Here is a 55,793-nt window from a genome sequence, read left to right as displayed (position 1 = left end):
CGGCCATATGCCGGGCCAAGATCATCAGCCTACCGGCACTTCCCGTCGCGGGCGCTCCGCGGAGCAAGACGAGTGCTCCAAGAGCGCCGACATAGTGATCGGGATATAGGCGAGCGCCATGCCCAGCGCACCGAGCAGCGAGGCGGGCAGAACGTCGACAACGAAACTGCCGCCTTCCGGAACACGCGAAAACAGCAGCAGCGAGCCGGCCATCGCGAGCAAGCCGATGAGGATGTTGGCCTCGATCCCGAACCGAGCAACCAGCTTGCCGGACAAGCCCACCATGACGACCATGATCGTCAGCGTCATCGGCAGCAGCGCCAGTCCGCTGTACAGGGCGGAAAGCCCAAGCGTCTGCTGCAGGTAGAGGTTGAGGTAGAACCACAGGCGTATCCACGCGGCACCCAGCAACGCCATCAGCAGGTTGCCCACAGCGAGGTTCGGTGCAGCGAGGATCCGTAACGGCAGCAGCGACTCACGGGAGATAACCTGCAGAACGAGAAACAGCACCAGCAGGGCAACTGCGGCGCCCAGCAGCAGCGTCTGCGGCGAGGTCCACTGGCCCGGTACCGTCGTGACGATGGCATAGACTGCGGTGACCAGCGATGCCGTTACCGTCAGCGCACCCATCCAGTCGATGCGGCCCCGCACCGGGGCGACGTAGCGGATGACCGTTGGTGCCAGCGCGAAGACGACGAGCCCGAGCGGAACGTTGATCAGGAAAGGCCATGGCCAGCTGAGCCATGAGGTTTCGACTTGAATGAATCCCATTGAAACAGCCCTTGACCTTCCCATCGTTGGAAGCGTTACCTATCTCGGCAGTCAATCGGAAGGACTGTTTGAAATGTCTCTCGCAATCGATCTTCAGAGGCCGACCGGCGTCGACGCCTCAGTGGCGACGTTGGACTTCCAGGTCGAGGGCATGACCTGTGCGTCGTGCGTTGCCCGGGTGGAAAAAGCTATCCGCGTCGTCCCCGGCGTGGAGTCGGCCAACGTCAATCTCGCGACCGAAAAAGCAACCGTCAGCTTCAGCGGGGCACCCGATCCGCAAGCCGTTGTCGCTGCCATCGAAAAGGCGGGCTATGCCACCCGCCAGGAAACAGCCGAACTGCAGATCGAAGGCATGACCTGCGCCTCCTGCGTGTCCCGGATTGAGAAGGCCCTTGCCAGCGTGCCGGGCGTCTCCTCGGCGTCGGTGAACCTGGCGACCGAGAAGGCCATCGTCACCTTTCCCTCCGGCGGCGTAGCGCGGGTTCGACTGGAAGAGGCCGTTCGCTCGAGCGGATATGAAATCGTCCGGCAGGCTCAGGTCGCCGATGGCGGAGAGCCAGAGGATCGCCGTGCAGCCGAAATCCTGCACCTGCGCAATGCGCTGTCCGTTGCCGCCGTGCTGACGGTGCCTCTCTTCATCATGGAGATGGGATCGCACCTCATCCCGGCCATCCACGACTGGGTCATGATGGATCTGGGGCATTCCAATAGTCTCTACATCCAGTTTGCGCTCGCGACGGCCGTTCTGTTCGGGCCCGGCCTGCGCTTCTTCCGCAAGGGCATCCCGAACCTTGTTCGGTTGACTCCCGACATGAATTCCCTGGTGGTGCTCGGGACCAGTGCGGCATGGGCATACTCTGTCGTGGCCACCTTCCTGCCCGGCGTCCTGCCCGCGGGAACGGCAAACGTCTACTACGAAGCTGCTGCGGTGATCGTGACGCTGATCCTGCTCGGACGCTTCCTCGAGGCCCGGGCCAAGGGTCGCACGAGCCAGGCGATCAAGCGCTTGGTCGGCTTGCAACCGAAGACGGCCAGCGTTGTCCGGGACGGCGTTGCCGTTGAGGTGCCGCTCGAGACCGTAATTGCTGGCGACATCGTGGAGATCCGTCCCGGGGACCGCATCCCTGTCGACGGCAGCGTCATCGAAGGCGATTCCTATGTCGACGAATCGATGATCACGGGTGAACCGGTCCCGGTCCGCAAGTCAGCCGGGGCGGATGTTGTCGGCGGCACGATCAACCGCACGGGGGCCTTCAGCTTCACCGCCACCAAGGTTGGTGCAGACACGGTCCTGGCCCAGATCATCCGCATGGTCGAAGCCGCGCAAGGCTCCAAGCTGCCGATCCAGGCCCTGGTAGACAAGGTGACCGCCTGGTTCGTACCGGCGGTGATTGCAGCTGCCCTGCTGACGTTTGCCGTGTGGGCGGTATTCGGGCCGTCCCCAGCCTTGACGTTCGCCCTGGTGAATGCGGTGGCGGTGCTGATCATCGCCTGCCCCTGCGCCATGGGTTTGGCGACACCGACGTCGATCATGGTCGGCACCGGTCGTGCCGCCGAGCTCGGCATCCTCTTCCGCAAGGGCGAGGCGCTGCAAACCCTCCGTTCCGCGCAGGTCGTCGCCCTGGACAAGACCGGGACGCTCACCAAGGGGAAGCCCGAGTTGACCGATATCGAGGTCACCACGGGGTTCAAGCGAGAAGATGTCCTCGGCCTCGTTGCCGCCGTCGAGGCCCGTTCGGAGCACCCGATCGCGGAGGCCATTGTGTCTGCGGCGAGAAAAGAAGGCCTGAAGACTGATGCGGTCCAGGGCTTCTCGGCGGAACCCGGCTTCGGCGTGACGGGAACCGTAAACGGCAGGATCGTTCTTGTCGGTGCGGACAGGGCCATGACCAAGGCAGGCCTTGATACGGCAGCCTTCTCGGCAACAGCGGCTCGCCTCGGCGACGAGGGCAAGACACCGCTATATGCAGCCATCGACGGCCAGCTCGCCGCCATCATCGCGGTCTCGGACCCGGTGAAGGAGACCTCCGCCGAGGCCATCAAGGCGCTGCATGCGCTTGGCCTGAAGGTCGCCATGATCACCGGCGACAATGCCCGCACGGCACAAGCCGTGGCCAAGCGCCTGGGCATCGACGAAGTCGTGGCCGAAGTCCTGCCGGAAGGCAAGGTGGACGCGATCAAGCACCTCAAGGCGGGTGGTCGCACCGTGGCTTTCGTTGGCGACGGAATCAACGACGCCCCTGCCCTGGCGGAAGCCGACGTGGGTTTGGCGGTGGGGACCGGAACGGATATCGCCATCGAAAGCGCCGACGTGGTGCTGATGTCGGGAGACCTGCGCGGGGTTGCCAATGCAATCGCCCTGTCGAAGGCGACGATCGGAAACATCAAGCAGAACCTCTTCTGGGCGTTCGGCTACAATGTGATCCTCATCCCCGTTGCGGCAGGCGTGCTCTACCCGCTGAACGGCACCCTGCTGTCGCCGGTGCTGGCCGCCGGCGCCATGGCCCTGAGCAGCGTCTTCGTGCTCGGAAACGCCCTGCGCCTGCGCGGCTTCGCGGCGCCTGTCGATCAATCCGAGGTCCGCTCCGTGCAGGCCTCCACCTCCCTCAAACTTGTGGAATCAGCATCATGAACATCGGTGAAGCATCCAAGGCCAGCGGCGTGTCGACCAAGATGATCCGCTACTATGAATCCATCGGATTGATCTAGGCCCCGCTCCGGACCGAATCCGGCTATCGCGTCTACTCCGACAACGAGGTGCACGGACTCCGGTTCATCAGCCGGGCCCGGGATCTGGGCTTCTCCGTGGAGCAGATGGGGGACCTGCTGGCACTATGGCGGGACCGCTCCCGTGCCAGTGCCGACGTCAAGTCCATTGCACTGGAGCACATCCGCGTGCTGGACGAGAAGGCCAAGGCGCTCAAGGCGATGAGCGACACCCTTCGGCACCTGGCAGACAACTGTCATGGCGACGGTCGCCCGGACTGCCCCATCATCGAAGGCTTCGCCCAAGCCGCCCCTACATCGGTCAAGAGGCGCCGGCCGCGCTTCGGAGTGACCGATGTAGCTCCGGACCGCAGCCATGCCTGAGCGGGTCGCACCCAAGGTCAATCGGTTGATCGAGACCACCATCAACGTCGATGATCTGGACGTGGCCGTTGAGTTCTACAGCCTCGTGTTCGGGTTCCTGACATTGCACCGGGACGGCGCGTCGCGGCATCCAACGCCGGCGCCGCAATGGTTTTGCTGCTCTTCAAACGAGGCGCCAGCCTGACGGAGCAGGTTCTGCCAGGTGGTGCTCTCCGTCAGTTGGCTGTCACCTCCCCCGGGTTAGGATGACGGATGAGATTTACCCGTTCCAAGCCCCTGCCTACAGTCGTCCTGGTCGTGATCCTGATCGCATCCGCGTTGGTCTCGGGACCGATAATCGCCATTTTGTTGGCGAGGGCTATGGCCGCGGCCTTTGCCGGCACGGGCAATCTCTGAGCACGCATTGCCCGAAACGAATGATGGTTGCCGAGCACGCTGGCACCAGGTTGGACCGTCACGTCGCTGCCTCCAGCGACCCTTTCAAAAAAATGTATCTTCACCCTTGACCTTCCCTCCGTTGGAAGCCCCACATTGGGGCAATCACCGAAACGAAGGAGTTCTGATATGTACAATTTCCAAGTCAACGACATGACCTGCGGCCACTGCGTCTCCACGATCGAGAAGGCCGTGAAAGGCGTGGATGCCGCAGCCGAGGTGAAGATCGATCTCCCCGCGCGCAAGGTGGACATCAGCAGCCAGAAGCCGGCGGAAGCGTTCGCGGAGGCAATCACCGAAGCTGGCTACACCGGCCAGCTGCAGGCATGAAACCATCGGCAGGCGATGAGCCTGCCTTCCTCTTACAAGGCTCGGGCCGGATCACCACATGCCCGTCGACCAATGTCGAGCGCTGATGTTTTCACTGCCGCCAACAATACGGGATCGAACCATGAAATCCGAGCTGACCGCCGCCCTATGGCTACTTCCCATCCTTGCGGCAGGTGCCACCGAACACACCGCCCCTCTTCCGGCGGGAGAGCTGTCTCACATCCATGGCGTCGTGCTGCCCGCCGGATCCGATGATGTGCTGCTTGCAACCCATTTCGGTCTCTATGCGGTAAACCGGACTGGCATGGCCACCATGATTTCGGCTGCGGCAGATGATTTCATGGGGTTCACTTCCGGAACGGACGGACGACTCTATGCCAGCGGTCATCCGGGCAGCGGCGGCAACACCGGGGTCATAGGCACGTCCGGAGCCGGAGCGGAATGGTCGCACCTTTCCGATGGTGTCGGCGGACCGGTCGACTTCCACGCAATGACCGTCAGCCCTGCGGACCCCGATACCCTTTACGGCTCGTATGGCGGTGTGCAGGTTAGCCGCGATGGAGGCCGCACCTGGGCGCTGGCGGGCTCCGGCCCGTCCGAGCTCATTGATCTGGCTGCCGCCGCGGACGAGCCGGGGCATGTCTACGCCGCCACCACGACGGGCCTTCACCAAAGCGTCGACTTCGGCAAAACCTGGTCGCCTGTTGCTGAGGGCGCCCCCGTGACGGCGGTGGAAGTCGCCTCCGATGGCGGTTTGCATGCATTCGTTCCCGGGACCGGATTTCTAGCGCTGAACGATACTTCCGAACTTGTTCCCGTTGGAGAGATGAAGAACACGGTGGTGCTTCACATGGCCTTCGATCCGGATGATCAGGAACATCTGGTGGCGGTAACCGCTGAAAGTCAGGTCATCTCCAGCATGGACGGGGGAAGGTCGTGGTCTTCGTTCGCCCCCTAGCGTCAATCTGTACCCTGGCAGCGCTGTTGACCTGCACACAGGGCCAGGAACTCGACGGGCGAGAGTTGTATCTGGAGCAGTGCGCCAGTTGCCACGGGGTTGACCTCGAGGGGCAACCGGACTGGATGGCCCGCCTGCCGAATGGCCGTCTTCCGGCCCCTCCCCATGACGAAACCGGCCACACCTGGCATCACTCCGACCGGCAGCTGTTCCGGATCATCAAGGAAGGTCTCGCATCGATCGTGCCGGGCTACGAAACCGACATGCCGGCCTTCGCTGACACCATGACGGACGATGAAATCAGGTCGGTGCTCGACTATATCAAGGGTACCTGGCCGGAACGCCAAACGGACTACCAACGAGCCAAATCACAAGCCGACGGGGAGTAGCTCCTCGTCCGTAGACTCTGTCCAAGGCAGCAGTCATGCACGGCAGGCAATTGGAATATCACGGGTCACCGGCGCTTGAAGGCTGCAACTCCGCAGTTCGGCCGCCTGTTTGCCTGGCAAGCCGACGGGCTATCAGGAGCACGACCGTCGGCCATAACATCGTGTTGCCGATGTCCTTGAACGCACCGGTGATATCGATATCGGGCGGGCTGTGATGGAAAGCGTCGAGGAATTCGTTCCCGAGTTCGAAGGCAAGAACAACCAGCCACGGCACGATGCTGGCCGGTCCTCGCCGCAACACCAGCATGGCGGCAACATAGATGCCCAGGCCGATGTGGATGTGCAATGCGTCCCTGCTGAGGAACAGCAGTTCGCTCAGTTCCGTCTTGATCTTGTTGAGCATGCCTGCCTCCGGCAGACCTTTTAGCAGCGGAGCGTTGCCGTCTGCTTAAGCGACCCTGAGAAGTGGAAGCGCACCGTGGTGCGCTTCCTTGTACCTGCTTACTCGTTGGCGCCTTCACCTTCGAGCCAGGAGACCATTTCGGCGATCTCCTGCTCCTGGGCGTCGATAACCTTCTGCGCCATTTCCTTGGCCCATTCGTTATCGCCGTGTTCCAGCTCGGCCTTGGCCATGTTGATCGCGCCTATATGGTGGGGGATCATTCCGCAGACGAATGCCACGTCGATGTCCTCAATCATCATCGCGTCCATCATCTGCTTGTTGGTCTCGTCCATGCCCGCCATCAGGTCGGTATGGGCCTCGTCCATCTCGTGGGACATGTCCATCGACATATCTCCCGACATGCCTTCGGCACTCTTGCAGATTTCCGGCAGGTCGGCAGCCATGGCACTGTCGCCGCCCATGGCGGACATGTCGTGACCCGGCATCGCATCCTGGGCGGAAACGAGCGAAGAGGTCCCGGCAAGAACGACGGAGGCGAGCAGTGCAGTCTTGAAGATGTTCATTTTCGAATTTCCGTTGGGTTGAAGAATTGGTTCAAGCGTCCGTGCGGAAACCCTTCGGCGGTCGATCTATTCGTACAATCACCCGATGTGGAGCGGGCTCCGTCACATCGGCTAAGCGGTCGACGGTCCGCAGGACGGGAAGCGTCGCACTGGGTGCCGCCGGCATTCCGCCAAGGCAGAGACCCATACCGCAGCACACCGGCATAGAATGCGGATCACTGTCGCAGTGAGCCTCGCATTCGACATCCGCATGATGGTTTACGTCGCTCACGGCATGTTCGACGCCACTGGTTCGTGCCATGGCCCCATGGTGCAAGGACATGCTGGATACGACCGCGACAAGAACTGCGAGGATCATGCGGATCCTCGTTCTCGTCACTGGCGATGCTGCGGAGCGTTCCATGGCACCCAAACCCGTTCCGGCACGTGCCGGTTGCAGGAATCGCCTGCGTTGAAGAGCTCGACGGGTCATGCGATGCGAGCTGAACGGAGGCGCAGAGAGTTCCCGATCACGCTGACGGACGACAGTGCCATGGCCGCGGCGGCGATGGCCGGCGAAAGCGTCAGCCCGAAGAATGGATAGAGGACCCCGGCGGCGACGGGCACGCCGGCAGCATTGTACACGAAGGCAAGGAAGAGATTTTGCCGGATATTGCCCATGGTGGCCCTGGACAGCTTCCTTGCCCGTGCGATGCCGAGCAGGTCGCCGTTCAGGAGCGTCACTCCGGCGCTTTCCATTGCCACGTCCGTGCCCGTTCCCATGGCGATGCCCACATCGGCTGCTGCGAGGGCCGGTGCGTCGTTGACGCCGTCCCCTGCCATCGCGACCACCCTGCCCTCCGACCGCAGCCGTTCGACAACCTCGCTCTTGCGTTCAGGCAGGACATCGGCCTCGACATCAGCGATTCCGAGTTCGCGGGCGACCGCCGCGGCCGTCACGGTATTGTCGCCAGTCATCATGACGACCCGCATGCCCTGCGCCCGCAGTTCAGCAAGCGCCTCGGCTGTGGTAGCCCGGATCGGATCGGCGATGCCCAAAGCGCCGGCCATCGCTCCGTCCACGGCCACAAGAACCACGGTTGCCCCTTCGCCACGCACCTGGTCGGCCCGTTCTTTCCATTCAGCCGACGCCACACCCTCACTCTCGAGGTATTTGGCACTGCCGATCAGGACGCGCTGCCCGTCGATGATGCCGGTCAGGCCCTTGCCCACAGGGGAATCCACGTCATTGGGTTCCGAGAGCATCAACTTCCGTTCGTTCGCCGCAGTCACGATCGCGACTCCGAGCGGGTGCTCGCTTGCACGCTCCAGACTTGCCGCCACCGCCAGAAGATCGTCTTCGCTCCATCCTCCGGCGGCCAGAACATGGGTAACCTTCGGCTTGCCTTCAGTTAGGGTACCCGTCTTGTCGACGACCAAGGTATCGACCTTCTCCAGCCGCTCCAGGGCCTCGGCGTTCTTGACGAGCAGACCGAGCTGGGCACCCTTGCCCACCCCGACCATGATCGACATGGGAGTGGCAAGACCGAGCGCACATGGACAGGCGATGATCAACACCGATACCGCTGCCACGAGGGCGTGGGCAAACACCGGTTCCGGCCCCCACACCATCCAGGCAACGAACGCCAGGACGGCAATGATGATCACCAACGGCACGAACCACCCGGACACCTGGTCGGCGAGGCGCTGGATCGGCGCTCTCGATCGCTGGGCGGCTGCCACCATTTGAACGATGCGGGACAACATGGTGTCGCGGCCCACACCCGTGGCTTCCACCACAAGGCCGCCCGACTGGTTGATCGTGCCCGCCACCAGCGCCGACCCGGCCTCCTTCGTCACCGGCATGGACTCTCCGGTGACCATGGATTCATCGACTGAGCTGCGTCCTTCGAGCACCCTTCCGTCTACGGGAATCTTCTCGCCCGGGCGCACCCGCAGGCGGTCCCCAACAACGATGACATCAACTTCCACCTCCTCGTCGATGCCATCCTCCCTTACTCGGCGTGCCGTTTTGGGGGTCAGGTCCAGCAGGGATCGGATTGCCCCAGACGTTTTTTCCCGGGCCCGCAACTCGAGTACCTGCCCCAGAAGAGCCAGGGCGGTGATGACGGCTGCGGCCTCGAAATACACCGGGACGGCACCGTCCATCTCCCGCATCGAGTCCGGGAACATCCCAGGCAGCAACGTTGCGACGATGGAGTAGAGCCACGCCACCCCGATGCCCATGGCGATCAGGGTGAACATGTTCAGGCTGCGGTTCTGCAGGGATGCCCAGCCACGTTCGAAGAACGGCCAGCCCGCCCACAGCACCACCGGTGTCGCCAGAACGAGTTGTATCCAGTTCAAGGGCTGCGGCGCGATCCAATGGTGGAGGTCGAACAGGTGCGCCGACATTTCGAGAACAAACACGGGCAGCGCCAGGGCCGAGCCAATCCAGAAGCGTCTGGTCATGTCGCGGAGTTCGGGGCTTGGACCGGTATCGGCAGTGGGCAGTTCGGGCTCCAGCGCCATGCCGCAGATCGGGCAAGAACCCGGTTCGTTGCGGCGGATCTCCGGGTGCATGGGGCAGGTCCAGACCATGCCTGCGGGAGCAGCCTTGGCGATTTCCGACCTCGTCTGCATCTTCGCGGACTCCGATGCTGCGGTGTACCTGACAGGATCCGCCGTGAACTTGGACCGGCATCCTTCGGAGCAGAAGAAGTAAGTCGTGCCTTGATACGTCGCCTTGTGCTTGGCCGTGGCGGGGTCGACCTGCATGCCGCAAACAGGATCACGGACATCCGTCACATCAACGGCTGAAGCGTCGCCAGCTCCGTTCCTGTGATCGTGGTTGTGGTGGGCATGATCGTCGTGGTGGTGACTGGTGGCCATGATCATCTCCTGTTTGGAAGATCCTGCACCTTTCCACCGTGGCAAGGTCAAGAGGAATATCGCGTTGCACTTCCCCAAGCGGTGGGCTTGGACATGACAGCGTCATGTCCAAGGATCTCGCTACAGCGCACTGGTCGGCAGCGGCCTATTGTCGAGAGCGGCAGGGACAAGCCGCTAACCACCGGCTGTCAGTGCAGAATTCGTCCACAACGACGTAACCAAGGCCCATCAGCTTGGACACGATGGCGCCCACGTTCAGGTCAGGTCCGGGGCGGACCGTCATCGTCCCGCCGGTCAGCGAGACACCAACGTAAGCGACGCCCGGCAGGGGCATCACGGCGTTTTCGATAGCGGCCACACAATTGGAGCAGCCCAAGTTGGCAATGGCGAATGTCAGCTTCGCCCGCTTGGTCACGTCTCGAAGCTCACCTTTCCAGCCATGTCGAACTCGTAGACATCGTCGCGGAAGCTGACCACGCCGTTCCGGTTCGCCCAAGCCGAGATATAGGTGGTATGAATCTCGACGGGGTTGCGCACGTCGACGTCCTTACGTTCGCCGGTGGAAAACACGTTGCCGATCTCACCCGGTCCCCAGTCACCGTTGTCGCGCAGCACCCAGCCTACGAAATCCTGTACCTGGTCCACCCGCACGCAACCGGAGGAGTAGAACCGCGCATTGTCGCCGAACAGGCCCTTGGTGGGGGTATCGTGCAGATAGACGGCGTGGGGGTTGTGGAAGTTGATCTTGACGTTGCCCATGGAATTGAGCGGTCCGGGGTCCTGCCGGAAATTGTAGTTCACGGCCTCTTCCGTCTGCCAGTTGATCTCGCTCGGCTGTAGCTCGCGACCGCTGCCATCGTAGATGCGGATCTTCTGCTCGGTCAGGTAGTTGGGGTTCTCGTTCATGTACTTGATGAGATCGCGCCTGATGATGCTCTTGGGTACGTTCCAGAACGGGTTGAAGTTGATCTGGTGGATGCGGCTCTTGAGGATCGGCGTCTGCCGGTCGATCCGACCGACCACGGCAGTGTGCCGTCGAACCACCATGCCGCCTTCGACCGTCTCGATGAAGGCAGCCGGGATGTTCACGATCACGTAGCGATCCGCCAGTGCCGGCGCCATGGCCTGGACGCGCAGCAGATTGAGCCGCAATTGGTGGAGACGTGTCTCCGCCGGAACGTTGAGGGCGTACCAGGTCGCCTCGTCTACCTGGCCATTCACCTGCAAACCGTGCCGGGCCTGGAAACGGCGCAGGGCGGCGTCGGTCGGCGCGTCCATGGCATCGTCGACGTTTTCCACCATCGGCATGTCCGCGGAGGCTAGAAGGCGCCGCTTGAGCTGGACCACGCCATCGCGTGCGGCGCCCATCGTGACGCCGTAGGTTTCCTGCGGCACCTGCTCCCACCCACCACGGGCAACGAAGGGCTCGTACTGGGCAATGGCCATCTGCAGGTTGTTGACGGTGTCATACGACAATATCGGCTCGACCGTGTCGATGGCCTGGATGGCAGCAGCACTGTTGGCTTCCTGCTCGGCATCGCTGAGGGAGCGGTTCTGGTTCATCATGTCCCACAGCGACTGCGCCTGGGCAGGCTGCATCATGAGATGGGTGGCGGCGGCGCCGGCAGGCAGCAGCCGAAGGAAATCTCGTCTCTTCATCGTTCAATCCAATGCGTAAAGGTCCATAGACGGCGGCAATCGGGCAGCCATCGTGCCCATCGCTGCGTGGCGCCAATGTTGCGGATCAGGGTCTGCGTGGAGGACGGAAATGCTTGGAACGATGATCGAGACAGGAAATGGCGCCACCCGCATCGAACGCGAAATCGATTCGCCCCAAGTAGAATACCCCATCGAATTCTTGAGACGGGATGCCTGCCGACAGCGCACAGCAGCCGGTCGAATGGAAAGGGTGTTGCGCATAGTTCTGGCCATGCCCGTCCAATTGGGCCACGAGGACATCCGTATTCCCGGCGGCATGATCCGATGCGCCCGACTGGTGCACGCAAAACACCAGGGCGATCATGGCAAACAGGATGGGCAGCAGCCCGCGGCGAAATCCGATGCTCACTTCCACTCCTCGGGGGCTTCAAGGCCATTCCAGCGGAACATCCTTAGTCTACGATTAAATTCGACGAGAGTACGTCCCCTTCGAGGCCGGATCACCCAGGCTTGATGTTATCGGGGTCCGGGGCACCCGGAGCGGATGTTCGCAGGGGCGAAGGTCAGATGATGATGTGCTGACGGGAACACCTCTTCACATATTCTCCCTCCTGCGACGAAATGGTCCTTGCTCCTCTAGTGGCCATAGATTGTAGCGTGGACCGACGAGGAGGAGGCCGCATGGCATCACATAACCCGAACTCAAGTTGGTTGATCCTGGCTTGGGTGGTGGCCCTGGCGGCAACACTGGGTGCGCTGTTCATTGGTGAGATCATGGGCCAGATGCCTTGCGTCCTCTGCTGGTACCAGCGGATTGCGATGTTCCCGCTTGCACTGCTTCTCGGCATCGCGGCGATGCGCGGCGACAAAGGAATCTGGATTTATGCCCTGCCTGTCGCTGGTGTCGGACTGGCGATCGCCACGTACCATTCGCTGCTGTACTCCGGCATCCTGCCCGCGCCCATCCAACCCTGCCAGGCCAGCGGGCCGCCCTGCTCCGGCGACGGGATGCTGGTCCTGGGCATCCCTATCCCCTTTCTCTCGATGGCGTCGTTTGCCGCCATCGCACTCCTTCTCCTCCCGCTTGCACGGAAACCAGCATGAAGTCCCGCACCCTCGTCATTGGCGTCGCAGCCTTGGCCCTAGTCGTTTTCGCCGTTGCCGCATGGCTTTACCCGCGCCAGGCGCCGCAGCCCCCCTCGCCTGTGGTCGGCACCATCGAGGCGGCAGGCTATGTTCGGCCCCATTCCTTTGTCATCGGTCCCGCGGATGCGCCCGTTACCATTTCGGAGTTCTTTGATCCCAGTTGCGAGGCATGCCGGGCCTACTATCCGATCGTGAAGCAGATCATGGATCGCCATCCCGACCAGGTGAAGCTGGTCCTACGGTACGCACCCTTCCATGATGGCTCCGACGAAGCCGTCAAGATGCTGGAAGCCGCCCGGCTGCAGGATCTGTTCATTCCCGTGCTGGAGGCTTTGCTGGCCAGACAGCCGGAATGGGCCGTCCATGGCGCACCGAACATTGACCTCGCCTGGCAGATCGCCGGGGAGGCAGGGCTGGACGTGGCACGGGCCCGGGAGGACGCAAAGCGTCCCGGTATGCTCGGCGTGATCAACGCCGACCTCGCCGATATCGAAGCCCTTGGAGTCACGCAGACGCCGACCTTCTTCGTGAACGGAAAGGCACCGGCGAGCACCGACCCGCAGGCGCTGGCCGACCTCGTCAGCAGCGAGGTGGCGAAAGGCCAATGACCGCACCGGTCGATGTCCTGGTGATCGGCGGTGGCCAGGCCGGGCTTGCCGCTTCATGGCGGCTGGGTGAGGCCGGGGTGTCGCATGTCGTCATCGACGCCTCGCAAGAAGTGGGCGACAGTTGGCGCCGCCGGTATCATAGCCTGACCCTGTTCACACCCCACAGCTTTAGCGCCCTGCCCGGTTTGCCTGTTAGCGGCGACCCCGACGGATATGCCAGCCGCATCGAGTTCGCCGACTACCTCGCGGCTTATGCCGGCAAGCATCGACTGCCAGTGTTGAGCGGCACCAGTGTGACCCGGCTCGTTGCCGATCCTTCAGGATTCGCTGCCGAACTCGATGGTGGAACGCATGTCCATGCGCGAGCCGTGATCGTGTGCACGGGTGCTTTCCAACAACCAGTCGTGCCGCAACTCTCCCGGGCATTTGCGGACGATATGGCACAGCTCACGGTTGGAGACTGTCGCAATCCAATGACCGCTGGGCCGGGCACGGTGCTTGTGGTGGGCGACGGCGCATCCGGACGGGACATCGCTGTTGATCTGGCACGGACCCACAAGGTCGTTGTTGCAACCGGCAAGCCTCGCCGCCTCTTTCCGGAACGGATACTCGGCCAGAGCACTTGGACCTGGATGGACCGCCTCGGGCTGCTGTCGGCATCTGCGGGATCGCCGGTCGGCAGAATCATGCAGGCAACCGATCCGTTTCCCGACCGGGGGCGGAGCTTCAGGGCGCTCCGTGCAGCCGGCTCGATATCCGCCCGCGCCTCCATGGAGCCGATGGACGAACTGCAATCTTCGCCGATAGCAGCCGTGCCGACGTCAGCACGATCATCTGGGCGACCGGCTACCGCAACCATGACGGTTGGATTGAAATCGACCTCGGTTCACCCGGCTTGTTCTTCCTGGGCCGACCGTGGCAGCGAAACCGTGCTTCTGGACTTATCCTTGGAGCCAGCAGGGGTTCCGGACCTGTCGTGAAAGCTGTCCTCGATCATCTCCGGCAGTCACTGCCGCAGCCGCCCCGACGCGCCTATGAATGGAGAAACGCTTAAGAGGCATTAGGCTCTCCGGTCAAGTTGCCATGCTTGCTTCGCGATGATGGCACCTGGTCATTCACAACCGGCTTGTAGGACAGCTACCGAGGGGGCGTCGAAAGCCGCCGATCGTGCAGTTTGAACTTCGATACCTCCTCCGGCCATCGTCGAGCACCGGAAGAAAGAGCTTGCTCCTCTAGCGATTGCAGGAATTAGACTCACCCGGAACAGTCGAAGGAGCCGTTCAATGAGCCACTCTCATGGTACGAAGGATCTCAGTTCCGGGCGCGGGAAGCGCCTGCTGATCGCACTGGCACTGAACCTGAGCATCGCAGTAGCAGAGGTGATTGGCGGCGTGGTGTCCGGCTCCTTGGCCCTGATTGCGGATGCCGCCCACAACCTCTCGGATGCCGGTTCGGTCCTGGTTTCCTATATCGCATGGCGCATTTCGCGGCGAGTGGCGACGCAGAGACGGACATTCGGCTATGCCCGGGCAGAGACGGTCGGCGCTCTGATTAATCTCACCACCCTGATCATGATCGGGCTTTATCTGTTGTGGGAGGCGGGATCGCGTTTCCTCGAGCCCACCGAGGTCGTGCCGACCACCGTGCTGATCGTCGGTGCCATCGCACTTGTGGAAGACCTGGCAGCCGCATGGGTTCTGCGCAAGGATCTTGGCAGCCTCAACGTCCGAAGCACCTTTCTTCACATGATTGCCGACGCACTCGGCACCGTGGCGGTTATCGCCAGCGGCATCGCGATCATGATTTGGGGGCCATCTGCTTCCTGGGTAGACCCGGCTGTGACGGCCCTGATCGCCATCTACATTCTGATCCATGGCGGAAGAGAAATTCGCGAATCCATTTCCGTGCTTATGGACAGCGCCCCGAAAGGGTTCGACCACAATGGTTTGTTGGCCCACCTTCGATCCGTCGAGGGGGTGGTCGATGTGCACCATCTTCATGTTTGGGAAATCAGCGAGGGGCGCACCGCCGTTGAGGTGCATCTTGCCACCGACAGGGACGACTTGGCATCGGCGACGGACATGAAGGAGACCTTGAAGGGAACCCTGCACGACCTGTTCGACGTGGAGCATGCAACCATCGAAATGGAGCTAGCAGGACGTGTCGATCACAAGGGACAGATCATTGCCGAGGATGATGACTGAGCCTCACTGGCGAGTATTCCTCCCTCCTTATGGTCGAAAGGAGCTCAAGGAGACTGCCGATGTTCTTGCTCCTCTTTCGGGGAACTTTGTTTCAGGATGTCCTTATCACATGACAACAGGCGAATAATCATTGGGGGAAATGCATTGCGGTACTTCAGACAGAGATTGTTTGGGGAGAGAACAGCCTGACACCGGGGTGAACACCAGCCGGTAACCATCGACGCAGTAAGATCGGGCACGCTCAAGATGGAAGTTCCGATGATGATCCGGCTCCTGCATGCCGTCTCCCTGTTCGCTACCGTGCTCCTGCTTGCGGGCTGCAGCCAGTTCGTCGGCGACAACCGCCACAATGTTCCCTTGAACAAGGCAGTGGTCGACCGCCTGGCCGAAATCGGATCCTCGCCCGCAGAGCCGATGATGATCCGGGTTTTCAAGCAATCGTCCGAACTCGAGGTCTGGAAGCGCACCAATTCGGGTCGTTACGCCTTGCTCAAGACCTACCCGATCTGCAAGTGGTCCGGGGCACTGGGCCCGAAAATCCAGGAGGGCGACTACCAGTCACCAGAAGGTTTCTATGATGTCACCCCTGCCCTGATGAATCCGAAGTCCGCCTATTGGCTCTCGTTCAATGTCGGCTTCCCCAACAAGTTCGACCAGGCATGGGGACGCACAGGCACAAATTTGATGGTGCACGGCGACTGCAAGTCGGTCGGCTGCTTCGCCATCACGGATGAAGGCATCAAGGAACTCTATGCCTTAGTCCGCGAGTCGTTTCGTGGCGGGAACCGATCCGTGCAGCTCCAGTTGTTGCCCTTCCGCATGAACGACACCAACATCGCAGCACACGCCACCAGTCCGCATGCCGCCTTCTGGACCAATCTGAAGCAAGGGACGGACGCCTTCGACAATACCCTGCAGCCACCGGCGTGGGATGTGTGCGAGCGGCGCTACGTCTTCAACCAAAACGAACGAGGCGGGGTACCGCTTGATCCGAATGGTCCTTGTCCCGTTGGTTCGCTGTCGATCATGGCCGCGCTTTAGGAGGTCCTGCTGGCCTGGCGGTAAGCTTAGCAACGACCTCAGGGTAGCATTGACAGCAGTGTTCGCCGGCAATCGCATAGCCGTCTTCGAATCATTGCTGCAGGAGGGCAAATTTGCTCGATGGCATTCCCCATCGGACCATTGCCAGTTCGGGACCATCAGGCGTGTTGCGCACGATCGGCGCAGGATAGTCGGAAAATATTGCGGGATGTCCGACCAAATTCCCGGCATTAGCATTGATACGCCGCATGTCGCTCACGAAGTCCAAATTGGCCTGTTGGTTGCTGAGGTGCGCGTAGAGATTGCACATGCTGGCCAGCTCCATGGTTCGAGATTGGGCGTTTGTTTCGTTCAGCATAAGGGCGGCCGCGAACGGCCAGGTCTCGTTGCGACCGCGTGAAAAGGCGCGGCAAATCCTCTCCCATAGAGGGGAAAGCGGGCTCTGCCCCCACTCCCCTGCAAGCGAAAAAACCGGCATCCCCATCCTTCCTTCGCTGCCTCGAGCGCAAAGAGCGCTCGAGCGGCTAGCTCGTGCAGGATCGGCGCGGATCTACTGCGTAGATTTACGCCGCCCCTTCGGGTGGGTGATCCCCCTCCGGTTTTTTGCTTGCCCCCTCTTCCCCGCTGCTCCGCGCGAACTCGAAGGACAGCCCCCGCTGTCCTTCGGACCAGCAAGGCAAAATCGGGATTAGGAGAGCAAAATGGCGAAACTCACCAAAGCGCAGCGCAAGGCCCACGGCGAGGCCGTAGCGATCTTGACGAAAACCAAGCTTTCAGACGATGAAATCCAGTTCGTATTTGAGAATTTTCACGAAGGCGCCGACCATAACACCGGCGCAGCGGGTGCGTTTTTCACGCCCCCTGCCCTTGCCCGTGATTTCTCCCTCGACGTAGGCGGCAGCACGATTGTCGACCTTTGCGCCGGGATTGGCGCATTGGCCTATGAAGCCATGAACCCCTATCGCAACGATGTGGGCAGCATGGTTTGCATTGAGAATAACCCCCGCTATGTCGAGATTGGCCGCAAGCTCATCCCCGATGCCCGCTGGATTTGTGCCAATGTCTTTGACTGGCGCAGCCTGGACCTTAGGCATTTTGATTGGGCCATAGGCAACCCGCCATTTGGCCGAGTTGCCCGTTCGGGTAATGGTCCGACCTATCGCGGCCCGGAATTTGAATATCACGTCATAGATGTTGCATCCGAGCTGGCCGACGCTGGCACCTTCATCGTGCCGCAGCAGTCGTCAGCGTTTCGATATTCGGGTGCCCCCTACTACGAGCGCCGGATCGAAGGCCGAGCCGTCGCATTCAGCCAAGCCACCGGCTTGAATATGGAGGCCGGAGTGGGCGTAGATACCTCGATCTATAAGGACGAGTGTAAAGATACGAGCATCGTCTGTGAGATCGTCTGTTTCGATTTTGAGGAAGATCGAACCCGCATCGAGCTGGAGGCCGAGCGGATCAGGACCAAACCCGCACCCACCATGAGCCGAGGCGAACAGGTACAGCTAACTCTTGATCTATTGGCGTAGGGGTGGGAAAATGGCTCAGACACGCGAAGTCATCGCGTACGATCACCCTTCCAATGTAGGTGGCACTTTTACCGTCTCAGTGGTCAAGGCCATTGACGAGACTTTTGCCGAGGTGCGGGTTTGGTACGGAAGGCCCAGCCCGACTGGCTGGATTCCATGGCGGGAGTGGGATGGCTACATATTCAAGGCCAAGCGCTCTGACCTCACCAACGAGCGGAAAATGCCGCTCTTTCGGGATTGGTGACACCGCCTAGGATCAGGGAGCCGTACGCGGCTTCCTGACCGTCTCCCCGCCGCATCGAGCGGCAGACAGCCGGTTAGCGCGCGGCACCGGCCTCACCCTAAGACGCCGGTTTCCTTGCATTTTGCGCCAGTTCTGATAGTGTTTCCATCCATTGGAGATTGTGCAAATGGCCGTCCGCGCAGCAATTCATGACCCCCGCCCCGACCGTTCGCCCGCCGCTGTTGCGCATCGCCGCAGTATCACGGATCAGGCGCGTGCATCCAATGCGCGGCAGGGTTACACCCACGACCCCGAGCTTGAAGCGCTCGTTGAGGCTTACGTCGCCGGCGACATGACCCTTGAGGAAAAGGGCGAGGCGATAGACGCCCTGGTCGCTGCCCAGGTCGCCGCCTTTAAAGCCGCAGATGCGGCCGAGGCCAGGGAAGAACGCCGCTAATCGCATCACCCCGAATTGACCGCGCAGCTTGCCGCGCGGATTTCGCTTGTGAGGCGACATGGACAATATGGACGGCTCGTACACCTATCCCGATCACCCTACTGATGGGGATAGGCGGGGCGTGTTGCGCAACAAATTCGCGCTCACCCGGCATAGCCAGCTTCGAGCCGTCGAATATCGCCACACAGAACAGCGCATCGCTGAATTGAACGCCGGGCAAGGCCCCAAAGGCAATCTCGACGCGGCGCACCTGAAGGCGATCCACGGTCATATTTTTCAAGACGTCTATCAGTGGGCCGGTCACACCCGCGCCGAAACCCCGATGGTGGACGGCATGCGCGTCGATCCAGTCGGCCACTTCTCGAAAGGCGGATCGGCATTTTTGCATGGCAGCAAAATCGACCTTGGTTTGCACGAAGCGCTTCGGCCGCTGGCGGGCAATGATGCCCTGCGAAATCTAACCCCCGATCAATTTGCCGAAAAGGCCGGGAAGGTCCTGGGCGAGCTGAACTACGTTCACCCCTTCCGTGAAGGCAATGGCCGCACACAGGAAGCCTTTATCAAAGAGGTGGGCCGGCAGGCCGGCTACGAAGTCGATATGAGCGCCATCACCAAGGAGCGCATGATTGCCGCCTCGATCGCGCATAGTCGCGATCCAGACAGCCGGGCAATGGTCGATCTCGTAAAAGACAGCATCGACCCCGCCCGCCGGGCCGCCCTGCAGGACGCCAATCGCGCGATAAGCGGAGTGGGGAAAGACCCCCACGACTATGACGCAAAAACCGCCCAACCCGGTCAAACAACCGATGGGCGGATTTTCTACGCCACAGCCGATGCCGTGACGGTTTCTGACGGCAAAAGCCTCATTGTTCATGACAGGACAGATTTTCCCGCTGATCTGCCCAAGAACGGCGAAGCCGTACAGGTGCAATCGCGCGGCGAGCTGGGCCATCAGCGCGAACCAGAAAGACAGCCGGAACTCCGCCAGGTCGAAGCCGAGCGCCGGGAACAGCCAGCGACGGAACACACTCGGATCAAGGACAGCGACGACTACGAACGCTGAATCTACCGACGAAGCTGGATAATGAGGCAACAGATGAAGCCTGGTGCGGGCTGGACAACCGATAGAAAACCGAACTTGATCTTGCGGATAAGGGCATGGCTCGCGTTGCGGGCATACCGTAAGGCCGAGGAGCCTTATCGGCGTCTTACGTCGCAGATGAAGGCTCTTGAGGCCGAGCGGGAGGCAATATTGAAGACGGTGGCGGCCGACAATCGCGCCGGCCGGCTGGACAAACATGCATTTGAGGTTCGGGCGGCCGAGCTGATGCAGATCAATGACCGGTTTGCGGAACTTGGCGAGCCTTGGGAGAAAGCCGAAGCTGCAATGAAAACGGCATGGGCGAGGACCCAGAGAGTTTTGCGCGATATCGGCTTTCGAGAGACCCCGAATTAAGCGCGCGCGATCTGCCGCCTGTCACATCGATATGGCGCCGACGACCGATCGGAAGGAAGTGACAAAGCCCGCGGAACAAATCGGACAAACAATCCGGCGCCACCGTGGAGCCGTTTCACCCACACCCTTGGTCTGCAACATTCATAGAGCCGGGAACTATGCGCCGCCGCGCAGCCCTGCCAACCTATTCCGTGCAGAATTTTCCCCGCCCTTCGGGCTTCCTCGCGAAACAAAATTTGGCACGGAATAGGTTCTCCGCTCCGACCTTCGGTGTCTGGCCTGCTTATCCGGCAGCGCATTTGGTCCCTGCAATGATGCAAACCAAAGGAGCTACCATGAACAGATTCTCAAACTCATCCGTCGCCGCATCGGCCGAGCCTACAGCGCATTCGCCGGCATTGTCCGCAACCTGGCCCAATCAGGCACCGTCGCGTTCAAAATCTCGCTGAAACTGCCACTGCCGGCGCTTCGCCGCAGTGACCACCACGGCGCTTGGCCCCGCCTACATTGCGCACCACTGCATTCTATCTCTCCGCCCGCCGTCATAGGCCCTCGCCAGACCCGCTGCGGTCATTGCTGGACCCACGGCAACACCTTCAGCCGTCACGCCGACCAGGACCCGCCCGTAGCGATCCTTGCCCTGTTCGACGAGATCGATGCCCAGCCAGCAATTGCGCCAGATACAGTGTCGATCGTTCGGCCAGCTCAAGCTCCTTCTGGCATTGGGCACCGCTCCCCGCTTCTGGCGCGTCAATGTCATAAATCCGGTATTTTACCCGGTTCATCCAAAACGTATCCCCATCGACAACGCAGTCGACCCGACGCCCTGCCCCGCAAATTTCCGCCGATTGGACCGCGCTAACGAACGCCGGCGACGTGGTGATGAAAAGTGCCGCCAGCAGCGCCGGCAATCTTGTCGAAATCCTCAAACCCATTTCCTCATTGTCCAGAACCATCCGCCCTTGGGCGCATCCTTGACAGGAACAGGCTCTATTCCGCTGCGCTCCACCGGACCCCATACTGGGTTTCGGCCCATACGGGTAACGATCCTTTGCGCAGCGCGGCCAGGGCCGCGCCAAAGGCCATACCACCAGAGCTTGCTAGATGGAGGGGAGAAAGGCTTCGCCTCTCTCCCCTGCAAGAGCTTCGACGGGGTGTCCCCATCCTTCACTCCCGGCCAGCGGCCGTCCGTTGCAGGAGCTGGCGGAGATCCGCGCACAACGCGCGGATCTCCGCTGCCCCTCGGGTGGGTGATCCCCCTCCCCGTCTGCGCCCTTGCCCCCCTCTCTCCGTCTCATTGGCGACGCCTAGAGGGCAGAGGCGGGGCCCCTGCCCTATGGGCACAGGCTAGACCGCTTCGCGGGAACAAGGAGAGCAAACCATGACCCCCACCGAAATCCAGCCAATCGTGTTGAACAAGCTAGACGCCGATCCCAAGAATGTCCGCAAGACGTATGCACCTGACAGCGTTGAGAGCCTTGCCGCCTCCATTGGCAGCGTTGGCGTCCTGCAGAACCTTGTCGTCCGCCCCGGCAAGAAAGGCCGCTTCTTCGTCTCCGCTGGTGGGCGCAGGCTGGCAGCGCTCAAGCTGCTGGTGCAGCGCGGCACGATCCCGGCAGACCATGCGGTCAATTGCCAGATGCGCGACGAGGACAGTGCCGTCGAAGTGAGCTTGGCCGAGAACGTCATGCGCGAGGCCATGCACCCGCTCGACGAGTTTGAGGCCTTCAAGGCCCTTAGCGATCAGGGCAAGAGCCCCGATCAGATCGCATCGCGCTTTGGCGTCACCGAAAACCTTGTGAAGCGCCGCCTCGCCCTCGCCAAGACCGCCCCGGAACTGCGCGAGCTTTTCCGCTCCGGCGAAATCGAGCTTTCCCAACTGGCAGCCTTCACCGTGGTGGACGATCACGCGCGCCAGTTGGAAGTCTGGAACAATCTTGGCCAATGGAACCGCCACAGCGCAACAATTCGGCGCATGCTGCTGTCCGAGCAGACCACGACCGACACGCCGCGCTTTGCCATCGTCGGAGAGGCCGCATATCTGGCAGCGAGCGGCATCCTGCGCAAAGACCTGTTTGATGAAAGCGGCAGCGGCATCATCGAGAGCCCGGACGTGCTGGAGGCCGTGTTCAACCTGAAGGTAGAAGCCGTCAAAACCAAGCTTTTGGCCGAAGGCTGGGCATGGGTCGAGTTTTTCGAGACGCTGCCGGACTGGTATTACGGTGCCGTGCGCGTCTATCCGACCGACATTGACCTTTCGCCGGAGGATCAGGCAGCGCTTGATGCCCTTGAGAACGAGCTTGAAAACCTAACAGATTTGGACAGCGAGACTGCCCCGGTTGACCCGAGCGAATTGGAGCAGCGACAGGCCGCCCTCCATGAGCAGATCGAGCAGTTCAATCGCAAGACCAGCGTTTTCACCGAGACCGATTATCTGACCGCTGGCGCGATTATCAGCGTGAGCCACTATGGAAAATTCCGCATTGAACGCGGAATGATGGCACGCGGTCCCAACGAAGATGCCTTCGAGGATGAGCAGGACGTGAATGAGGACCACGATCACCAAACCGTCGTCCCAACCGAGCCGGAGCCAGCCAAGACCGCAGGGCTGGACGACCTCTCGTTTTCGCTGGTCGAGGACCTGAGCGCCCGCAAAACCGCAGCGCTGCGCGTTGCCTTGGCGGACAATCCAGACATTGCCCTTGTGACGGTCATTCACGCCATGCTGCTGCGCGTCGGCTACAGCTACGCGCGAGAGCAGAGCGCCGTACAGGTCAGCGTGACCCCCGAATATCTTAAAGGGGCAATTTCTGACTACGACGACTATGCGCCAGTGGTCGAGTTCGCCAGCATGTGGGAAAATCTGGGCCATTCCATCCCCGGCAACCCGACCGATCTTTGGGATTGGCTGATCGACAAAAGCACCGATGAATTGCTGATCTTGCTGGCTGCAGCCGCTGCCAAAGGCGTCAACGTGGTCGAAAAGAAGTTCTCCGACCGAGGGCAGGCGTTCGAGCATGGCAAGGTGCTGAGCCGCGCCCTGTCCCTCGACATGGCCGACTGGTTCACTCCGACCGCTGAAAACTACTTCAAGCGGATCAGCAAGGACCAGATCGTCGTCGCCATCAAGGAAGCCATCGGCGACGAGGAGGCGGCCAAGGCGGCGAAAATGAAGAAGGGTGAGGCGGCAGCCTATGCCGAAACCCTCTTTAAAGATCGTCGTTGGCTGCCCCCACAGCTGAGGGCACCCGTCCCGCAGGAACCGGCTTGCTAATTGCTCTCTCAAGCCGAGCCGGTCGCGCCTTGTGCGACCGGCATTAAATCCAAAAATCGCGGTGGCCGCGATCCCGGCATCGAACCGGGATAGCGGCTTTGCCGTGCGTTTTGACGCGCGCCTAAAAGTGGGGTTATCGGTGGCCCCGAGTCGGCTCAGAACGACGTTCGTCCTGCTTACTCCGTTCGTGAGGCAAGCGACCTGTTGAATTGTCAGCTGACAATTTCGCAAAAAGTGCTGCAAATTCAACGTGGTTTCGATTCTGCAAGCGCACATTAGGAGTCTGTTAACCCAATATTCCTTGACCGACCGGTGAGAGTCGGGTCAATTTGCGGAAAATAACCAGAGTGGCTCTATTTTGCGACTTTCACGATGAAGCCAGTTGTAGCTGCAAATTCCCGACCTCAGGGCGGCCCAGCGTTCGATGAAACGATCTGGGAAGATTCTCAGGCTTTGGGCTCGCAGCTCCAGGTCCTGCGGGAACGACTGTTTCCGCCTGAGGCGCAAAAAGAGCTTCGCACCTTCTCGACGGCCGAAACCGCGAAACTGATCGGCGTCACCGAAAGCTATATCAGGAACCTGGCGACAGACGAAGCCGGCCCAATACCCGAAAAGGCGACCACCGGGCGGCGGCGCTATTCCCTGGAACAAGTCCATGCTCTCCGGCAGCACCTGACTAAGGGCAAGACCTCCTACGTTCCCTGGCGTAAGGACGGCGAACATCTCCAGGTCATCGCCGTCACCAACTTCAAGGGTGGCTCGGGCAAAACTACCACTGCCACCCATCTGGCCCAATATCTTGCCCTTCATGGTCATCGAGTTCTTGCCGTCGATCTCGACCCACAGGCATCGATGTCAGCCCTGTTCGGCTATCAGCCGGAATTCGACGTGGCCGACAACATGACGCTCTATGGCGCCATCCGCTACGACGAGCAACGCCGGCCGCTCTCCGAGATCGTCCGCAAGACCTATTTCGCGGGCCTCGACCTAGTGCCCGGCAATCTCGAATTGCACGAATTCGAGCATGACACGCCGCGCGTGCTGTCGAGCGGCACGCGTGACGACGACGGCCTATTTTTTATGCGGGTCGCCAGTGCCTTGCAAAGCGTGGCGGACGACTACGACGTCGTCGTCATCGATTGCCCGCCCCAGCTTGGTTTTCTCACCATGTCGGCGCTGTGCGCTGCGACAGCCGTCCTGATCACCGTTCACCCACAAATGCTTGATGTCGCCTCGATGAACCAGTTTTTGGCCATGACCTCGCAGTTGCTGGCGGTCGTGCGGGATAACGGCGGCAACCTGAAATATGACTGGATGCGATATCTCGTCACCCGGCATGAGCCCAACGACGGCCCGCAGAACCAGATCGTGGCCTTCCTGCGCAATCTCTTCGGTGAGCGGGTACTGACGCCGATGATGGTCAAGTCGACGGCCATTTCTGACGCTGGTCTTTCCAAGCAAACGGTCTACGAGGCCCCTCGTGAATCCATGAACCGTCAGACCTACGACCGGGCGCTTGAATCGATGGACGCCGTCAACGGCGACCTTGAGAAGTTGGTTCACCAAGCCTGGGGGAGGGCGACTAAATGAAGAAACCCGACGGCCGGGGCAGGGACATTCTCCAGAGTCTGGTTGCTGCCGGCAAGCCTGGGCGTCCGGACGATGGATCGTCATCGCAGGCGCGGCCATCGGGCGCCGTCAAGGCGATGAGCCTTGGGCTTGACCGCCTTTCGGCCGAGGCCGCACAGGCCAAGGTGTTGCGCGAAGAGTTGGCCAGTCGTGAGACAACCCAGGAGCTTGATCCTGCGCTGTTCAGCGCCTCTATTGTTTCGGACCGTATCTCCTCGGCAAGCGATGGAAGGCTGCAGCAGCTCAAGGCCGCGATCGCCGAAAATGGGCAGCAGATACCCGTCATCGCCCGCCCGCATCCAACCGAAGAGGGGCGCTTCCAGATCGCCGCCGGCCATCGGCGCTGGCGTGTGGCTCAGGAGCTTGGGCTGAAACTCAAGGCGATCGTTCGCAAACTGTCCGACCAGGAAATGGTCATCCTGCAGGGGCAAGAGAACGGCCCTCGGGAAGACCTCACCTTTGTCGAGCGCGCGCGCTTTGCCATGCAGATGGAAACCCACGGTTTCGACCGCGACACACTGTCGGCCGCCCTCAGCGTCGACAAACCAGAGATTTCGCGTCTACTCACCGTCGCCCAGGCTCTCGGAGAGGACCTGATCGTAGCCATTGGCCCAGCGCCGAAGATTGGCCGTCCCCGTTGGCTCCAGCTCGTCAAGGGTCTTGAGCCGGCCGGCGCGCGCGAGGCGCTCGACGACGTGTTGGCTTCAGGGGACTTTCAAAGCGGCGACAGCGATCAGCGTTTCGCCATGGCATTGCAGGCCGTTGGCTCGAAGCAGGGCACAGCCAAGCGCAGGCTCGCTTCTCCCGATCGCGTGGCGTGGGTTGAAAAGAAGGGGCGTCAGGTCCGCCTCGTCTCCGACAACCCTGCCTTTGCAAGCTTTATCCAACAACGCCTCCCTGCACTCCTTGAGGAGTTTGCGGGCAGCGCCGAAGCCAAACAGAAAAACAGACGAAAGGATCAACCCGCTGAATAACAAACGCTTTTGGTGAATTGTCAGCTGACAATCCATTCGGAGTAGATGAAACCGGGCAAAGAAAAAGGCCCCCGAAACGACATTCCGGAAGCCCTTCTCAAGAGTGGTATCAAGAGAATCGCACTTTCAGGAATCACAGTCAAGGCCTTCGGGCACTGAGCGTCGATTCGGCGAGCGGATTTCTATTGCCTAGAGATAGGTGAAGAAGGATGCAGACGCATACCGTAACGACGCCCTTTGGGCGGCGGCCGATGACGCTTGGCATGATTGCAAGCCAGGTCACGGCCCAGACTGTGCCGGAAGGCGCCACCGTGCATAAGTGGCACGTCTTTAGAGATATCAAGGAAGCTCGGATTGCCCTGGGCGCCACCGATAGGGCGTTGGCCATCCTTGATGCGCTTCTATCCTTCCATCCGGAGACCGCGTTCTACGGCGATAGCGCGCTTATCGTTTGGCCGTCCAATGAACAGCTCATTGGCCGAGCCAACGGTATGTCGCCGACGACGTTACGCCGGCATCTGGCCAACCTGGTCGATTGCGGCCTCGTCGTTCGCCGGGATAGCCCAAACGGCAAGCGCTATGCCCGCAAGGGGCAGGGGGGTGACATCGAGCAGGCCTACGGCTTTGACCTGTCACCGATCGTTGCCCGCGCTGTGGAGTTCAAGGAACTGGCGGAGGCCGTTCGCGCTGAGAAGAAGGCCTATAAGGTCGTCAAGGAACGGCTGACCATATGCCGGCGCGACATCGTCAAGATGATCGAGGCGGCTATCGAGGAAGGCGTCCCAGGCAATTGGGGAAGCGTGCATCTCGAATATCAGGCGATCATCGGGCGACTTCCCCGGACCGCACCACGGCAGGTTCTCGAGACTGTGGCGGCCGAGCTAGATGACCTTTGGACCCAGATACGCGATGTGTTGGAATCCTTTGTAAAAACACAGAATATGAACGCCAATGAGTCCCAATTTGAACGCCACATACAGAATTCAAATACCGAATCTAAAACTGAATCTGAACGCGGCTTAGGAATAAAAGATGAAGCGAGCGGCAGCGCCGGTGAATCTGACAACCTGCGGAGCTTGCCGCAGCGCGAACTGCCCCTGGGTATCGTGCTGGACGCCTGTCCGAACCTGCTGTGGTTGGTGAAGGGCGGCGGCGGTATTCGTAATTGGCGAGATTTCCTGACCGCGGCGGATTTGGCCCGGCCGGTATTGGGGATTAGCCCCAGCGCCTGGGAAGACGCGCAGGTCGCAATGGGCGAGCAGCAGGCGGCAATCACCCTCGCCGCCATCTACCAGCGAACGGACCAGATCAAGTCGCCGGGTGGCTATCTGCGAAATCTGACGGAGCGAGCCAGGGAAGGGAAATTCTCGACCTGGCCGATGATCATGGCGCTGTTGCGGGCCAAACTGGACGCGGCAAAGGCAGCCGGGGCGGGTGTTGTCGAAGCGGAAAGCGAGCTTGGGGCGGCAAAACGGCTCGATCGAACGGAGAAACGGCTTGAAATCAGCGAAAACCTGAAGCGCTCCCTCGGCAAGTGGGATCGGGAAACCTAGGGTTTCCGTGACGGGGCTTCGACGCTCCATCGATCGACAGCCGTAGAGTTGACTACGCTGGGTCGTTGAACTGTCAGTCGAGATGGCATATATTACGCGCAGAACGTGTGACATTCTTGCGTAAAGGGGAAGCCAGCATGGCGTTATTGCAGAAAGTGACGACTGAGGTGGGGCCACTAATCCTGTCCTACATGGATCAGGCTGGCCAGATCACCGCCGCGCGGGTCGCCGATGAATTTGGGATGTCCAAATCCCAGCTTGCCGAGACAGCCGGCCTGGCGCGGGAAACGCTCTATCGGCCTGAACGGGTTGGAGCGCCGAAGGCTCAAGGCCGGTTGCGCGAAATGCTCGAGATCATCAGTCGTGTGACCGATTGGGCGGGCGGCAAGGATCAGGCAATGGCTTGGTATCGCGCTCAACCGCTGCCGGCCTTTGGTGGTCGGACCGCCGAGGCCTTGGTAAAGGACGGAAAAGCTGCGGCGGTGCGTGATTATCTCGATCATATGGCCCTTGGCGGATTTGCGTGAGGTTCGTCGGAACCTGTTATCGTGCTCATGATCCCCGCTGGGCGTTCAAGCCGACGTCCGGCGAGGGAGCAGCGATCCGCGGCGCGCGATTTAACCCCAAGGGCGTGCCCGCGCTTTATCTTGGGCTCAGCATCATGACGGCGATCAAGGAAATTAGCCAAGGTTTGCCACATCGGCTCGATCCGACGGTGCTGTGCTCCTATGACGTGGACTGCAACGATGTTGTCGATCTGGCATCAGAGCAGGGCAGGGGGTCGGCTTCTGTGACGAAAGAAGACATGGCGTGCGCTTGGGCGACGGCGCTTGCCAATAGCACTAGGCCTGCCTCTTGGGCCGTCTATGATCAGCTTGTCGCCCGCGGCGTCGCTGGAATTATTGTGCCTAGCTATGCGCCAGGGGCCGATCCCGAAGATCGCAATCTGGTTTTATGGGACTGGGGGCCGGGGCTTCCTCATAAGGTTGAGGTCTTCGATCCGAGTGGCCGTATGCCGCGTGATCAGTTGTCTTGGACCTAGGCGTCGAAGTGATTTGAGGGTCCCAGACTTCGCGGCTAGGCCGTCGGAAATTCGGGCGGCGGGCCCTGACTCAGTTTTTCGGCATTCGCACGTGCCCGAATGTGCTGATCAAGCGCCTTGTACCAGAAGTCGTCCTCTCGCCCGCGTGGTCGTCCGGCCTGCGCCCACAGAAAATACGCCGTTGCACGCACTTCGGCGGTGAAATCCTCCATGCTCTTGCCAATCGGCAGGTCATCCTCTTGCGCCATGATTATTCTCCTTCTAGTTCGCGTCCTTCAGCGTTTCCGCGATCTCCTCGTCGATAAAGTGCTCCAACTCCTCAAAAACTGCAGCAGCAATGGCGTCGCGCTCTGCGTCGTTGGACCACTCCCCTGAAGGCACTCCAAATCGGCAGGTCCGCAGCTGATGATCGCTGCGTAGGCTAAAACCGCATTGAAACTGCAGCGATCCGCCCTCGCTCACCAGTTCGACCAGAAGCGTCTCCAGATATATTAAATAGCGCTCGGACAATTCCTGGCTTAGTCGATCAATGATTGCCTGCATCACTGTTGGTCCAAGGGTTCGGGCGCGGGCCCGCCTGCAGGAGGTGAATTGCTGTCATGCGCCGCAGCCAGCCACTCAATCCACTTTCCGACGGCAGCCGGAACAAGATCGTAGCCATAGCGCCAGCCCATGATGTCGGCAGGACAGCGAAGAATATCTGCCAGTGTCATGAGGCTCTGCTTGATACGCGCAGCATCCATTGTGTGTCTGTTATTCAATAGGGCAGGGCGTCATAGGCCGGCTGCCTTGGTGAGATTGACCCTAAACCGGTCGCGCCGGCGTTGATAGCGCCGGGTCATCTCGGCCGACACGTGCCCGAGCTGCTTCTGCACATAGCGCTCATCGACCTCGGCCGAGGAGGCGAGACCGGCTCGCAGAGAATGGCCAGCGAACAAGGCGCCCCGCGCATCTTCCGAAAGATCGCCGCGCACGCCAGCGCCCAGTGCGGCCGTCTTGACCAGGCGGGCAACCTGCTTGTCGTTCAACCGATCGGCGCCGACCGTCTTGCCGTGGCCGGTTACCCGTCGAAACAGCGGGCCGTGCACGATCCGCGCCAGCTTGAGCCAGGTTTCGACGGCCACGACCGGGCAGGTGGCATCCGAGGATCCCCGGCCAATCTCGACCTCGCGCCAGCCGGTCTTGCCGCGAATATTCAGGACCATCCCTTTGTCGAGGATCTCGATCCAACCACGGCCGTCCTCGCTTTGGCCTTCACCGACATCGAGGCCGACGATTTCCGAACGCCGCAGACCGCCGGTAAAACCCAACAGCAGCATGGCGCGATCCCGAATCCCGCGCAGGGCCCCGCGATCCAAGGTCTCGAGCATGGCTAGGAGATCCTCCGGCAGGATCGCCTCCTTCTGCCGCGGCGGTTTGGCGTGGGTGTTGCGAATGCCGGCCATGACGGCGGCGATATGGCGATCCTGGCGGTCCAGCGCCTGGCCGCCTTGCAAAAAATTCCAGGACAGCGCGGAGAGGCGCCGTTCGATGGTGCTGACGGCGTTTGGAAGGCCCGTGGCCTGGCCAGCGGCGCAGGCAGTGATGTAGAGGCCGACGATTTGCGGATCGGGCGGCTGCACCGCGAGCCCTTGTCGGCGACACCAGCCGGAAAAGTGCTTCCAGTCCGAGGCGTAGGCCAACCGGGTGTTGGCTGAGCTGGCCGCCTCGACATAGTCGCGGGCGCGATCGGCAAGGCCGCGCAAATGGGCCAGATCGCCGGCCGGAACCGACACGGCGGAATTGTCGACGGGTGCCGCGGCTGCAGCAGCGGGCAGGGGGGCGTTGCCGGCGTCGTTTTCAGCGGTTTCGTCGGGGTTTTGGGTCACTTCCTCTATAATGAACAAAACGTCCGATAATGCAAGATTATCGGACGTGAAATGTTAGCGACAGGTAGGGCGGTTAGGTGCTTATATTATAGCCTTAAGCGCCGTTATAGTGTAGCCTGGCGGCATGATAACGCGCGCTGATTTGCTTGTTGTCGGTCCTCTGACGGTGCCGAAAGTGCCGGCCTGGGCCCGGCCGCGCGGCCATGTTTTGCACGATGCCGATGCGGCCTATCTGGCCGGTGCAGCCTTGAATGCGTTGGATAATCTGGTGCGAAGCGATGCAGTATGGGCCGGCGTGTGGCGCCAGCGGCTGGCGCTGAAGAGCGCTGCCGCAGCGGTGCAATTGAGCGGCCGGCGCGAGGATGAAGCGGCGCTGCGCGACAGCCACTATTGGCGCGGCGCCGGTGATGATCCTGGACCCGCCGGCCACCTGTTGCTGGCCTGGCGCAAATTGGCGACGCGAAGCAGCAGCTGCGACGCAGAGTTCGTGCGCTCGGTTGCCGAACAGCAGTTTGGCCTGCACTGGGACGACGCCCTCGCCGCGGTGGTGGTCAATGCCGAGGACATGCTGCGGTCGGCGCGGCCGGCACCAGCGCTGGCGGCCGAACTCGCCGCCGCCGTCTATCGGGCGCGGCCGGATGCCGAGCTGCTGGGCTTCTGGTTGGCCGATGCGCTGCTGGCGCAGAAGTTCAGATGGCCCATGCCGGTGCCGCTGCTGATGGGGCAGGGGACGTCAGCGGTGTTCAAATCTGGCGGCAACCGCAGGCGGATTCGGCCGGGCGGGGAAGGCTGGGGCCGGGCGGTATATTTGGCCTATGCAACAGCGGCGGCGGAAGCCTGTGATCTGGGCGCCGATGTTTTGGCGCCGCGCGCGGTAACGCTGATGAACATTGCGCCAAAACTGCGGGCCAAGGGCGCGGGCGAGGTGGTGAAGCTGCTGCTGAACGACGATGTCGTGCCCGGGTCATGGTCGAGCGCCAACCTGTCGGCGCGCGGGGCGCGGCGGCTGTTCGACCGGTTGGGCGACCTAGGGGCGGTGCGCGAGGTTTCGGGCCGACCGACGTTTCGGCTCTACGGCTTATGAGAGCGCAATCCATGGCCCGGCGCAAAAAGACGGACGCCGAACCAGAAAGCTTCGATCTCGAGCTGGCCGAGATGCCGGCGGAGCTGCGCTGGCGCGAGTGGATGAACCGCATCGAGGCCGTGCTGTTCGCGGCACCGCAGCCGGTGGAGCGCGAGGTTTTGGCGCGTGTGGTCGGCCGCGACGCCAGCATTGACCTGCTGATCGACGACATTCGCGACGGGTTGCGCGGCAAGCCCTATGAGGTGGTCAATGTCGCCGGCGGCTGGGCGTTTCGCACCCGGTTGGCCTATGCCGATGTCATTGCCGCCTCCGCGGCGGTGCCGGCGAAAACTATCGACCTGAGCCAGAACGAGGCCATGGTGCTGGTGTCGATCGCCTATCATCAGCCGGTCACGCGGACTGGGGTGTCCGAAATCCTCGGACGCGCGGTGTCGCGGGACGTGATCGGGGCGCTACGGGATAAAAATATGATCACGGCGGGGCCGCGCAGCCCGACGGCGGGGGCGCCGGTCACCTATGTGACGACCAAGGGGTTTTTGGAGCATTTCGGGCTGGATACGCTGCACGACCTGCCCGAAATTGAGACGCTCCAAGATGCTGGTCTCCTTTCCAACGACCTTGGGACGCCCGACGACTTTCCAATTGACTGAAATTCCGGCTGAGTATCCAAACACTATAACGATGGGGATTCCCTCCCTGCGCAAGAGCGTACGCACCTAATTTCTGCCGGCTGAATCGATATGGATCACATGGCGCCGAACACTTCAAAAGCACCCCAATTGGCGGGGTGGGCGAAGGTAGCCGGACCTTCCACCTCGATCATCGCAGTTACCGCTTCGCGCAACGCCGCAGCCCAATCAAGTTCCGGTGACGTCGATTTCGCACTGAACCAGCGAACGTTGAGCGACAGCGTTGCCTCAGAGGGGATGGACCAGTGGGTCACTGCAACAGCACCGGCGCCGGCGTTGAGGAAGCCACGGGCCAGCCCGGACAGTCCGGAGGCGTTGCTGCGGCCATCGCCAGCCGCCGTGTTGCAGGCCGACAGGATGACGAGTTCGGCCGATAGCTCCAGATCCATGACCTCGCTCAGTCCCAAATAACCGTCATCGAGCGATGTGGGCTCGGTGGGCGGGGTCAGGACCAGTCCAGGCTCGGACACGCCCTTTGCCTCCCCCCGCCACTAGGCCATGCGTGGCGAAGCCCCCCGACCAACAGCCAGGGGGCGATCAAAACATGGGTCAAATCTCAGTGAAAACTTATGCCCTCAGAGGGTCAGATCTCGGTGGCAATCAACAGCCAGCCAAGGCGCGGCGATTCCATTGCGTTCATCCATATTTGGCGCGCTGCAGCACCATCGCGGCAACCAGTTGCAGCATTGGCATCGGCACATCGGTCCGCTCGGCGATCGCCTGGGGCCAGGCAAACAACGCATCGTATTCGATGGGACGACCGGCTTCCATGTCTTGCAAGGTCGATGACTTCTGGTTCGAGCCGATGAGTGCGGCTTGACGCTGCAGATCAAAATCGACCGCATGGCCCAAGCTTGCGCCCAACTGCGCGATCTCAGCGACGATACCCAAGAGCAGCGAACGCAAATGGGGCGCGGCCAGAATGTCGGCGATCGGCGCCTTGGTGAGTGCCGCGATGCCATTAAGCGCGGCATTGACGGCCAGTTTATTCCAAAGCGCCAAAGGTAGGTCGGGCGCAATTTCGACGGGGATTGGCCCAGCGTCGAGCTGCTTGCAGATAAGCGCCAGCCGTGGGTCGGCGGGACCGAGCGCCGCCCCCAGTAATAATTTACCCGAGCCAGTATGTTGGACCGTTCCGGGGGCGGTGACGGTTCCGCCGAAATAGGCGATTCCGGCAGCGCAACCGGGGAAATGACGCACCAGTGCCTGATGCGAGGGCGGGAGAGATTCAGGCGCCAGCTGGAGCAAGTACCACCATGGTACACCATTCTGGACGAAAATTACCATGCCGTTGGGCTTGCGCGAGCGCGCGATGGCATCGGCCGCCGCGGCAACGGCATGGCTTTTGGCGGTGACGAAGACGATGTCGGCAGGCGCCATCTGACCGGATTCAGCCGACGTTTCTAGGCGATGGGTAGACAGCGTGCCGTCGAGCCCAACGATCCTTAAGCCGTGCTGACTTATGGCGTCGCGTTGCGCGCCCCTGGCGACCAATGCCGTCTCGAAATGAGGCGCTAGCGCTGCGGCAATGAGCCCGCCTACAGCGCCGGCTCCAAACACGATGCACCGCATGCCCGATCTCTCCCGATGGTCCGGTAGCGCAGCCTTGCTAGGTAGCCTTGCCGGGACTTTTCGCTCCCTTGATAATCGAAACGCGCGATTCCCACAAGTAGTAATGCATTACTGTGATGCATCACCACTTGACGCGACGTCTCGCTTATGGCTTTTTGTCGCCAAGGGAGACGTGAATTGAGCGCCAAGCAAAAACTGATTTCACAGCAAATCGCTGACCAGTTACGGGACAAGATCCACCGCGGCCAGTTGCTGCCGGGCACTCCCCTCAATCTGGTGGCGCTGCGGGAAGAGCTGGGCGTCAGCATCTCCCCGGTTCGCGATGCGACCAAGCTGCTCGAGCGTGAAGGCTATGTGCAGGTCGTGCCGCGACGCGGCGTCTTTGTGCGGCAGGTCGAGCTGGAAGAAATCCTCGAAGCCTATGACTTCCGTCTCGCCATCGAGCCGGTCATGGTCGAGCTGGCGGCGCCGCATATTTCGGAAGCCCAGATCAAAAAGCTGCAGGAAAACTATCGCTCGCTGTTCACCATCGAGGGCGGCAGCGCGTCGGAGGCGTTTAGGGCCATGGATATGGCGCTTCACCTCACCGTGACCAAGCACTGCCCGAACCGCATTTTCAAGAGCATGATCTCCAGCATCGTTGGCTATATCGAATGGTCGTCCGGCTATGCGCTGCGCAACATGCCCGACTCCCTTCCAAACACCGTCGAAGAGCATCTCAAGGTCTGCGATGCCTTGCTGCGTCGCGACATTGCCGCCGCAGCGGAAGCCATGCGTCAGCACCTGCTAGCCACCCGGGCCCGCATCACGACCTACATGGGCGTTTCAGCGTCGAAATAGATTCAATCGCCAGCATTGCTGGATGCTCTTTGCGTTTTTGCAGGATGCGGACATGAATATTGATTTTGGGCCGGTCTTTGCGCGGTCCGGTTTTCTGATCGATGGCCTACTGCTCACCTTGCAGTTTTCGCTGACCGCCATAGTGACCGGCTTCGTGGCTGGAACGCTAATTGCTGTTGGGTCTCGTTCCAAGACCAGGCTGCTGAGCCTGGTCTGCCAGGGTTATGTCGAAGCGATCCGCAACACCCCGCTGCTGGTGCAGTTGCTGGTTGTGTATTTCGGCCTGTCGAGCGTTGGGCTGAAATTTCCTGTCTTCTTTGTGGTCATCTTGGCGATGACGATCAACAACGCCGCCTATACCGCCGAGATCATGCGCGCGGGGCTGGATTCCATTGCCAAGTCGCAGATTGAGGCTGCCAAATCACTCGCACTATCTCCCTGGCAGGTGTTCTCCCGCGTCATGCTGCCTCCGGCCATCGAGCGGGTCTATCGCTCGTTGTCCAGCCAGTTCGTGCTGATGATGCTGTCGTCCTCCATCACCTCGCAGATCTCGGCTGAGGAACTGATGGCTGCCGGCAATTTCATCCAGTCAGAAACCTTCCGGCCGTTTGAAACCTACATCGTTCTGGCCGTGCTCTATCTTATCCTCTCCCTGCTGTTCCGCGGCCTGTTCTGGGCGTTTGGTCAGGTTGCATTCCCGCGCCGCCGTCGCCTCGGCACCTCTTTGTGAGCGCGTGATGACCTCCTTCAATCTGATGCATCTGCAATTCATCCTGACCGGCGCCATGTGGACCGTCATCCTGTCGGTTCTCGCGACGCTGGGTGGCGGTATTGGCGGCGCGATCCTTGCATTGGCCGGCATTTCCCGCCATCGCTTCATCCGCAACATTGCGGCGCTTTACATCACGCTGATTCAGGGCGTGCCGCTGCTGGTCATCCTGTTCCTGACCTATTTCGGCCTGCCTGCCCTTGGCTTCAATATCGAGCCGCTAGCCGCCGCCACCTTTGGCCTGTCGGTCTATGTCAGCGCTTTTCTGGGCGAAATCTGGCGTGGCTCGCTCGAGGCGGTGCGCAAGGCGCAATGGGAGGCAGGCGAATGCCTAGCCCTCACCCGCATGCAGGTGCTGCTTCACATCATCATGCCGCAATCCATCCGGCTGGCGACCCCACCAACTGTCGGGTTCATCGTGCAGGTCGTCAAGAATACGTCCTTGGTGTCGGCAATCAGTTTTATCGAGCTCACGCGCTCGGGCCAAATCGTCAACAACTCAACGTTCCAGCCGTTCCTGATCTACACGATCGTTGCATGCCTGTATTTTGCGATGTGCTTCCCGTTGTCCCGGTTCAGCCGGGTTCTTGAAAAGAAATTTGCGATCTCGGCCCGCTAGAGCGCCGGTTTGTTTAGAGAATTTGGAGGTAGCCTCTATGAGTGACGTGATCGTAGGGCTCAAGGACGTCTGGAAATCCTTTGGCGAGGTATCGGTCCTGCGGGGCGTGACCTTCGATGTCGCCAAAGGCCAAGTCGTTTCGATCATAGGCAAAAGTGGCTCGGGCAAAAGCACGGCCCTGCGCTGCATCAATGGTCTCGAAGCTTTTCAAAGCGGAGAGATTGCCGTCGACGGCTTCAATCTTGCCGACGAGACGCTGGACCTGCGTGCGCTGCGCAAGAAGGTCGGCATAGTCTTTCAAAGCTACAATCTTTTTCCGCATTTGACCGTGCTCGGCAATATTGAGCTGGCCCCCAAGCTGGCCAAGCGCCTTTCGCCTACCGAGACGCGCGAACTGGCACTCAAGGTGCTGGGCGAGGTGGGATTGCTCGACAAGCGTGACCACTACCCCGAGCAGCTTTCGGGCGGTCAGCAGCAACGTGTGGCGATTGCCCGTTCGCTGGCGATGGAACCCACGGTGATGCTGTTTGACGAGGTCACCTCGGCGCTCGACCCGGAACTCAAGGAAGAGGTTCTGCGCGTGATTGAGCGTTTGGCCGGGTCCGGCATGACCATGATCCTGGTCACGCACGAAATGAACTTTGCCCGCCGCGTCTCAGGCAAGGTGATTTTCATGCACCAAGGCGTGGTGCATGAGCAGGGAACTTCAGAAATCTTGAGCAATCCCGGCACGCCCGAGCTTGTTCAATTTGTTGGTAGCAATCTATAAGGAGGACTATACTATGGATCGTCGTAAATTTCTGATCTCGACGGCTCTGGCTGCTGGTGCACTTTCGGTGTCGACCACATTTGCATTTGCCGGAACCTATGAAGACATTATCGCTCGCGGCAAGGTTCTGGTCGCACTCGACCTGGCCATTCCGCCTTCGGGCATGATCGACGGCAATCTCAAGCCCTACGGCTCAGACGTCGAAACCGCGCAGCTGCTGGCTGACGATTGGGGTGTCGAGCTAGAAATCGTCAACACCACCGGCCCGACCCGCATCCCCAACCTGCAGACCAACAAGGCCGACATCATTATCTCGACCCTGTCGATCACCGAGGATCGCAAGCTGGTCATCGACTTCTCCAAGCCCTACGCCGCCCAGATGACCGTGCTTGGCGCGCCCAAGGCCGCCAATATCTCGACTTGGGAAGACGTGCGCGGCAAGGCAATCACCGTGACGCGCGGCACCACGCAGGACACCGCTCTCACCCCAATGGCCGAAGAGCGCGGTTTCACCATCGTCCGTTATGACGATGATGCCACCCTGGTGACGGCCGCCGTATCGGGTCAGGCTGAAATCGTCTGCACCTCGTCCACGATCGTCAAGCAGATTTCGGATCGCAACACCGAGCTGGCGTTCGAGCCCAAGCTGGACATCGTTTCGACAGATCTGGCCGTCGGCATCCGCAAGGGCGAAACCGATTTGAAGGACAAGGTCGACCAGTGGGTCACCGAGAATCTCAAGAATGGCAAGCTCCCCGCCATCTACAAGAAGTACCACGGCGTCGATCTGCCGGCACGTCTGTTTGAGTAGTTGACGGCGAGACGGCGGAGCCATTCGCCGTCTCCTTTTTGTGAGGTAATATGAACATCATTATCGGCTCGGATCACGCCGGATTTGATCTAAAAATCAAGCTCATGCCCCTTCTCATCGCGGCTGGGCACACGCTGGAAGATGTCGGCTCATATACCAATGAGAGCTGCGACTTTCCCGATATTGCCAAGCTGGTGTGCCAGGGCGTCCAAGCATCGACGGAAAAGCGCGGCATTCTGGTTTGCGGCACCGGCGTGGGGGCCTCGATTGCGGCCAACAAATTTACCGGCATTCGGGCAGCAGTCGGACACGATGTCCATTCGGCTCACCAATGTGTGGAGCATGATGACGTAAACATCTTGTGCATCGGGGCCAAGATCGTCGGCGAATGGCTGGCCATCGACCTGATCAACGCCTTCCTCGACGCCCAATATGACGACTGCGAAGACCATGTACGGCGTCTGCAAAAACTGAGTGAATTTGAAACGCACTAGCGTCACCCAGCGAATAGTCACGCTGAGCCACTGCCTATTTGAGAAGCAATTTTAATGAAGATTAAATCGATCACGTCCTTTCAGCTGCGCGTTCCATTGGGCGACAAGACCTTTTATTCTTCTCAGGCACGGTTTCCCGAACGGAACAGCTATCTGGTTCGGGTGGAAACCGATACTGGGCTCATCGGCTGGGGCGAAGGCGGACAATATGGGCCCGCAGAGCCGGTTGCGGCCTGTGTCGACCATGTCTTCGCCCCCAGGCTTATCGGTCGCGATCCGACTGAGCCGGTCCGTATCTGGGAGGAGCTTTACGCCTACTCGCGTGATTTCGGCCAGAAGGGCACCTATATTGAGGCACTCTCGGCGATTGATATAGCGCTCTGGGATATAGCCGGCCAGGCCGCTGGCCTGCCGGTGTGGAAGATGCTGGGCGGAGCCTTCCGCAAACGGATTACCGCCTATGCGACGGGGTGCTATTACCCCGAAGACTTCTCGGACGTCCCGGCATTGCTGGACGGGCTGCGCGACGAGGCCGCCGGCTATGTCGATTCCGGCTTTGGATTGCTCAAGGTCAAGATCGGCCTGCTGTCGCTCAAGGACGATTATCGCCGCCTGCGGGTGATCCGGGAGGCTATCGGCCCCGATATCGGCATCATGGTCGATGCCAATCACGGCTACAACGCATCGGCGGCCATCCGCATGGGACGCAAGATGGAAGAGCTCGACGTGCTCTTCTTCGAAGAGCCGGTCGGTGCGGAAGATCGCGAAGGCTATCGCAAGGTGCGACGCGAGAACCCGATCCCGGTCGCTGGTGGCGAATGCGAATACACGCGCTATGGCTTCCGCGATTTCATCGCCGAAGGCTGTGTCGACATCATCCAGCCCGATCTGGCGGTGTGCGGCGGCATAACGGCCTTCATCCAGATCCTCGCGCTAGCCAACGCGCATGGCGTGGCGACGGTCCCGCATGTGTGGGGCTCGGGAATCGCCGTCGCTACCGCCCTGCAGGCGATCGCGACGATCCCCCCGTTCCCGTTCACCGCCAACCCAATAGCCCTGCTGAACCAGCCCATCATCGAGTTTGACCGCAAGCATAATCCGCTGCGGGATGATTTGCTTGTCGAGCAATTCGTGTTGAGCAACGGCGCGCTGGAGGTTCCTGACCGGCCTGGGCTGGGCATTACTGTTCGTGAAGACATCACCGCCAAATATGCTGTCTAGCTAAAGGCAGGTCACGCGGTGTCGGGGTTGACAGTATAACGGGGTCGGACTCTGCAATTAGCTTTTGGATCAGCATGGTCCCTGCGCCGATTAACGAACATGCGGCGCCTGGGGCATTTGCAGAGCTTGCTCCTGCAAAGGTCCCGACGCGTCAGTCCTATTTCAGCGCCTAGGCGAGCGTTTTCATGACCTTGGCCAGAGAGGAGGGACGCACATTGATTGGTGCGGAGAAACCCAATCCGCCGAGTCTGCTCGCATCTAACGTCAGCTTATGGCGGAGGGCAGCGATGACCAGCGTGACCGAGATGGTGAAGGGTTTGGGATGCCTCTTGGCGTCGCAAAGCCACCCATGCAGGAACCCGCGGTCCGCACACGCTGCGCTATGGGGTTTTCGGATTTGGCCCGGTCAAGTGCCGGCCGCAAACTGCTGCATATGGCGTGGCGAGTTTGCCAGGTGGACGTCGTCCGGGCAGCATTTGAGGCTCAGCGACGACGGAGTTGATGAGATTGGCGTGCATGACGATGGTCGCTGGAGCGCCTGGCACGAACCATCCTGTCGGCCGGCGACGTGGCGGGACCGATTGATCGAGCGGATCATGCCGGGTCATGAAGGGTCTCCCGGACTGGTTGTCTCGCGGTTGGAGGGGCCCGCGGCTGGCACCATGCAGCGAAGGTCTCGATGATCACCATGGTGCCGCCGCAGCAGGGGCAAGGCGGGCGCGGGTCTGGGGCGGTCTCGGGGGCCGGCGGTTCGTCTGACGCTGGCGCCCCCCCCAGTATGTCGCGGACCTGAGCAAGGCAGTCTTTGCGGGCGGAGCCGGCGAGCAGGCCGTAGTGCCTGATGCGGTGGAAGCCGCGCGGCAGAACGTGGATCAGGAAGCGGCGGATGAACTCGTTGGCGGCAAGGGTCATGACCCGCTGCCTTTCGGCGCCGGAGCAGCGATAGTTCTTGTAGCGGAAGGTGACCTCATTGCTGTCGAAGGCGATAAGGCGGCTGTTCGAGATGGCGACCCGGTGGGTGTAGCGCGAGAGATAGGCGAGCACCGCCTCAGGCCCGGCAAAGGGCGCTTTGGCATAGACCACCCAGCGTTTTCTTCGGACCGGCGCGAGGTGGCGGACGAAGGTCTGGCGGTCGCTGAGCCCTGCCATCCTGCCGAAGAAGGCGAGCTTTCCGGCACCATGGAGTTCAAGCAGCCGGGTCAGGAACAACCGGCGGAACAGGACGCCGAGCACGCGGACCGGCAGCAGGAAGGCTGGTCGCGATGAGATCCACCCCCCATCCGGGGTGATGCCACCACCGGGCACGATCATGTGGATGTGCGGATGGTGGGTCATGGCCGAACCCCAGGTATGGAGTACGGCGGTGATGCCGATGCGGGCGCCCAGGTGCTTTGGATCGGCTGCGATGGTCAGCATGGTCTCGGATGCTGCCTTGAACAGCAGGTCGTAGACCAGCGCCTTGTTGTGGAAGGCAATGTCAGCGATCTCGGCGGGCAGCGTGAACACGACGTGGAAGTAACCGACCGGCAGTAGATTGGCCTCTTGCGCTTCGAGCCAGGCGCGGGCTGCTGCACCCTGGCACCGGGGACAGTGCCGGTTGCGACAGGAGTTGTAGGCAATCCGCTGATGCCCGCAGTCGGAACAGGCTTCAACGTGACCGCCAAGCGCGGCGGTGCGACAGGTCTCGATCGCCGACATGACCTTGAGCTGTTCCAGGCTCAGATGCCCGGCATGGGCGGCCCTGTAAGCGGGACCGGCAGCACGGAAGATATCGGCGACCTCGATGGTGGCGCGCACCGGATCAGGCGGGTGGAGGCTTGTCCTCCATCAGGGCCATCAGCCGGTCCAAAGGACTGGCGACCGCCTGGATCGTGCGCGTCGAGACCTTGGTGTAGAGCGCCGTGGTCTCCAGTTTGCTATGCCCGAGCAACACCTGGATGACGCGGATATCGACATCCTGCTCCAGCAGGTGCGTGGCAAAGCTGTGCCGCAAGGTATGCGGGCTGACCCGTTTGCGGATGCCGGCGATCTCGGCCGCCTCCTGCACCGCACGATGCAATTGCCGCGACGAGATCGGATCGGTCGGGGAGCGGCCCGGAAACAGCCAGCCATGGGGCAGCATGACGCCCCGCCGCTTGCCCTCGCGCCACCACAGTCGCAGAAGCTCCAGCAGCTGGGGCGAGAGCATGGCATTGCGGTCCTTGCGGCCCTTGCCCTGTTCGATCCGGATCAACATGCGGGCGCTGTCGATATCGTCGACCTTGAGGTGCGCCACCTCGGAGACACGCAGGCCTGCGCCATAGGCGACCCCGAGCGCGGCCTTGTACTTGATGCCTGGCGCCGCCTCGAGCAGCCGGGCCGCTTCCTGGATGCTGAGCACGTCAGGCAGCTGGCGCTGATAGCGGGTGATCACCAGGGACCGCGACAGATCACGCCGCTTCAGCGTCACGCCGAACAGGAAGCGCAATGCCGAGACCGCGCCGTTGATCGTGGATGGACTGACGCCACTCTCATGCTGGTGGAGCTGGTAGCGACGGATATCATCAGGCGTGGCCGTGTCAGGGCTCTGCCCCAGAAAGACAGCAAAGCGTCGGACGTGACGGACATAATCGTGCTGGGTGTGGACGCCCAATCCACGCATCAGCATGTCCTGCTGCATGCGCTGGCGGAGTGGCGTAATGGGAGCGTCGGGTGACGTAACCATGGGAGTTCCTCTCGTTGAAAGAACTCCATGGTCCGACTGCGACCGAGCCGCTCAAAGGCTTAAACGATCACGCTGAACCTGCCGCGCGCACCCCTCCCGCAGAGCGGGTTCGTGCATGGGCGCAGAGCGGCCGTTACCAGCAGGTGGAACGACTCCATTTGGATTCGCATAATGCGAATTGGAACCGTCGTGTTTGGGTGGAGGTCAGACAGGCAAGTGTCGGGCACATCGTAAACTTATTTTCCTGACCTTGGGGAGGGCGCTGACTTGTTCCCCAAATCTTCAATCAACTTTCGAAGCTCTGCATGCTTAGGCTCATTGTTACGCCGAAGCTTTTCAAGATTCTGCAATTTCCATCGGACCGCCGGTAGGTTTGCTGCCTGCGGAAGGCCAATCGCATCGAAGTCAGGTGCGCAATCATGCAAGGTCAGAAGAAACCTCATGGCCTCATCATCCAGTGAGGACAACAGGTCAGAAAAAAGCCTGCTTCTCACATCCCTCAGCTCGCCGATCGTGACAGCATCAATTGTCATACCATCGAACTCGGCGACGAAGCGCTCGTCGAGAGCCTGCTCGGAAGGACGTAGCAGCTCGTGCGGCGGGCGACTGGAGCTTGCCACATAGATGAGGAAGGTGCGGAAAAGATCGGTCGTAAGTCCTTCGTTCTCGTATAGCAATTTGACATCATAGAGGTCACGCGGATGCTGACGGTCGACAGTCGCATGGAGCTTGCCGCCGTACAGATCTTCGAAGGCTAGTACTTGCATCTCCGCGAACCCGAACTCATCCACCACGATATCGCTAACGGGCATCAGTTTTGGTGCGTGCACGGTTCCGCGGGCAACGGGAGAGGTTTCGATCTTGATGGTGGCGTTGCGATTGCGCACGAGGATACGGGTGTCGTTATCGCTGCCGCCGGCGATGCGCTGGGTCTTCACATCGGGCATGACCTTTAGGAGGTCCACGCAGATTGCATCCAGCGTGGAATCGATTGCGCCGAGCGAGGTGGTCCGATCCTGCACCGGCAAATATGTGAGGTCGATGTCAACCGAAAGGCGCGGCATACCACGATAGAAGAGGTTGATGGCCGTACCGCCCTTGAGGGCGAAGACGTCGAACTTCGCGATCGAAGGGAGGCAGCCGACGAGCAGACGGACTTGCTGGAAGTAGGATTCACGCGCCATCGTGTTCTCCCTTGCTCACGAATTCGGCAGGTACCGTGATGCGATAGCGCGGGTGCAGCCTACCGTCTTTCACCAGCATTCGATCGCCACTGCCAAGATCGATGGCCTTCTCGTCGATGTATTTTCGCCAGGCGTGCGGATGGCGATCTGCGAATACGAAGAAGAGGCGTTTCGTTTTCACGCTGCGGCAAAGCGTCAAGAGCTGCGTCATCAGCTTGGGCCGCACGTTTGCCATGAACTGGAACAACATGTCGATCTGATGAAAGCTCTCGTGGTTTGGGGCTTCATCGATGGTTTCAAGGAGGGCGCGTTCGGGCGATGACATGCGCATCGGCCATTGCCACGGGCTCTGCTGCAGCTCTCTGCCGTTATCTTTGAGCGAGAACTCTTTGTTGTCGACGCCGACATCCATGTCCTGGAACAGCGAGCCCTGACGTACTGTCACGTCCACGTTTAGATCCAGTTTGGATAGCCATCTGGGGGCATCGCCTTGAAGGTAGAGTTTGCGCGGGCCGGACATGCGCAGATAATGCGTGTACCCATGGAGCTCCATCGCCGTCGTTGCCGCCACATGGAATTTGAATCCCATAATCCACTGCGCGGAGAGAACTGGGATCTGCCATTCACGCTCGGCGCTGTTATTGCCCCCACGTATGAAGGGACGCCGGTATAGGCCCTGTAGTGGACGCTCCAGCCAGCCGGCTTGCAGATAGGAATGGGCAAGCTGCCGGTAGATGCCATGGGCTTCCAGCCAGCGCGAATCCACCAGAAAGCCTGGTGGTAGGGTCTGGAGTAGGTTCTTTAATTTGTCGGCTCGAAGTCCAGTCATGGTGGACAAATTAGTATAATTTTAAAGTTTACGCAATGGGCTCTTTATTAGTACGTAAAAATGTAAGATTAAATTGGACACTCAGACTGATATTCAAAGTTCCGGCGGCGCTCGCACCCTATACTTTCTAGGTCCGGAACCTCGCCAGACCAAGCAGCTTGTTGCCACCAGCGTCTGGCTGGAGAACGAGGCGGTTCCCGACGTCGAGGGCTTCGGCTCCATGGTCAATCTTTCTGTGGCGGCGTCGAACGACTTCGAGCTTGGCCAGACCGTTCTAGACGCTGCGGCGTCGATGACGATACCTAGCCTCAAGGACATCCGAGAGAAGGCCACGCCCGTGTTCGGGGGGGCGCTCAGCTACGCCTTGGACATATGGTCGAGTTGCTGGCAGGAAGGCGATATACGTGCGCGATGCGCAGCAGATGAGGATTGCAGCATGACCAGACGAGCATGGGTGAGTCAGGTGCTGAGCAACTTTCAAATCGGCATGAAGCAAGGTCTGCGCAGCACGCATTCCATTGCCGGACGTAGATCCAGTTCACGAATGCCGATTGACACGTGAGGCCTGGGCGCATGGCACTGACGGTGAAGATCAGGTCATTGAGCTGATCGACATCGGGTCGCGAGGGCACGCCTGTCACTTCGAGCTTCACAAAGGACGAATAGACCTCCGGCACGCTTGCCAGCAGCTTGAGATACTCGCGCCGGGTCGAACTGCGGGCCAGCGTCTGATACCCCACGGGCACAAGCACGGCCGCAACATTGCTCGCCCGGCCATAGCGGTGCAGCATTTCCAGGGCGCGTGTCAGGGCCAGGCAATCCATGCCGGCGAGCGTGTCCACCATCTGGTCGGGATCGGCAATGGCCTGGAACTGCGACAGGGTCGTGCACCCCAAAGAGAGGTCGAGGACGCAGCGGTTGAGGTTGACGATGGCCCGCTCGGGATCCCATAGCGGGGCAAAGAGCAGCTGGAAGTCCTTAAGTAGGGGTCAGAACAAGAACTGCTCGAAATCATACGCTAAGGTCGAACGGACCGTGAACCGTCGTCTCTGACGCGCATGATGGTCTGCCGGCTGGTTTCGAACTTTCTGGCGAGAGCGGAAACGCTCATGCCGTTGGCCAGCCCTTCAAGAACGTCTTGCTTCCGCATTTCGTTGAGCCGCGCCGGTCGACCAAGAATTTTTCCTTCCGATTTTGCCCGTTTGAGGCCGGACTGCGTGCGTTCGATAAGCAGGTCACGTTCGAACTGCGCGACGGCGTTGATGACGTTCATCGTCATTTTGCCAGCGGAGCTTGCGAGATCGACACCGCCCAGAGCGAGGCAGTGAACTCCCTCGAAATTGGTCAGTGCGGACCTGACAATATAGGGCCGGGGGTCTCCTGCATGACAAGCGTACGGTACACGATCGATGCAGAGCCGCAAAATCGCCTTGTCGGCTTCGCAAAGAATGGCGCCGGGGATTGGGTAGCGACGCTCTATTGAGCGAGGCGCGCAAGATCTTCGATCAGTCTTTCACTTTCGTCGTCCTGAAACTTGCCTTGGGTGACGACCAGGACGGCGGCAAAATAGATCACCTTGAGATGGGCATCGTGAAATGATTTCGCTTCCGCGTTCACAACGCGAACTCTCGCATGCGCTTCGCCTTGAGCCATTTCCAGCATCGTCGCAACGGAAACCCGCTCGTCAATATTCGCGGTCGCAAGCAAGCCCTTCAACGAGGACATGTGCCGTTCAATCGCTTCTTTCAGATGGGGGCTTGCTGCCTGCATCATACTCCCGACCATTTTCAGTCTCCACTCCGGTCATGGCGGGCTCCATTTCCCTTCTGTCCCGAAGGGGCAGGAGCCCTGCTCCTGCTCCCCGAGACGTCGGCGGTGAGACCGGAAGAGGGGGGCAAGCACCGGAGCAGGGCAGGCGCTTTAGCGGCTGCGCACCTGACGGTGCGCAACGCGGTTGCACCCTTCAGGGTGCGACGGATTTGCTGCACCCGAAGGCCAAGCCGGTGCTTGTGGGGGAGAATGGCAGAGCCTTCTTCCCCTCTCATCTGATTGGATCATGTTGTGGTCGGGCGACATTTGGTTTTCTCCGCCAAAGGTCTCAAATGTTAATCGCTTCGATGATCGAGCGAAAGCAAGAAGGTCGGGCAAATGGTCAAAATCAAAGGGACAGTAATGCCCCTTATATGTGCCGTTTGTAAGACATAGTTTGTTTTACAGATTAAGTGACACTGCAACATGTCTTTCAAGACGTTTGACGGGTTGTAAAATATACGGACGTTTGTGTGACTGTTTACGTTGGCTATGCACGGGTATCTAAGGCGGATGGAAAGCCAGGTCGTCGATTTTCAGCACGATGCGCTTCTCGATGCGGGCGTCACCAAGGCGCACATCTATTCTGATAGGCTTGCATTCAATGTGTAAAGCGCGATCGCACGGTCACGGTCACGGTCGCCCAACCCAGATAGGTCGCAAAGCGATCGGTCGATAGCGTATCCTCAAGAGCCGGATATTGTTTCGTGCGTGCGTCCATAGTCACTCTGGAGTTGATCTCTGCCCCACCCTGCAATATATTGTCGATGTAAACCCCGGTACCGTCTCTGCCTTAGGCACGCGGCCGGGGTAAATTTTGGCTTCCTAAATATCGTTTGAGCCGTTTAGGCTTTGGGCTTGACGGACCGTCTGCCCTTTGGTGTCTCGGCCGTTTTACGCGCAGCATCCGGTCCTCACGCTCTTTAGCGAAATCCGGTTCAAGCGCCTGAATTTTAGAGATCAGCCCGTCGAGGACATAGGTGTTCGCGCTCCAGTCTCCGGCTCACGTCTTTCGCTGCACGCGCTCAACCAAGCCCGCCTTTTCGAGCGCCTGCATGTTCGCCTTGATTGTCGTTGGCTGGATGCCGATCCTGTCAGCAAGCTGTTGCTTGGTTGGAAATGGAGAGCGATCAGGCGAACGAAGATATTCGAGAAGCTGAACTAGAATTACAAAACTGAGTCGTGTTGATGCCGAGGCGACGTTGTGCGCGTATCAAAATACTGGGTATCGCAGCGTAGCCATGGCTCTGGACTTTTTTGCCCCAGATCTTCTCAAAGTTGCCCGGCGAACTGTCGTCAAGCTTTTTTGGAAAGGGGACAACGGTATCTTTCGCGCTCATAGGAAATACTGGGGTTGATTGTCATGCCCTCACGACGGTCTCACGCGCGCGCCAAAACTGGCCTGGTTTTGCTCCGCCCATTGGTCGATTTTTGCTCCGCCTTTGATAATTTGAGGGGCTGGGGCGCGCCCGGTCCGGGTCGATAGCAACAGCCCCCGTAAAACCGCAGCGTTTGTTCCGGGACAGACAAGCGTGAAGCCGCTGGAAAAGGGAATGCTGATCAGCAGGGTCGTGAGCTTACGCCGCCTGACTGCGGGAGCACGGAAGAGCCGTCGCCAGCGAATGCCCAGCGTGTCCACGGCACGAGTATCGATAAATCGCGCCGTGGATGGGGACAGTGCGGCGAAAGCGGCGGTGAAGGCCGGAGCCGACCAATCCGCGTTCCGCATCATTGCATGGAATGCCTTTATTCCCCGGCTATCCAGGTACGATTGTACTCTTCAACGCGCCAACCGTCTTCCTCCATGAAGCGGGCCTCGTCCAGATCGAGCTCGGCGGCGGCGGCATTCAGGGCTTCGGGCGAGGTGTCGGGCCATTCTTCCGTTTCCAGCCGCTCCATCATCACCTCAACGAGAGCGGTCGTTTCGGCCGCCTCAAAGCCGCAATGGTCGGTGAACTTGAGAAGCGACTGACGGTAGAGATCGGTTTTTCCCTTCTCTTCGACAAGCGCCTGGTAGCCCTGCATCAGGCTATAGGGAATCGAGTTGTCGCCCAAGCTGTGCACGCGGATCGTGGGTACTAGCAGGTTCCCGTCCGCAGTTCTTCCCGGCTGGCCCCAGTACTCGAGCGCATAATCGGACGCCGTGATACGGGGAGCGGAATTGATGCGCTCAATGTCCTCGTCGATGTCCAGCCCCGCCTCTGCATAGAGATCTTCGACGAGCTCCTTCATAATTGGCGATGCGTTCTCGTAGAAGGCCGCGTAATCGATGCCCTCATTCCCCGAAAGCTGCTGCCCGGAGGCTGAATTCTCGAACATCACGCGCGATTGGCCGCCGACGGTACCCGTAAGGCGCAGCGCCGAGGCCACGAGCTGATCGGCCAGCGCTTCCGGCGTGAGAGGATCAGGGAGTGGCTGATCCGCAGCTTCCCAAGGAGACCATTGGCCGATCGCGAAGGCCAGGGCCAGGCGCGCCCGTCCTTCGGGGGTCGCTCCCAATGTTTCCACTGCACTGCGCCAGGAGGCCTGAATGTCGCTGAACGTCCTGCCGTCAGCGCCGGCGCCGTTCGGCATATTGACAATGCGAAGGTCGCTCGCGGACCCTAGGCCGGCTTCCTCATATGCGTCCGCGAGCAGCGTCTGCATGGCAAACCAGCCATCAAGGTAGCTGTTCATGATCCACACCGGTGTATGCGCTGACAGAACGACCGCGCCGTCTATGCGATCGGAGAAATCCTCGGCGGCGGCGAGACTGACGTGACCCCCTCCCGAGCAGCCGAATGCCAGCACCCACTCGGGATCGTATTGCTCCTCGAAAATCGTCTGAACGGCCTCGAGGTTGTGTATTTCCCGCTGCGGATCATACTGCCAGGTGCGCATGGGGTGGCGCGCTAGACCGGCGAAGGCGTAACCTCTGCTCAGCAGATCCGTAAAGCGCTCCGTTTCCGAGTTCGCCGCATAGTCGAGATCGCGCAGGAGCACGCCGTTCCAGTCGGCGGGCACACTGATCAGCCAGGCCGTGCCGTCGGGCAGGGTGCCGCTCATCTCTTCGGTTTGCTGTGCCTGCGCCATTGGACTGGCGGCAAGCGTCGCCAGCAACGCGAGCGCTGCGGTGCCGTTCTTCAGATATTTGCGATAGCTTTTCTCAAGCGTGTCAAAGGTCATCTTGTTCTCCTCCTGAACAAGCCAGACGCTTCACCGGAGCGGTGAAAACGTTTAGCTCTCTAACTAATCCAAGCTACTTTTCACACGGTATCCTGTCAAACACTGTTTTCACTCAGAGACTGTTTGAGAAGTCCATTGAACGGTTTGTTCTGGCGTGATTCAAGCTGAGAGCGGCGGTGTAAAATTAGTCCACGGTTGAATAGCCCCGCGTTCTGTAGAACACCGTCGGGGTTAGGTTTGGTGTCTTCGCTCGGTCGACCATGTCGACCTTGCCAAGATCATGATCGCCGGAGAGAACCTCGGACAGTTTGCGAGCAAAAGCCTTGGCCTTCTCCTTGGGTATCGTCGTAACGACGGACATTCGTCCGCCCGACCCTCGCTTGCGAATGATCCGGTGCCCCAGAAAGACAAACCCGTCGTTGACGTGGGTGACATGGGTTTTGTCCATGTTCAGCGTCAGTTTCAGATCGCCCTCCAGAAACACCCGCCATTCCTCCCGGATTTCCTCGGCTTGCGCCTTCGTCCCTTTGACGATGACGACGAAGTCATCGGCATAGCGGCAATAGGCGACGGCAGGTTTCCATTGCCGGTTCTCACGAACCGTTATGGGGCGGCCCTGCTGAATGCCGAAGTTCCATGCCCGGCGATCCTTGCGAGCCTTTTTGTTCAGGTATTTCGCTTCCAGCCACGCATCAAACTCATGGAGCATGATGTTGGACATAGAAATAGCGCTGCACCGTCGATGGTGGTGGAAACTCCCCAGGCAGCAGGCCCCACTGACTGTCAATCGGCACCGAACTTTGACCCCTTATTGGAGTGGGCCCTTCTGACCGGACACAATCAGGTTGCTTCTGTGACCATGAGGCGGACGTGTTGATCCTCGAAATGCACGGGGCTGAGATAGCCGAGGGCCGAATGGAGCCTTCGGCCATTGTAGATATGGTCGATGAAGCGGGGAAGATGTTCGACAACGTCGGTAAATGTCTCGAACTCCATCGGGTAGACGGCCTCGACCTTAAGCGTCTTCATGAAGCTCTCCGCCTTGGCGTTGTCGTAAGGGTTTCCTCGCCGTCCCATTGAACCGACAAGGCCATTGGCGGCGAGAAATTGCCGATAGACGCCGGCCGCGTATTGCGACCCGCGGTCCGAATGGTGAAGGCAGCCAGGCGGGGGTTTGCGCCCGTCAATGGCGGCCTGGAGTGCGGCCAGCGTCAGCCGAGCGTCTATGGATCGGCTGATGGCATAGCCTACCACGCGCCGCGACCAGGCATCGAGAACGATGGCAACATAGACGAAGCCACCGGTGACGGCGACGTAGGTGATGTCTGCCACCCAGAGCTGGTCAGGGCCGTTCGGGACGACCTCGGCGGCAAGATTGGGGAAGATCGGCTGATCGTGATTGCTGTCCGTCGTCGCTATGAAGCGGCGGCGGGTCTTAGGCTGAAGATCGTGTTCGCGCATCAGCCGGCGGATCTTCTTGTGGTTGACGATCAGGCCTTGCTGACGAAGGGCGGCTCGGACACGACGCCATCCGTAGTGTTCGAACTCATCACAGATGGCGGCCATCGACTCGACGATTGCTGTATCGTCGGCCGAATTCACAGGGTTCTCGTAGAAGGTGGAGCGAGCAAGTCCCATCAGTCGGCACCCCTCGGCGACGCTGACACCCTTGGGCCTGTGATAGCGGATATGCTCCCGCTTTTCGGCTGCGGTGCTGGCCGAAGAGCCCCTTTTAGAAACTCTAACTCGAGCGCCTGCTTGCCGACCAGGCGTTCGAGCGCAGCAATTCGCGCCTCGTAGGTCTGGAGCAGATCGGCGGCCACCGCATCGTCATCGAGCGCGCCTGCCTGGTATTTCTCGACCCAGACTCGGATCAGTTGGCGTGAGATGTCGTGCCGGTTGGAAAGACCATGCAAGGTCTCGCCGGCAAGGTACTCTTGGGAAACCTGACGTTTGAATTCGACACTATGGGTTCGGTGCTTGGCCATGGCCTTCATCCTGTAAAAGCCCGACTGCACGGTCAATTACGAAAACTAATCCTGTCCGACCCGAGGGGCCCACTCCAGAAACACACCCAAGTCACGCAAAGTATTGCGTGACGGCATTCGCCTTCTTGGTCGCCGATACGTAGAGCCCACGCTGGCGGCCTTTTGTCGGTGAAAACGTTGAAGTGCTCTACGATCCGCGAGATCTCACTGAAGTGCACGTCTACCACGAGCGTCATTTTATCTGTCGCGCTCTCAGCCCCGAACACCTCGCCGCACCATCGCTGCGCGACATCCAAGCCGCGCGGCGCAAGGCGAAAAGACGCGATACTGGCGCGCTGACCGAGTTGGAGGCTGCCAATGGCGACCAAGCGTGTCCAGATCCCCGGCCGACAACAGTCCGAGGACTCCGGCTCTAAGCCACTGACGATTGAGTTCCCGACCGAGCAGACGTTCCTGCCAACGCGCGAACACGCACGCTTCGTCGAGTTCGCAGAGGCATGCTCGCGCTATCGCTACATTGGCGTATGTCACGGCCGCCCTGGCGTAGGCAAAACTCGGTCGGCACGCGAGTTTGCCAGTTTCCCAAACCTGCAAGGCTATGGTGTTCTCGGCAAACTTGCACTTTCACTTGCAGCAGAAATCACGCGGTGCCAAGCCATCTTCTACACGGTGACCGTGAGCAACACACCCAAGATGATCGATGCGGTGTTGGGCACTAACCTGACAAAGATGGGGCACATGAGCGGCTCCTGCCACGCCCGCGCTTTGCCTGCCCAGCCTGAAAACCATCGTACCCTGCCGTGGACAGCTCTTTTCAGCCAGCCGACTGCACAGGCACAGGCTGTATCAACGGCCGCGTCACAAGAGCGATGCCGATGACTATGAGCGTCATACCGATCAGATGAAAGATCTTGAACTCTTCACCAAGGAGAAGAACCGCCAAAAGGGTGCTGAAGATAGGCATGAGATACATAAAGAGGCCTGTCTTCCCAGGGCCGAGAGCCGAAACCGTCCGGTTCCAAAAGATATATGCCAGCAACGACGGAAAAATTGCTAGGTAGAGCAGGGCGAGTAAATTGGTGGGCTCCGCAGCGGGGCCGCCGCGCGTCGCAAATTCCCAGCCTACCAACGGAAAATGAAAGAGGACGCCAAACCCGATCGTCACCGTCAAGAAAACCATAGGTGGCAAGGCGCTCTTTCGCCATCGTATCATCACAGTGTACAGCGCCCAAAAGGTAAGCCCTGCGAGTACAAGGAAGTCGCCAGCGTTGATGTCCAGCGCAAGCAGAACGGCGAGATCACCGCGCGCAATAATGAGCAACGTGCCGATAATGCACACTACGACACCAAACGTCTGTCTCATTCTCAGACGGTCGCCCATGAAAAACAGAGCGAGGATGAATGTCACAACAGGCATGAGGGAGTTTATGAGCGCTGCGTTGACAACGGTCGTGTACTGCAGAGCCAGGTAAATCAGGCAGTTAAAGGCTGTAATGCCAATGGCGCCCAGAAAAGCTAGATATGCTAGTTCCCGGCGGATTGCCGGCATGTTTTCAAGGACAGCACGCACTGTGAACGGCAGGATAATCAAGAGTGCAATAAACCAGCGCCAAAATGACATTTGGAATGGCGGAATGACCTCGTTGAACATCCGGGCCACCAGAAAATTCCCAGCCCAAAAGAGGGGAGGCAGCACGGCCAAAAGATGTATCTGTCGGAAACGGTCCTGCTTCGCTGATACTGCCATTGAAGTGCTGTCCTAAAGAGTGGGGCCCGCTACCCCAAAAGAGAATGGTCCCCGCCGGGCACTTAATCGCCCTGCGCCAAAATTCTATTCCGCTGCGTCTATCTGTTCGGTTGCGTCAGCCAAGGTCCGCCAGTCGGTTTCCTTCGAATAGACGCCTTCTCTTGAGGCGATGCAAGCATGCGGGATGCGAGGCTCTTCCGTACCAATCGCCTTCCCGCCTTCTGCGACCTTGCGTGCAGCATCGACCATCAGGCGGCGGAACTCGACGATGGCCAGATCGGATGCGCCGAGCAAGTCATCCGTACGATTGACGGTTTTGCCCATGCTGACCCACATGATGATGTCCTGATTTGGAATGCCCGGAACACCAGTGAAGTTGCCGAGCTTCATTGCCTGGCGATCCTGTAGGAAGTTGTTCTCCAGCGTGCGGCGCGAGCGCCACTTTTCGTCAAGATCGATGCCGGGACGCGCGTGGTTGAACTTGCGCCAGTCCTCAGTTGACGGACATTTCTTGCCACCCCATGCGACGAAATGGAAGGCGGTCGTTTCGTCATCGATCGGCACGATGACGCTGGCGACGTTGTAGTTGTTGTTCGGCGGAATGAGCGACATGAAAGGCGCGATGAATTCCGTGATGCGCAGATAATTGTGGGTCGAGGCATTCTTGATCGGCTTACGGATGGCCGCATAGTGGAAGCCATAGCTCGTCGTCTGCGTCTGCATGCGCGGTGACTTATCGGTCGAGGGGCGATACCATGCCTGATCGTCGGCCGAAGCGCCTTCGACGCGCGCCGGCTTCATATCGGAGGAATGCAGGCTCGATGAATGCGCGCTGTCTATCTGGCCTTCGTGGATCTGCGCCCAGTTGCAGGGAATGCGAATCTTGACGATGGCGACCGGCGTATCCTTGGTCGGCGCAAAGGCCGGGGGATCGAAAGCCGGCACATTCTCCTGATCGCCCAGCCATGCCCAGACGAAACCGCCCCACTCCTCTACGGGATAGGCGCGATGCTTGACCTTGTTGAGAAGCGGACTGCCCTCAGGCTCCGATGACATAGCGACGACGTTGCCTTCCACGTCCATCTTCCAGCCATGATAGAGGCAGCGCAGGCCGCATTCCTCATTGCGCCCGAATACCAGCGAGGCGCGACGGTGGGGGCAGAGTTCATCGAGAAGTCCGAGCCGCCCGTCGGTGTCACGAAAGGCCACATAGCGTCCGCCGAGCACCTCCACCAAAAGCGGTGTGCCATCGCGCTCTGCGACCTCTTCGATGAGACAGACCGGCGTCCAGTGCTGGCGCATCAACTCGCCCATCGGTGCATCGCCGCACACGCGCGTCAGCAGATCGTTTTCTTCGTGAGTGAGCATCAGGTTCTCCGAAATTTAGATAACTAACCAAAAATATCGCACATCGTGCTGCACGTCCAGCCGTTGACAGCAAATAGTTAGTTTACTAAGTAAAATGAACTCCTGCGCCTTGGGCGCCTGACGGTAGAGGACAGATGGACCCGAATATCGATCTCATTGCCATGAAAGTTACAGCCCGACGCGCGCTAACGGCCTATATAGATGAATTCGTTCTGCAGCCGGTCGACGATCGCGAACTATCAAGTTTCGGTGCCGGCTCGCACATCACAGTCGAGACGCCGTCGGGCGCCATGCGACGCTACTCACTGGTGGGTGATGGCTCGCCCGCTTCGAGCTATACCATTGCGGTGAAGCGGGAAGCAGACTCGCGAGGCGGCTCGTCCTCTATGCATGAGGACGCCAAGGTTGGCACGATTCTCAATGTCGGAGCGCCGGAGAACAACTTCCAGCTCCGCGATGCATCGAAATATCTGCTGATCGCCGGTGGCATCGGTGTCACGCCGATCTATGCCATGGCGCAGCACCTTGACCGCGAGGGTAAAGCTTTTCGCATCATCTACTGTACACGAAGCGCTGAAGACACAGCCTATCTGGACGAGATGAAGGCAGCGTTTGGTAGCCGGCTGACGGTGCACCACGACGATGGCGACCCTGACAAGCTCTATGATTTCTGGGATCATTTCGAAGACGTGCAGAATATGCACGTCTATTGCTGCGGACCTCAGCCGCTGATGGAAGAGATCAAGGCGCTGTCTGGCCACTGGCCCGAGGGTCGCGTTAATTTCGAGGATTTCAAACCTGTCGAGGTGGTGCGCGAAGACGACGTGGCCTTCGATGTCAAGCTTGCCAAGTCGGGTGCTACAGTAATGGTGCCGGAGGATCGGTCGATCCTCGAGGCGCTTCGCGACGCCGGCTTCAAAACGGTCAGTTCCTGTGAAAGCGGCACGTGTGGCACCTGCAAATCCCGGATGCTCGCGGGCGAGGCCGATCATCGCGATATGGTTCTGATGGATGAGGAGAAGGACGACTACATCATGATCTGCGTATCGAGGGCGCGCGCCGGAGGTCTCGTTCTTGACCTGTGATCCGGTGCGCTTCGGCGTGGTGGGGCTCGGGCGCGCTTTCATGCTCATGCTGCCAGGCTTTCGCGCCGATCCGCGCGTGAAGCTCGTGGCGGCGGCTGCGCCACGCGAGCAGTCGCGCAACGCCTTCGAGGCTGAATTTGGTGGCCGCACCTATGCCGATATTAAGGGATTGTGCGCCGACCCGGAAGTCGAGGCAATTTATGTCGCCACGCCGCATCAATTCCATTGCGCCCATGTAATTGCAGCCGCCAAAGCCGGCAAACATGTGCTCGTCGACAAGCCGCTGTCGGTTTCGATGGAAGACGGAACGGCTATGGTTTCCGCCGCACGCGAGGCGGGTATTCACCTGATCGTCGGACCCAGTCACAGCTTCGATGGACCCGTCGCTCAGGCGCGCGCTTTGATCGACAGCGGTGCGCTCGGTCGAGTTCGGATGATCCAGGCACTAAACTATACGGATTTCCTCTACCGCCCACGTCGGCCGGAAGAGCTGCGCACGAAAGAGGGGGGCGGCGTGCTGTTTTCGCAGGGCGTCCACCAAATCGACATCGTGCGGCTTTTAGCGGGCGG

General features: G+C 60.2%; 59 protein-coding genes and 3 pseudogenes (1 of these 62 only partly in view). 36 read left to right on the top strand and 26 right to left on the bottom strand.

Going from position 1 to position 55,793, the window contains the following annotated elements:
• Window positions 1-24 precede the first annotated feature (24 nt).
• Entirely contained in the window at window positions 25-771 is a 747-nt protein-coding gene (locus FF80_RS05355) for a hypothetical protein (protein ID WP_052153198.1), read from the bottom strand.
• 73 nt (window positions 772-844) lie between these two features.
• Here FF80_RS05355 and FF80_RS05350 point away from each other — a divergent pair, with 73 nt between their 5' ends.
• From FF80_RS05350 to FF80_RS05325, 6 genes and pseudogenes are all read left to right on the top strand, one after another.
• A complete protein-coding gene (locus FF80_RS05350; protein ID WP_052153207.1) occupies window positions 845-3,403 on the top strand; it encodes a heavy metal translocating P-type ATPase in 2,559 nt (852 codons plus the stop codon).
• Window positions 3,400-3,861, top strand: a pseudogene (cueR, locus tag FF80_RS05345) (Cu(I)-responsive transcriptional regulator). The gene FF80_RS05350 and the pseudogene cueR overlap by 4 nt, the downstream one beginning before the upstream one ends.
• Window positions 3,854-4,045, top strand: coding sequence for a VOC family protein (locus FF80_RS05340; RefSeq protein WP_035098240.1), 192 nt, complete (start codon window positions 3,854-3,856; stop codon window positions 4,043-4,045). Before cueR ends, FF80_RS05340 begins: the two are co-directional and overlap by 8 nt.
• Window positions 4,046-4,425: 380 nt before the next feature.
• Window positions 4,426-4,626, top strand: a complete 201-nt coding sequence (locus FF80_RS05335) for a heavy-metal-associated domain-containing protein (protein ID WP_035098238.1) — start codon at window positions 4,426-4,428, stop codon at window positions 4,624-4,626.
• Window positions 4,627-4,747: 121 nt separating this feature from the next.
• A complete protein-coding gene (locus tag FF80_RS05330) occupies window positions 4,748-5,584 on the top strand; it encodes a hypothetical protein (RefSeq protein ID WP_052153197.1) in 837 nt (278 codons plus the stop codon).
• A gap of 26 nt (window positions 5,585-5,610) precedes the next feature.
• Window positions 5,611-5,973: a cytochrome c gene (locus FF80_RS05325; RefSeq protein WP_244445709.1), complete on the top strand. Its 363-nt coding sequence runs from the start codon at window positions 5,611-5,613 to the stop codon at window positions 5,971-5,973.
• Window positions 5,974-6,031: 58 nt separating this feature from the next.
• On the opposite strand, the gene FF80_RS05320 is transcribed toward FF80_RS05325, so the two are convergent.
• From FF80_RS05320 to FF80_RS05295, 5 genes are all read right to left on the bottom strand, one after another.
• Window positions 6,032-6,376 carry a hypothetical protein gene (locus FF80_RS05320; RefSeq protein ID WP_035098232.1) on the bottom strand — a complete coding sequence of 115 codons (345 nt, stop codon included), beginning with the start codon at window positions 6,374-6,376 and terminating at the stop codon, window positions 6,032-6,034.
• Between the two features lie 98 nt (window positions 6,377-6,474).
• Window positions 6,475-6,939: a DUF305 domain-containing protein gene (locus FF80_RS05315; RefSeq protein WP_035098229.1), complete on the bottom strand. Its 465-nt coding sequence runs from the start codon at window positions 6,937-6,939 to the stop codon at window positions 6,475-6,477.
• Between the two features lie 468 nt (window positions 6,940-7,407).
• Entirely contained in the window at window positions 7,408-9,810 is a 2,403-nt protein-coding gene (locus FF80_RS05310; RefSeq protein WP_152558276.1) for a heavy metal translocating P-type ATPase, read from the bottom strand.
• Between the two features lie 411 nt (window positions 9,811-10,221).
• The gene (locus tag FF80_RS05300) at window positions 10,222-11,469 is read right to left on the bottom strand and encodes a L,D-transpeptidase family protein (protein WP_035098224.1); all 1,248 of its coding nucleotides are present in this window, start codon (window positions 11,467-11,469) and stop codon (window positions 10,222-10,224) included.
• An 85-nt stretch (window positions 11,470-11,554) separates the two neighbouring features.
• The gene (locus tag FF80_RS05295; RefSeq protein ID WP_035098220.1) at window positions 11,555-11,878 is read right to left on the bottom strand and encodes a hypothetical protein; all 324 of its coding nucleotides are present in this window, start codon (window positions 11,876-11,878) and stop codon (window positions 11,555-11,557) included.
• Window positions 11,879-12,150: 272 nt separating this feature from the next.
• Here FF80_RS05295 and FF80_RS05290 point away from each other — a divergent pair, with 272 nt between their 5' ends.
• From FF80_RS05290 to FF80_RS05270, 5 genes are all read left to right on the top strand, one after another.
• On the top strand, window positions 12,151-12,573 hold the full coding sequence (locus FF80_RS05290) for a disulfide bond formation protein B (protein ID WP_035098219.1): 423 nt from the start codon (window positions 12,151-12,153) through the stop codon (window positions 12,571-12,573).
• Window positions 12,570-13,223: a thioredoxin domain-containing protein gene (locus tag FF80_RS05285; RefSeq protein ID WP_035098217.1), complete on the top strand. Its 654-nt coding sequence runs from the start codon at window positions 12,570-12,572 to the stop codon at window positions 13,221-13,223. The genes FF80_RS05290 and FF80_RS05285 overlap by 4 nt, the downstream gene beginning before the upstream one ends.
• Complete coding sequence (locus FF80_RS05280; protein WP_052153196.1) at window positions 13,220-14,203, top strand: NAD(P)/FAD-dependent oxidoreductase; 984 nt, start codon at window positions 13,220-13,222, stop codon at window positions 14,201-14,203. Before FF80_RS05285 ends, FF80_RS05280 begins: the two co-directional genes overlap by 4 nt.
• Window positions 14,204-14,506: 303 nt before the next feature.
• A complete protein-coding gene (locus FF80_RS05275; RefSeq protein ID WP_052153195.1) occupies window positions 14,507-15,427 on the top strand; it encodes a cation diffusion facilitator family transporter in 921 nt (306 codons plus the stop codon).
• Between the two features lie 258 nt (window positions 15,428-15,685).
• Complete coding sequence (locus tag FF80_RS05270) at window positions 15,686-16,468, top strand: murein L,D-transpeptidase family protein (protein WP_244445708.1); 783 nt, start codon at window positions 15,686-15,688, stop codon at window positions 16,466-16,468.
• A 91-nt stretch (window positions 16,469-16,559) separates the two neighbouring features.
• Here FF80_RS05270 and FF80_RS21620 read toward each other — a convergent pair whose 3' ends face one another.
• The gene (locus FF80_RS21620; RefSeq protein ID WP_152558275.1) at window positions 16,560-16,946 is read right to left on the bottom strand and encodes a hypothetical protein; all 387 of its coding nucleotides are present in this window, start codon (window positions 16,944-16,946) and stop codon (window positions 16,560-16,562) included.
• A 223-nt stretch (window positions 16,947-17,169) separates the two neighbouring features.
• Here FF80_RS21620 and FF80_RS05260 point away from each other — a divergent pair, with 223 nt between their 5' ends.
• From FF80_RS05260 to FF80_RS05205, 11 genes are all read left to right on the top strand, one after another.
• Entirely contained in the window at window positions 17,170-18,000 is an 831-nt protein-coding gene (locus tag FF80_RS05260) for a methyltransferase (RefSeq protein ID WP_035098213.1), read from the top strand.
• A gap of 10 nt (window positions 18,001-18,010) precedes the next feature.
• Window positions 18,011-18,244, top strand: coding sequence for a hypothetical protein (locus tag FF80_RS05255; protein WP_035098210.1), 234 nt, complete (start codon window positions 18,011-18,013; stop codon window positions 18,242-18,244).
• Between the two features lie 166 nt (window positions 18,245-18,410).
• Window positions 18,411-18,680, top strand: coding sequence for an antitoxin VbhA family protein (locus FF80_RS05250; protein ID WP_160172793.1), 270 nt, complete (start codon window positions 18,411-18,413; stop codon window positions 18,678-18,680).
• A gap of 58 nt (window positions 18,681-18,738) precedes the next feature.
• A complete protein-coding gene (locus tag FF80_RS05245; protein WP_035098208.1) occupies window positions 18,739-19,743 on the top strand; it encodes a Fic family protein in 1,005 nt (334 codons plus the stop codon).
• Between the two features lie 33 nt (window positions 19,744-19,776).
• The gene (locus FF80_RS05240; protein WP_035098206.1) at window positions 19,777-20,136 is read left to right on the top strand and encodes a hypothetical protein; all 360 of its coding nucleotides are present in this window, start codon (window positions 19,777-19,779) and stop codon (window positions 20,134-20,136) included.
• Between the two features lie 1,381 nt (window positions 20,137-21,517).
• The gene (locus FF80_RS05230) at window positions 21,518-23,410 is read left to right on the top strand and encodes a ParB/RepB/Spo0J family partition protein (protein ID WP_052153193.1); all 1,893 of its coding nucleotides are present in this window, start codon (window positions 21,518-21,520) and stop codon (window positions 23,408-23,410) included.
• 372 nt (window positions 23,411-23,782) lie between these two features.
• Window positions 23,783-25,000 (top strand): plasmid partitioning protein RepA, encoded by a 1,218-nt coding sequence (gene repA, locus FF80_RS05225; RefSeq protein WP_035098204.1) that lies wholly within the window; start codon window positions 23,783-23,785, stop codon window positions 24,998-25,000.
• Complete coding sequence (repB, locus tag FF80_RS05220) at window positions 24,997-26,013, top strand: plasmid partitioning protein RepB (protein ID WP_052153192.1); 1,017 nt, start codon at window positions 24,997-24,999, stop codon at window positions 26,011-26,013. Before repA ends, repB begins: the two co-directional genes overlap by 4 nt.
• A gap of 209 nt (window positions 26,014-26,222) precedes the next feature.
• Window positions 26,223-27,566 (top strand): plasmid replication protein RepC, encoded by a 1,344-nt coding sequence (gene repC / locus FF80_RS05215; RefSeq protein WP_035098203.1) that lies wholly within the window; start codon window positions 26,223-26,225, stop codon window positions 27,564-27,566.
• A gap of 137 nt (window positions 27,567-27,703) precedes the next feature.
• Complete coding sequence (locus FF80_RS05210) at window positions 27,704-28,093, top strand: MbcA/ParS/Xre antitoxin family protein (protein ID WP_035098200.1); 390 nt, start codon at window positions 27,704-27,706, stop codon at window positions 28,091-28,093.
• A complete protein-coding gene (locus tag FF80_RS05205) occupies window positions 28,090-28,608 on the top strand; it encodes an RES family NAD+ phosphorylase (RefSeq protein WP_035098199.1) in 519 nt (172 codons plus the stop codon). The genes FF80_RS05210 and FF80_RS05205 overlap by 4 nt, the downstream gene beginning before the upstream one ends.
• 35 nt (window positions 28,609-28,643) lie before the next feature.
• Here the strand turns inward: FF80_RS05205 and FF80_RS05200 are convergent, their stop codons facing one another.
• The 4 genes from FF80_RS05200 to FF80_RS05185 are packed head-to-tail and all read right to left on the bottom strand — an operon-like array spanning window position 28,644 to window position 30,476.
• The gene (locus tag FF80_RS05200) at window positions 28,644-28,856 is read right to left on the bottom strand and encodes a DUF2934 domain-containing protein (RefSeq protein WP_035098198.1); all 213 of its coding nucleotides are present in this window, start codon (window positions 28,854-28,856) and stop codon (window positions 28,644-28,646) included.
• Window positions 28,857-28,869: 13 nt separating this feature from the next.
• Window positions 28,870-29,151, bottom strand: a complete 282-nt coding sequence (locus FF80_RS05195; protein ID WP_035098197.1) for a hypothetical protein — start codon at window positions 29,149-29,151, stop codon at window positions 28,870-28,872.
• Window positions 29,151-29,321 carry a hypothetical protein gene (locus tag FF80_RS21820; RefSeq protein WP_160172792.1) on the bottom strand — a complete coding sequence of 57 codons (171 nt, stop codon included), beginning with the start codon at window positions 29,319-29,321 and terminating at the stop codon, window positions 29,151-29,153. The genes FF80_RS05195 and FF80_RS21820 overlap by 1 nt, the downstream gene beginning before the upstream one ends.
• A gap of 60 nt (window positions 29,322-29,381) precedes the next feature.
• A complete protein-coding gene (locus FF80_RS05185; RefSeq protein WP_244445707.1) occupies window positions 29,382-30,476 on the bottom strand; it encodes a tyrosine-type recombinase/integrase in 1,095 nt (364 codons plus the stop codon).
• Window positions 30,477-30,618: 142 nt separating this feature from the next.
• Between FF80_RS05185 and FF80_RS05180 the strand changes: the two genes are divergently transcribed.
• Window positions 30,619-31,560 carry a DUF1403 family protein gene (locus FF80_RS05180; RefSeq protein WP_035098311.1) on the top strand — a complete coding sequence of 314 codons (942 nt, stop codon included), beginning with the start codon at window positions 30,619-30,621 and terminating at the stop codon, window positions 31,558-31,560.
• An 11-nt stretch (window positions 31,561-31,571) separates the two neighbouring features.
• The gene (locus tag FF80_RS05175; protein ID WP_052153190.1) at window positions 31,572-32,210 is read left to right on the top strand and encodes an SMC-Scp complex subunit ScpB; all 639 of its coding nucleotides are present in this window, start codon (window positions 31,572-31,574) and stop codon (window positions 32,208-32,210) included.
• A gap of 95 nt (window positions 32,211-32,305) precedes the next feature.
• On the opposite strand, the gene FF80_RS05170 is transcribed toward FF80_RS05175, so the two are convergent.
• Window positions 32,306-32,719, bottom strand: coding sequence for a CHAT domain-containing protein (locus FF80_RS05170; RefSeq protein ID WP_035098192.1), 414 nt, complete (start codon window positions 32,717-32,719; stop codon window positions 32,306-32,308).
• A 166-nt stretch (window positions 32,720-32,885) separates the two neighbouring features.
• Window positions 32,886-33,821 (bottom strand): ketopantoate reductase family protein, encoded by a 936-nt coding sequence (locus tag FF80_RS05165; RefSeq protein WP_081917263.1) that lies wholly within the window; start codon window positions 33,819-33,821, stop codon window positions 32,886-32,888.
• Window positions 33,822-33,998: 177 nt separating this feature from the next.
• On the opposite strand from FF80_RS05165, the gene FF80_RS05160 reads away from it, so the two are divergent.
• From FF80_RS05160 to FF80_RS05130, 7 genes are read left to right on the top strand one after another with little or no spacing between them, the layout of a single operon-like run.
• Window positions 33,999-34,661: a GntR family transcriptional regulator gene (locus FF80_RS05160; RefSeq protein ID WP_035098188.1), complete on the top strand. Its 663-nt coding sequence runs from the start codon at window positions 33,999-34,001 to the stop codon at window positions 34,659-34,661.
• A gap of 52 nt (window positions 34,662-34,713) precedes the next feature.
• Window positions 34,714-35,391, top strand: coding sequence for an amino acid ABC transporter permease (locus tag FF80_RS05155; RefSeq protein WP_035098306.1), 678 nt, complete (start codon window positions 34,714-34,716; stop codon window positions 35,389-35,391).
• Between the two features lie 7 nt (window positions 35,392-35,398).
• Window positions 35,399-36,049 carry an amino acid ABC transporter permease gene (locus FF80_RS05150; RefSeq protein ID WP_035098187.1) on the top strand — a complete coding sequence of 217 codons (651 nt, stop codon included), beginning with the start codon at window positions 35,399-35,401 and terminating at the stop codon, window positions 36,047-36,049.
• Between the two features lie 37 nt (window positions 36,050-36,086).
• Window positions 36,087-36,818, top strand: a complete 732-nt coding sequence (locus FF80_RS05145; RefSeq protein ID WP_035098185.1) for an amino acid ABC transporter ATP-binding protein — start codon at window positions 36,087-36,089, stop codon at window positions 36,816-36,818.
• 13 nt (window positions 36,819-36,831) lie between these two features.
• The gene (locus FF80_RS05140; RefSeq protein ID WP_035098183.1) at window positions 36,832-37,629 is read left to right on the top strand and encodes a transporter substrate-binding domain-containing protein; all 798 of its coding nucleotides are present in this window, start codon (window positions 36,832-36,834) and stop codon (window positions 37,627-37,629) included.
• A 50-nt stretch (window positions 37,630-37,679) separates the two neighbouring features.
• Window positions 37,680-38,123 carry a ribose 5-phosphate isomerase B gene (rpiB, locus tag FF80_RS05135; protein WP_035098182.1) on the top strand — a complete coding sequence of 148 codons (444 nt, stop codon included), beginning with the start codon at window positions 37,680-37,682 and terminating at the stop codon, window positions 38,121-38,123.
• A 54-nt stretch (window positions 38,124-38,177) separates the two neighbouring features.
• The gene (locus FF80_RS05130) at window positions 38,178-39,344 is read left to right on the top strand and encodes a mandelate racemase/muconate lactonizing enzyme family protein (RefSeq protein WP_035098180.1); all 1,167 of its coding nucleotides are present in this window, start codon (window positions 38,178-38,180) and stop codon (window positions 39,342-39,344) included.
• Between the two features lie 594 nt (window positions 39,345-39,938).
• Here the strand turns inward: FF80_RS05130 and FF80_RS05125 are convergent.
• From FF80_RS05125 to FF80_RS05065, 11 genes and pseudogenes are all read right to left on the bottom strand, one after another.
• Complete coding sequence (locus FF80_RS05125) at window positions 39,939-41,141, bottom strand: IS91 family transposase (RefSeq protein WP_035098178.1); 1,203 nt, start codon at window positions 41,139-41,141, stop codon at window positions 39,939-39,941.
• Window positions 41,142-41,145: 4 nt separating this feature from the next.
• Window positions 41,146-42,048 carry a site-specific integrase gene (locus FF80_RS05120; protein WP_035098177.1) on the bottom strand — a complete coding sequence of 301 codons (903 nt, stop codon included), beginning with the start codon at window positions 42,046-42,048 and terminating at the stop codon, window positions 41,146-41,148.
• 236 nt (window positions 42,049-42,284) lie between these two features.
• Complete coding sequence (locus FF80_RS05115) at window positions 42,285-43,232, bottom strand: nucleotidyl transferase AbiEii/AbiGii toxin family protein (RefSeq protein ID WP_035098175.1); 948 nt, start codon at window positions 43,230-43,232, stop codon at window positions 42,285-42,287.
• Entirely contained in the window at window positions 43,222-44,061 is an 840-nt protein-coding gene (locus tag FF80_RS05110; protein ID WP_035098174.1) for a type IV toxin-antitoxin system AbiEi family antitoxin domain-containing protein, read from the bottom strand. Before FF80_RS05110 ends, FF80_RS05115 begins: the two co-directional genes overlap by 11 nt.
• Before the next feature lie 353 nt (window positions 44,062-44,414).
• On the bottom strand, window positions 44,415-44,906 hold the full coding sequence (locus FF80_RS21615; protein WP_152558274.1) for a hypothetical protein: 492 nt from the start codon (window positions 44,904-44,906) through the stop codon (window positions 44,415-44,417).
• Window positions 44,907-45,079: 173 nt separating this feature from the next.
• Window positions 45,080-45,391 (bottom strand): annotated as a pseudogene (locus tag FF80_RS05095) (recombinase family protein); the annotation flags it as partial.
• 146 nt (window positions 45,392-45,537) lie between these two features.
• Window positions 45,538-45,846: a hypothetical protein gene (locus tag FF80_RS05090; protein ID WP_035098169.1), complete on the bottom strand. Its 309-nt coding sequence runs from the start codon at window positions 45,844-45,846 to the stop codon at window positions 45,538-45,540.
• 1,770 nt (window positions 45,847-47,616) lie between these two features.
• Complete coding sequence (locus FF80_RS05080) at window positions 47,617-49,035, bottom strand: alpha/beta hydrolase (protein ID WP_244445705.1); 1,419 nt, start codon at window positions 49,033-49,035, stop codon at window positions 47,617-47,619.
• Window positions 49,036-49,285: 250 nt separating this feature from the next.
• Window positions 49,286-49,762: pseudogene (locus FF80_RS05075) on the bottom strand (reverse transcriptase domain-containing protein); the annotation flags it as partial.
• A 113-nt stretch (window positions 49,763-49,875) separates the two neighbouring features.
• On the bottom strand, window positions 49,876-50,724 hold the full coding sequence (locus tag FF80_RS05070; RefSeq protein ID WP_152558273.1) for an IS3 family transposase: 849 nt from the start codon (window positions 50,722-50,724) through the stop codon (window positions 49,876-49,878).
• Window positions 50,673-51,023 (bottom strand): transposase, encoded by a 351-nt coding sequence (locus FF80_RS05065; protein ID WP_035098298.1) that lies wholly within the window; start codon window positions 51,021-51,023, stop codon window positions 50,673-50,675. The genes FF80_RS05070 and FF80_RS05065 overlap by 52 nt, the downstream gene beginning before the upstream one ends.
• Before the next feature lie 103 nt (window positions 51,024-51,126).
• On the opposite strand from FF80_RS05065, the gene FF80_RS22380 reads away from it, so the two are divergent.
• Genes FF80_RS22380 through FF80_RS21285 form a run of 3 tightly spaced genes read left to right on the top strand, consistent with a single transcriptional unit; the run spans window position 51,127 to window position 51,902 of the window.
• Window positions 51,127-51,195: a hypothetical protein gene (locus FF80_RS22380; RefSeq protein ID WP_200877159.1), complete on the top strand. Its 69-nt coding sequence runs from the start codon at window positions 51,127-51,129 to the stop codon at window positions 51,193-51,195.
• 10 nt (window positions 51,196-51,205) lie between these two features.
• Complete coding sequence (locus FF80_RS22375; RefSeq protein WP_200877158.1) at window positions 51,206-51,439, top strand: Mu transposase C-terminal domain-containing protein; 234 nt, start codon at window positions 51,206-51,208, stop codon at window positions 51,437-51,439.
• Window positions 51,381-51,902 (top strand): AAA family ATPase, encoded by a 522-nt coding sequence (locus tag FF80_RS21285; RefSeq protein ID WP_081917260.1) that lies wholly within the window; start codon window positions 51,381-51,383, stop codon window positions 51,900-51,902. Before FF80_RS22375 ends, FF80_RS21285 begins: the two co-directional genes overlap by 59 nt.
• Here FF80_RS21285 and FF80_RS05055 read toward each other — a convergent pair.
• Together FF80_RS05055 and FF80_RS05050 are read right to left on the bottom strand one after the other, a co-directional pair.
• A complete protein-coding gene (locus FF80_RS05055) occupies window positions 51,838-52,770 on the bottom strand; it encodes a DMT family transporter (protein ID WP_052153189.1) in 933 nt (310 codons plus the stop codon). The two genes, FF80_RS21285 and FF80_RS05055, sit on opposite strands and share 65 nt — an antisense overlap.
• Window positions 52,771-52,854: 84 nt before the next feature.
• Window positions 52,855-54,138, bottom strand: coding sequence for a Rieske 2Fe-2S domain-containing protein (locus tag FF80_RS05050; RefSeq protein WP_035098160.1), 1,284 nt, complete (start codon window positions 54,136-54,138; stop codon window positions 52,855-52,857).
• Between the two features lie 134 nt (window positions 54,139-54,272).
• Between FF80_RS05050 and FF80_RS05045 the strand changes: the two genes are divergently transcribed.
• On the top strand, window positions 54,273-55,223 hold the full coding sequence (locus tag FF80_RS05045; protein WP_244445703.1) for a PDR/VanB family oxidoreductase: 951 nt from the start codon (window positions 54,273-54,275) through the stop codon (window positions 55,221-55,223).
• Window positions 55,213-55,793, top strand: partial view of a Gfo/Idh/MocA family oxidoreductase gene (locus FF80_RS05040; RefSeq protein ID WP_152558272.1) — the 5' end (the start) only. Its footprint extends 628 nt past the window's final position; only the first 581 of its 1,209 coding nucleotides appear in the window; its start codon is at window positions 55,213-55,215; its stop codon lies off the right edge, out of view. The genes FF80_RS05045 and FF80_RS05040 overlap by 11 nt, the downstream gene beginning before the upstream one ends.

The organism is Devosia sp. LC5, assembly GCF_000735585.1.
Lineage (GTDB): Bacteria > Pseudomonadota > Alphaproteobacteria > Rhizobiales > Devosiaceae > Devosia.
Note: the sequence above shows the minus strand (reverse complement) of the source record. Positions and strands in the feature narration are given on the sequence as shown.

Excerpts from the sequence above, each read along its gene's own strand:
- FF80_RS05055 (WP_052153189.1), bottom strand. The coding sequence starts at position 52,770 with ATGGCAGTATCAGCGAAGCAGGACCGTTTCCGACAGATACATCTTTTG.
- FF80_RS05310 (WP_152558276.1), bottom strand. The coding sequence starts at position 9,810 with ATGGCCACCAGTCACCACCACGACGATCATGCCCACCACAACCACGAT.
- FF80_RS05175 (WP_052153190.1), top strand. The coding sequence starts at position 31,572 with ATGGCCCGGCGCAAAAAGACGGACGCCGAACCAGAAAGCTTCGATCTC.
- FF80_RS05245 (WP_035098208.1), top strand. The coding sequence starts at position 18,739 with ATGGACAATATGGACGGCTCGTACACCTATCCCGATCACCCTACTGAT.
- FF80_RS05045 (WP_244445703.1), top strand. The coding sequence starts at position 54,273 with ATGGACCCGAATATCGATCTCATTGCCATGAAAGTTACAGCCCGACGC.
- rpiB (WP_035098182.1), top strand. The coding sequence starts at position 37,680 with ATGAACATCATTATCGGCTCGGATCACGCCGGATTTGATCTAAAAATC.
- FF80_RS05200 (WP_035098198.1), bottom strand. The coding sequence starts at position 28,856 with ATGGCGCAAGAGGATGACCTGCCGATTGGCAAGAGCATGGAGGATTTC.
- FF80_RS05300 (WP_035098224.1), bottom strand. The coding sequence starts at position 11,469 with ATGAAGAGACGAGATTTCCTTCGGCTGCTGCCTGCCGGCGCCGCCGCC.
- FF80_RS05080 (WP_244445705.1), bottom strand. The coding sequence starts at position 49,035 with ATGACCTTTGACACGCTTGAGAAAAGCTATCGCAAATATCTGAAGAAC.
- repA (WP_035098204.1), top strand. The coding sequence starts at position 23,783 with ATGAAGCCAGTTGTAGCTGCAAATTCCCGACCTCAGGGCGGCCCAGCG.
- FF80_RS05355 (WP_052153198.1), bottom strand. The coding sequence starts at position 771 with ATGGGATTCATTCAAGTCGAAACCTCATGGCTCAGCTGGCCATGGCCT.
- FF80_RS05335 (WP_035098238.1), top strand. The coding sequence starts at position 4,426 with ATGTACAATTTCCAAGTCAACGACATGACCTGCGGCCACTGCGTCTCC.
- FF80_RS05240 (WP_035098206.1), top strand. The coding sequence starts at position 19,777 with ATGAAGCCTGGTGCGGGCTGGACAACCGATAGAAAACCGAACTTGATC.
- FF80_RS05340 (WP_035098240.1), top strand. The coding sequence starts at position 3,854 with ATGCCTGAGCGGGTCGCACCCAAGGTCAATCGGTTGATCGAGACCACC.
- FF80_RS05110 (WP_035098174.1), bottom strand. The coding sequence starts at position 44,061 with ATGACTGGACTTCGAGCCGACAAATTAAAGAACCTACTCCAGACCCTA.
- FF80_RS05165 (WP_081917263.1), bottom strand. The coding sequence starts at position 33,821 with ATGCGGTGCATCGTGTTTGGAGCCGGCGCTGTAGGCGGGCTCATTGCC.
- FF80_RS05195 (WP_035098197.1), bottom strand. The coding sequence starts at position 29,151 with ATGCAGGCAATCATTGATCGACTAAGCCAGGAATTGTCCGAGCGCTAT.
- FF80_RS21820 (WP_160172792.1), bottom strand. The coding sequence starts at position 29,321 with ATGACACTGGCAGATATTCTTCGCTGTCCTGCCGACATCATGGGCTGG.
- FF80_RS05090 (WP_035098169.1), bottom strand. The coding sequence starts at position 45,846 with ATGGTCGGGAGTATGATGCAGGCAGCAAGCCCCCATCTGAAAGAAGCG.
- FF80_RS05285 (WP_035098217.1), top strand. The coding sequence starts at position 12,570 with ATGAAGTCCCGCACCCTCGTCATTGGCGTCGCAGCCTTGGCCCTAGTC.
- FF80_RS05150 (WP_035098187.1), top strand. The coding sequence starts at position 35,399 with ATGACCTCCTTCAATCTGATGCATCTGCAATTCATCCTGACCGGCGCC.
- FF80_RS05275 (WP_052153195.1), top strand. The coding sequence starts at position 14,507 with ATGAGCCACTCTCATGGTACGAAGGATCTCAGTTCCGGGCGCGGGAAG.
- repB (WP_052153192.1), top strand. The coding sequence starts at position 24,997 with ATGAAGAAACCCGACGGCCGGGGCAGGGACATTCTCCAGAGTCTGGTT.
- FF80_RS05315 (WP_035098229.1), bottom strand. The coding sequence starts at position 6,939 with ATGAACATCTTCAAGACTGCACTGCTCGCCTCCGTCGTTCTTGCCGGG.
- FF80_RS05350 (WP_052153207.1), top strand. The coding sequence starts at position 845 with ATGTCTCTCGCAATCGATCTTCAGAGGCCGACCGGCGTCGACGCCTCA.
- FF80_RS05065 (WP_035098298.1), bottom strand. The coding sequence starts at position 51,023 with ATGGCCAAGCACCGAACCCATAGTGTCGAATTCAAACGTCAGGTTTCC.
- FF80_RS05290 (WP_035098219.1), top strand. The coding sequence starts at position 12,151 with ATGGCATCACATAACCCGAACTCAAGTTGGTTGATCCTGGCTTGGGTG.
- repC (WP_035098203.1), top strand. The coding sequence starts at position 26,223 with ATGCAGACGCATACCGTAACGACGCCCTTTGGGCGGCGGCCGATGACG.
- FF80_RS21620 (WP_152558275.1), bottom strand. The coding sequence starts at position 16,946 with ATGCCGGTTTTTTCGCTTGCAGGGGAGTGGGGGCAGAGCCCGCTTTCC.
- FF80_RS05140 (WP_035098183.1), top strand. The coding sequence starts at position 36,832 with ATGGATCGTCGTAAATTTCTGATCTCGACGGCTCTGGCTGCTGGTGCA.
- FF80_RS05210 (WP_035098200.1), top strand. The coding sequence starts at position 27,704 with ATGGCGTTATTGCAGAAAGTGACGACTGAGGTGGGGCCACTAATCCTG.
- FF80_RS05270 (WP_244445708.1), top strand. The coding sequence starts at position 15,686 with ATGATGATCCGGCTCCTGCATGCCGTCTCCCTGTTCGCTACCGTGCTC.
- FF80_RS05320 (WP_035098232.1), bottom strand. The coding sequence starts at position 6,376 with ATGCTCAACAAGATCAAGACGGAACTGAGCGAACTGCTGTTCCTCAGC.
- FF80_RS05050 (WP_035098160.1), bottom strand. The coding sequence starts at position 54,138 with ATGCTCACTCACGAAGAAAACGATCTGCTGACGCGCGTGTGCGGCGAT.
- FF80_RS05115 (WP_035098175.1), bottom strand. The coding sequence starts at position 43,232 with ATGGCGCGTGAATCCTACTTCCAGCAAGTCCGTCTGCTCGTCGGCTGC.
- FF80_RS05130 (WP_035098180.1), top strand. The coding sequence starts at position 38,178 with ATGAAGATTAAATCGATCACGTCCTTTCAGCTGCGCGTTCCATTGGGC.
- FF80_RS21615 (WP_152558274.1), bottom strand. The coding sequence starts at position 44,906 with ATGGTGGACACGCTCGCCGGCATGGATTGCCTGGCCCTGACACGCGCC.
- FF80_RS05120 (WP_035098177.1), bottom strand. The coding sequence starts at position 42,048 with ATGGTTACGTCACCCGACGCTCCCATTACGCCACTCCGCCAGCGCATG.
- FF80_RS05280 (WP_052153196.1), top strand. The coding sequence starts at position 13,220 with ATGACCGCACCGGTCGATGTCCTGGTGATCGGCGGTGGCCAGGCCGGG.
- FF80_RS05255 (WP_035098210.1), top strand. The coding sequence starts at position 18,011 with ATGGCTCAGACACGCGAAGTCATCGCGTACGATCACCCTTCCAATGTA.
- FF80_RS21285 (WP_081917260.1), top strand. The coding sequence starts at position 51,381 with ATGGCGACCAAGCGTGTCCAGATCCCCGGCCGACAACAGTCCGAGGAC.
- FF80_RS05260 (WP_035098213.1), top strand. The coding sequence starts at position 17,170 with ATGGCGAAACTCACCAAAGCGCAGCGCAAGGCCCACGGCGAGGCCGTA.
- FF80_RS05230 (WP_052153193.1), top strand. The coding sequence starts at position 21,518 with ATGACCCCCACCGAAATCCAGCCAATCGTGTTGAACAAGCTAGACGCC.
- FF80_RS05330 (WP_052153197.1), top strand. The coding sequence starts at position 4,748 with ATGAAATCCGAGCTGACCGCCGCCCTATGGCTACTTCCCATCCTTGCG.
- FF80_RS05155 (WP_035098306.1), top strand. The coding sequence starts at position 34,714 with ATGAATATTGATTTTGGGCCGGTCTTTGCGCGGTCCGGTTTTCTGATC.
- FF80_RS05250 (WP_160172793.1), top strand. The coding sequence starts at position 18,411 with ATGGCCGTCCGCGCAGCAATTCATGACCCCCGCCCCGACCGTTCGCCC.
- FF80_RS05145 (WP_035098185.1), top strand. The coding sequence starts at position 36,087 with ATGAGTGACGTGATCGTAGGGCTCAAGGACGTCTGGAAATCCTTTGGC.